We start from the raw sequence: 56,590 nt of genomic DNA, 5'->3' as shown, positions 1-56,590 counted from the left end.
CGGCGATCGCGGCGACGGCGCCCGGAATCCCGGCTTCGCCGAAGTGGCCGATGCAGCCGACGCGGAACGTCTCGACTTCGGTCAGCTTGCCCGGATACAGAATGTAGCCGCGCTTTTTGACCTCCTGATAAAACCGCTTGAAATCGTAGTTCGGATCGTCGGGCGCATGGAACGTGACGATGATCGGCGCCTGGATCGCCGGATCGAGGAACGGCCGGAAGCCGAGTGCGAGCATGCCGTCGATCAGCGCGCGATAGTTGCGCTGGTAGCGGCCGCCGCGCGCGGCGAGTCCGCCTTCGTCGACGTATTGCGTGACCGCCGCATCGAGCGCCGCGACCACGTGCGTCGGCGGCGTGAAGCGCCACTGCGTGGTGCGCTGCATGTAGACCCACTGGTCGTACAGGTCCATCGCGAGCGAATGGCTGTTGCCTTCGCAGCGTTCGAGCGTGCTGCGCTTCGCGATCACGAAGCCGAGCCCCGGCACGCCTTCGAGGCATTTGCCGGACGCCGCGATCACCGCGTCGAACGGCGTCGTGCGCGCGTCGATGTCGATCGCGCCGAACGAGCTCATCGCATCGACGATCAGCGCGCGCCCGTGCTTCGCGACGACCTGCGCGATGTCGTGCAGCGGGTTCAGCACGCCGGCGCCGGTCTCGCAGTGCACCAGCGCGACGTGCGTGATGGTCGGATCGGCGGCGAGCGCGCGCTCGACGTCGGCCGGATCGACGCGGCGATCCTCGCGGTAGTCGATCGTCGTCAGCTTGCGGCCGAGTACGCGGCAGATCTTCGCGATGCGCTGGCAGTACGCGCCGTTGTTCGGCACGAGCACGTGGCCGTCGCGCGGCACCAGCGTGCCGATCGCCGCCTCGACCGAGAACGTGCCGCTGCCTTGCAGCGGCACGCATTCGTGCGTGCCTTCGCCGTGCACGATCTGCAGCAGGCGTTCGCGCAGCCGCGCGGTGATCGCGTTGAAATCGCTGTCCCACGAGCCCCAGTCGCGCAGCATCGCGTCGCGCGTGGTGTCGGAGGTCGTCAGGGGGCCCGGGGTGAGCAGGATGGGCTGGGCGGCGAGCGTCATGGTGTCTCCTTGATGAAGTCGGGACGTCACGGGAATGCGGCGGGGAATCAATGGCGATGCGGGTTGCGCCACGCTTGCGTACGACGCAGCAGGCGGTGCGAGATGCACGCGAACAGCACGCAGGCGAACGACGACGTGACGAGCACGAGCGTGGCCATCGCGGCGGCCGGGCCCATCTGGCCCGCGTCGTCGAGGTTCAGGATCGCGACCGACGCGGGCTGCGTGTCCGGCGAGTAGAGGAACGCGACGGCCGAGACCGTCGTCATCCCGTTGACGAACAGGTAGCGTGCGATCAGCAGGATCGCGGGCAGGCACACGGGCACCGTCACGCGGATGAAGGTCTTGTAGAACGGCACCTTCAGCGACGCGGACACGGCCTCGAACTCGCTGTCGATCTGCCGCAGCGCGGTGACGGCAGTGAGGTGGCTCGACGCGTAGTAGTGGACGACCGTGACGATCGCGAGCAGCCACAGCGATCCGTACAGCCCGTTCAGCGGATTGCCGGGGGCATTGAACAGGAAGATGTAGCTGATGCCGAGCACGAGCCCCGGCACGCCCATCGGCAGGATCGCGCACAGGCTGATGAAACCGCGCAGCCAGCGCGCGCCGCGGGTCTTCTCGATCAGGTAGGCGCCGCCGAACACGACGATCGTGCCGCCGATCGCCACCGTCGCGGCCATCCGCAGGCTGTTCTTGTACGCGTCGAAGATGCCGGCGCCGATCAGCCCCATCTTGTAGTGCTGCAGCCCGAGGCTCATCTGGTACGGCCAGAACTTCACGAACGACGCGAACACCGAGATGCCGACCACCGCGATGAAGAACGCGCACACGAGCGCGCAGTACGCGAGCATCGCGGCGTCGAAGCCGCGCGACGGTTTCGGCTGGTACGGCGTCGAGCGCGCGCCGAGCTGCGACTGCTGCCGGCGGCGGATGAAGAAGTCGACGCCGAACGCGACGAGGGCCGGACACAGCAGCATCAGGCTCACGACCGCGCTGCGGTTGAAGTCCTGCAGCCCGATGATCAGCTTGTAGATGTCGGTCGACAGCACGTTGTACGAGCCGCCGATCACGACCGGTACGCCGAAGTCGTTGATGCACATCGTGAACGCGACCATCGTCGCGCTGATCAGCCCGTACTTCGCGCCGGGCAGCGTGATCGTGAAGAACTTGCGGATGCGGCGCGTGCCCATCGCGTCGGCGGCCTCGTAGAGCCGGCCGTCGGCGAGCGACAGCGCGGTGACGAGGATCATCAGCACATGCGGGAACGACGCGTACACCAGGCTCAGCACGATGCCCGGCAGCCCGTAGATCGAATGGCCTTGCAGCAGCGGCTTCAGCAGCCCCGCGTTGCCGAACCAGTAGATGAACGACACGGCCGACAGCAGCGTCGGCGCGAGCAGCGGCAGCAGCGCGATCGTGCGCGCGGCATTCTTCAGCGGCATGCACGAGCGCGTCAGCGCATACGCGAACGTGAACGCCATCGGCACGACGATCATCGTGACGAGTGCGCCGACCGTCAGCGAATGCAGCATCGAGCGCAGCACGCCGCTGTCCTCGAGATAGTCGACGAAGTTGTGCGCGCCGACGAAGCGCCCGTCCGCGTCGACGAAGCATTTCTGCACGACGAGCGCGAGCGGCAGCAGCAGGAACAGCGACATCAGCGCGGCCATCGCGACGAGCGCGAGCTGCGCGATGCGATCGTGCCAGTGCGTGATCTGCCGCACGTCGGCGGGGACGGAGGCGCTGCGGCGGCGCTCGGTCAGGACGGTGCTCATTGCAGTCGCTCCTTCGCGCACGGAAACACGCGGACATGCTCGCGATCGAGCGCGAGGTCGATGCGCGCGCCGGCCTGCACGCCGGTGCGGTCGACGTCGTGATACGACAGATCGGCGACGATTTCCTGGCCGTCGAGCCCGTCGATCCGGAAGCTCACCCGGCAGAACGCGCCGAGGAATTCGAGTTTCTCGACACGGCCGGCCAGCACGTTGTCGGCCGTCTCGCCCGGCACGCGGATGCGCAGGTCTTCAGGTCGCACGTAGACCGATACCGCGGCACCTTGCGCGGGGCGGGCCGTGCCATGACGGCAGTCGAGGCCGATCGCGCCCGCGCGCAGCGTGCCGTCCTGCGCGACTTCGGCGGGAATCGTGTTGACGCGGCCGATGAAGTCCGCGACGAACGGCGACGCGGGCTGCCGGTAGATTTCGAGCGGCGTGCCGATCTGCTCGATCACGCCGTGGTTCATCACGACGATGCGGTCGGCCATCGACAGCGCTTCTTCCTGGTCGTGCGTGACCATGATCGTCGTCACGCCGAGCCGCTGCTGCAGCGCGCGGATTTCCTGGCGCAGCCGCACGCGCACGCGTGCGTCGAGCGCCGACAGCGGCTCGTCGAGCAGCAGCAGGCCAGGGGAAGTCGCAAGCGCACGCGCGAGCGCGATGCGCTGCTGCTGGCCGCCGGACAGCTGGCCCGGATGCTTGCGATGGCTGTCGGGCAGGCCGACCAGCGCGAGCAGCGTGTGTACGCGCTCGTGGATCGCGTCGCGCTTCATCTTCCGGTTCACGAGCCCGTACGCGACGTTGTCGTACACGGTGAGGTTCGGGAACAGCGCATACGACTGGAACACGATCCCGTAGTCGCGCAGTTGCGGCGGCAGCCGCGAGATGTCGCGGCCGTCCTGCATGATGTGGCCGGCGTTCTGCGTTTCGAGCCCCGCGATGATCCGCAGCAGCGTGGTTTTCCCGCAGCCGGACGGCCCGAGGAAACAGATCATCTCGCCCTTCATCACGCTCAGGTTGATGTCGGTGAGGACCTGCGTGTCGTTGTACCGCTTCTCGATGCGTTCTGCGCTCAGATAAGGTGCCATGCGCGCCTCCATGCTGGGGCGGCCCGGGGGCCGGATTCGACGACGGAAAGGGTGACGCGGGGCGGCGCGCGGCGCGGCCCCGCTGACGCCAGTGGCGTTACTGCTGCGTCTTCGCCCCGTAGCGCTTCTGCCACGTATCGAGGATCGACTGGCGGTTCTTCGCCGACCACACGAAGTCGTTCTTCACGAGCAGTTCCGAATAGTTGTCGGGGATGCCGGCGAGCTTCCGCGCGACGCCCGGATACGCGACGATCGCCCACCAGCGCGCGGTGATCTGGTTCGCGTCCTTGCTCGCCATGAAGTCCGCGAGCTTCTTCGCGGCGTCGGGCTGCTTCGTCGTCTTCATGATCGCCGTGCCTTCCATGTCCCAGCCGAGCCCTTCCTTCGGGAACACAAGATCGATCGGCGCGCCCTGCGACTGCAGTTCGTGGCCGCGGAATTCGAACGAGATGCCGATCGGGAATTCGCCGGTGCCGGCGAGCGTGCACGGCTTCGAGCCCGAGTGCACGTATTGCGCGACGTTCTTGTCGAGCGCGTCCATGAATTTCCAGCCCTTGTCGTCGCCGAAGGTCTGCAGCCATGCGGTCACGTCGAGGTAGCCGGTGCCTGACGACACCGGGCTCGGCATCACGATCGCGCCTTTGTAGACCGGCTTCGTCAGGTCTTCCCACGACGTCGGCTTCGGGATGTTCTTCGCCTGCGCGGCGACGCGGTTGTAGCAGATCGTCGCGCCCCACACGTCCATGCCGACCCAGTGCGGCGGCGTGTTCGCGTCGCTGTACTTGCGCGTGAGCTGGTCGAAGCCCTTCGGCGTGTACGGCATCAGCAGGCCCTGCAGGTCGAGCAGCGTGAGGCTCGACGCGGCAAGGCCGAGCACGACGTCCGCGCGCGGGTTGTTCTTTTCCGCGAGCAGCTTCGCGGTGACCGAGCCGGTCGAGTCGCGCACCCAGCGGATCTCGATATCGGGGTTCGCTTTCTCGAATGCGTCCTTGTAGGGCTTCATCGCCTCGTCTTCCAGCGCGGTATAGACGAGCAGCGATGTCTTCGCGTGCGCGGCCTGCGCGGCGCCGAGCGCGACCGCCGCGGCCAGCGCGAAACGGGCCGCGCCCGCCGCCCATGCATTCAAACGCTTGTTTACCGGCACTTCGTTCATCTTCAGACCCCTTGACTGTGGCGCCGCGGCACACGGCGGATGAGTGGTGACCAGCCCTCTAGCTGCTACGTTGTTTTGCTTTCTGTTCTCTGCATGTTGTTGACAATCTACAAATCATCAATTTTAATGTCAAGCATGGAAAACACCTCCCTTCGGCGCGACGCGGGCGCCGACGGCTCTACCTTCGACCTGAAAGGAATGAACGTCATGACTGAAACGCCTGTATCCGTGGAAGTGAACGGCCGCCGCTACAACTGGATGAGCCGGCCCGTGGTGGTCGTCTGCGTCGATGGCTGCGCGTACGAATATCTGGAAGAAGCGGCCGAGGCCGGCGTCGCGCCGTTCCTGCGCACGCTGCTGAAGCCCGGCACGGCGCTCAAGGGCGAGTGCGTGGTGCCGAGCTTCACGAACCCGAACAACCTGTCGATCGTCACCGGCGTGCCGCCGGCGATCCATGGGATAAGCGGCAATTACTTCTACGATCGCGACACCGGCGCCGAGGTGCTGATGAACGATCCGAAGTACCTGGTCGCGCCCACCGTGCTCGCAACCTTCGCCGAACAGGGCGCGCGCGTCGCGGTCGTCACCGCGAAGGACAAGCTGCGTCGCCTGCTCGGCAAGGGGCTGAAGGGCATCTGCTTCTCGTCGGAAAAGGCCGACGAGGCGAGCGTCGCGGAAAACGGGATCGACAAAGTGCTCGAGCTGGTCGGCAAGCCGGTGCCGAGCGTGTACAGCGCGGACCTGTCGGAATTCGTGTTCGCGGCCGGCGTGCGCCTGCTCGAGACGCGCCCGATCGACCTGATGTACCTGTCGACCACCGACTACGTGCAGCACAAGTGCGCGCCCGGCACGGAAGGCGCGAACGCGTTCTACGCGATGATGGACACGTACCTGCAGCGCCTCGACGAACTCGGCGCGATCGTCGCGATCACGGCCGACCACGGGATGAACGCGAAGCACGACGACGAGACCGGCGAGCCGAACGTGATCTACCTGCAGGAGCTGTTCGACGAATGGCTCGGCCACGACGCGGCGCGCGTGATCCTGCCGATCACCGATCCGTACGTCGTGCACCACGGCGCGCTCGGCTCGTTCGCGACCGTCTACGTGCCGGCGATGGCCGATGCCGACGCGCTGCGCGCGCGGCTCGCCGCGGTCGACGGCATCGAGGTCGTGCTGACGGGCGCCGAAGGCTGCGCGCGCTTCGAGCTGCCGCCTGCGCGGATGGGCGACCTGATCGTGATCTCGAAGCAGGACGTCGTGCTCGGCACGCGCCGCATCAAGCACGACCTGTCGGGCCTCGACGTGCCGCTGCGCTCGCACGGCGGCATCTCCGAGCAGATCGTGCCGCTGATCTTCAGCAAGCCGGTCGCGACCGATGTTTCGGGCCGCGCACGGCTGCGCAACTTCGACATCATCGACATCGCGCTCAACCATCTGCAGTGATGCGCACGCATCCGTAAGGGGACACACTCATGAACGCCATTGCAGCATCGACGGACGTCCGCGAGATTCGTCGCGAAGCACTGCGAATCGACGGCGAGCGGATTCATCGGGACGCGGTGATCGACGTGCGCAACCCGTACGACGGCACGCTGGTCGGCACCGTGCCGAAGGCGACGCTGGACGACGTGCGCCGTGCGTTCGCGGTCGCGCATGCGTACCGGCCGACGCTCACGCGTCACGATCGCGCGGCGATCCTGCGCCGCGCGGCCGACATCGTGCGCTCGCGCACCGCGGAGATCGCGGCGCTGATCACGGCCGAGGCCGGGTTGTGCATCAAGGATTCGACGTACGAAGCGGGCCGCGTGGCGGACGTGCTGACGTTCGGCGCCGGCGAAGTGTTGAAGGACGACGGGCAGATCTTCTCGTGCGACCTGACACCGCACGGCAAGAAGCGTCGCGTGTACACGCAGCGCGATCCGCTGCTCGGCGTGATTTCGGCGATCACGCCGTTCAACCACCCGATGAACCAGGTCGCGCACAAGATCGTGCCGTCGATCGCGACCAACAACCGGATCGTCGTGAAGCCGTCGGAGAAGGTGCCGCTGTCGTGCTACCTGTTCGCGGACATCCTGTATGAAGCCGGCTTGCCGCCGCAGATGCTGCAGGTGATCACCGGCGACCCGAGGGAGATTGCCGACGAACTGATCACGAACCCGGCGATCGACCTGATCACGTTCACGGGCGGCGTGTCGATCGGCAAGTCGATCGCGTCGCGGATGGGCTACCGGCGCGCGGTGCTCGAACTCGGCGGCAACGATCCGATCATCGTGATGGAAGACGCCGATCTCGACGAAGCGAGCACGCTTGCGGTGTCGGGTTCGTACAAGAACTCGGGGCAGCGTTGCACGGCGATCAAGCGGATGCTCGTGCACGAGTCGGTGGCCGATCGCTTCACCGAGCTGGTCGTCGAAAAAACGCGCGCGTGGTCGTACGGTAACCCGTCCGATCCGTCGGTCGACATGGGCACCGTGATCGACGAAGCGGCCGCGAAGTTCTGCGAGCAGCAGGTGAACGACGCGATTTCGCGCGGGGCGCGGCTGCTGGTCGGCAACGTGCGTAACGGCGCGCTGTACTCGCCGACGGTGATCGACCGTGTAACGCCCGACATGCCGCTCGTGAAGTACGAGACGTTCGGCCCGGTGTCGCCGATCATGCGCTTCAGCGACATCGACGAGGCGATCCGGATGTCGAACAGCACCGATTACGCGCTGTCGTCGTCGGTGTGCACGAACCGCTTCGACAACATCACGCGCTTCATCACCGAGCTGGAAGTTGGTAGCGTGAACGTGCGCGAAGTGCCGGGCTACCGGCTCGAACTGACGCCGTTCGGCGGCGTGAAGGATTCGGGGCTGGGATACAAGGAAGGCGTGCAGGAAGCGATGAAGAGCTTCACGAATACGAAGACGTATTCGCTGCCGTGGTAAGTGGCGTGTAAGGCGCCCGCGCGGGCTTCCCGGCCGGTGCGGGCGTTATTCGATCGGCTCATATCGTTAGCCGATTTGCGTTTTTGCCGCGCCCCGACGCGTCGGTAGAATTCGCGGACCTCTCGAACGGCGCACGCGCGCCGGCGGGATGATTCCCTCCAATCATTCGGGGTCCGCACCATGAAATTCCTCCGCTTCATCCTGCTCGTCGCGCTGCTGCAGGCCACCGCGGCCACCAGTGCGCTGGCTGCCGACGACCTGTCTCAGATCAAATCGGCCGGCGTGTTCCGGGTCGGCACCGAAGGCACCTACGCGCCGTTCACGTACCACGACGAGACGGGCAAGCTGACGGGTTTCGACGTCGATATCGCCACGGCGATCGCACAGCGCCTCGGCGTGAAGCCGCAGTTCGTCGAAGGCAAGTGGGACGGGCTGGTCGCCGGCCTCGACGTGAACCGCTACGATGCGGTCGTCAACGAAGTGTCGATCACCGATGCGCGCAAGGCGAAATACGATTTCTCGTCCCCGTACATCTCGTCGCACGCGGTGCTGATCGTGCGCGCCGACAACACGACGATCCGCTCGTTCGACGACCTGAAGGGCAAGAAATCCGCGAACACGCTGACGAGCAATTTCGGCAAGCTCGCGGCCGCGCACGGCGCCGACGTGGTGCCCGTGCAGGGCTTCAACGAATCGATCGACCTGCTGACGGCCGGGCGCGTCGACGCGACGATCAACGATTCGCTGTCGTACCTCGATTTCCGCAAGCACAAGCCCGACGCGAAACTGAAGATCGCGGCGACCGACCAGACCGGCGCCGGCGACGCATCCGGCGTGCTGCTGCGCAAGGGCAGCCCCGCGCTGGTAGCCGCGATCGACAAGGCGCTCGCGGACATCAAGGCGGACGGCACTTACGCGAAGATCTCGCAGAAGTACTTCGGCCGCGACGTGTCGCAGCCGTGATGCGAGGCTGAACGATGCCGGCCTGGCTGCACCTGATGGCGGAATCGCTGCGACCGCTGCTTTACGCAGGGCTCGTGTTCACGGTTCCGCTCACGCTCGCGTCGTTCGCGATCGGCCTGCTGCTCGCATTCGGCGCGGCGCTCACGCGGCTGTTCGGGCCGCGCTGGGCGCAGGCCGCCGTGCGCTTTTATATCTGGTTGTTCCGCGGCTCCCCGTTGCTCGTGCAGCTGTTCGTGATTTTCTACGGATTGCCGAACGTCGGCATCGTGCTCGACCCGCTGACGGCCGCCGTGATCGGCTTCTCGCTGAACGTCGGCGCGTACAACGCCGAGGTGATTCGCGGCGTGATCGAATCGATGCCGAAGGGGCAGTGGGAGGCCGCGTACTCGATGGCGATGACGCGCGCGCAGGCATTGCGCCGCGCGATCCTGCCGCAGGCCGCGCGCGTGGCGCTGCCCGCGCTGTCGAACTCGTTCATCTCGCTCGTGAAGGACACGTCGCTCGCGGCCGTGCTGACCGTGCCCGAGATTTTCCAGGCTGCGCAGCGAATCGCGGCCGTGACCTACGAGCCGCTGATCCTCTACACCGAAGCCGCGCTGATCTACCTGCTGTTCAGTTCGGTGCTGTCCACGCTGCAACGTCGGCTCGAAGCCTGCTTCGGCCGACACGCGCTGTTCCAGGCGGAGTTGCGGTGATCCGTCTCGACCATATCGACAAGTCGTTCGGTGCGCATCGCGTGCTGAGCGGAATCGTCCTCGCGTTGCAGCCGGGCAGCGTGACTGCGCTGATCGGACCGTCCGGCAGCGGCAAGAGCACGCTGCTGCGGTGCGTGAACCTGCTCGAAGTGCCGGAGGCGGGCGCGCTCGCGGTCGGCGATGTGCGCATCGACTTTGCGCCGGGGCGCCGGCCGTCGCGCGACGCGGTGTTCGCGGTGCGCAGGCAGACCGGCATGGTGTTCCAGAATTTCCAGCTGTTTCCGCACCTGAGCGTCGTGCAGAACGTGATGGAGGGGCTCGTGACCGTGCAGCGCTGGCCGCGTGAACGTGCGCGCCAGCGGGCGCTCGCGTTGCTCGACAAGGTCGGCATCGCGGACAAGGCTGACGCATGGCCGGCCACGCTGTCGGGTGGGCAGCAGCAGCGCGTGGCAATTGCACGGGCGCTCGCGCCGTCTCCACAGGTGCTGTTGTGCGACGAGCCGACGTCGGCGCTCGATCCGGAGCTGTCCGTCGAAGTGGTCGAGGTGCTGCGCCAGCTCGCTCGCGAAGGCACGACGATGCTGATGGCCACGCACGACCTGCGTCTGGCCGCGTCGATCGCGCATGACGCGGTGTTCCTCGCCGATGGCCGCATCGTCGAAGCCGGTGCGTCGCGCGACCTGTTCGGCCGGCCGCGCGATCCGCGTACCGCGAAGTTCGTCGCGACACTCGCGCAGGGCGTGCCGGCGTTCTGATGCGACACGCGATGCCGGCGGCGCTCAGTCCGGCACGCACCCATCCAGTACCGCGGCGACGATCGCTTCCGGCGCATCCTCCTGGACCAGGTGGCCCGCGCGCGGCACCCTGATCAGCTGGCCGTTCGCGATGCGATCGGCCAGCGCCTGCCCCTGTTCGAGCGGAATCCATGCGTCGTCCTCGCCCCACACGATGCGCACCGGAAAATCCGGCGGCGCGTAGCGGGCCTCGGCTTCCTCGATGTAGCGCTGGCGCATCTGCGCGATCTGGCGATAGAACGCGGGCTGGCCGGCCGGCGTGAGCCACGGCGCACGGTAGATCGACAGCGCTTCGTCGCTCAGCGGCCGCGCCACCGCATTGCCGAGATAGGCGGACACCAGCGCGTGATGCGCGTACGCCGGCAGCCCGGTGAACGCGGCTTCGTGTTGCGCGACGTGCTGCACGAACGGCGACCCTTGCGGCGCGATCGCGACCGGGTTCACGAGCGTGAGGTCCGCATACGCGATGCCGTCGAGAAAATGCGCGCGCAATACGGTTGCGCCGCCGTAGTCGTGCGCAAGCACGCGCGGCCGTGAAATTTCCCACTCATTCAGCAACGCGCCGAACAGCCCGTTCTGGCGGCCGAGCGACACGTTCGCATCCGGCATGTCGGACTGGCCGTAGCCGAGCAGGTCGTAGAAATACACGCGATGACGCCGCGCGAGCCACGGCGCGATCCGGCGCCACACCTGCGACGAAAACGGCGTGCCATGTACGAGCACGAGCGGCGGGCCTTCGCCGAGCGTACCCCATGCAATCCGGTGGCCTTCGAAATTGAAGCGATTCGCGAGTTCGAGCATCGGCTTCTCCGTGCTAACCTGTTTTGGTTGTTAACAGGTTACGCCGGATTGTCCGGATGTGAAACCGATAGGTGGAAATAAATGGTTACTCGATCTGAGCCGGCGCGATACGCGCACGAATGGGGCGCGGCGGATTTCGTCGGCGGCCATCCGGTGCTCGACTTCCTCAACACGGTGGCCGATACGGGCAAGACGCGCGACGAGGACAAGCTCGTCGACTGGCCGGCCGTGCGCGCATGGGCGGAACAAGCGGGATTGCTGGCGCCGGACGATCTGGCGCGGCTGCTGCGTCATCCGCGGCAGGACGGGCCTGACGAGCTGGCGGCGCTGCGCCGTTTCCGCGACGACGCGTACGCCGCGATCGTGCACCTGACGACGGAAGGCGGCGGCAGCGTCGGTGCGCGCGCGGCGGACCGGCTGTCGATGGCGATCCGCGACGCGATCGGTCGCAGCGCATTCGACGCGGTCGGCGGCCGCTTCGCGTGGCGGCCCGACATGCGCGCCGCGTCGCGCTGGATCGATGCGGCTGCACTTGGCTTCGAGCAGTTGATGCGCAGCGACGATTTCGCGCGCGTGCGGCAGTGCGGCCGGTGCACGTGGTTCTTCGTCGATCGCGGCCGCGGAGTCGGGCGGCGGTGGTGCGACATGCGCACGTGCGGGAATCGCGCGAAGGTGGAGGCGTACCGGGAGCGGTGACGCGAGCGCCGTTACGGTTGCCGCACGAGGCCGGTGCGCATCATTCGGCGGCTTCGTGCGGCCGGTGTTCGGGCCACAGCGTCGCGGCAACGAACAGCCCGGCGATCAGGAACGGTGCGCCGATCGCGAACAGGATGGCCGTGAGGCCCCAGCGATCCCAGAAGCGATCGACGATCGCGCGCTCGGGGGTGACTGGGTCGTACAGCACGTTGACCGCATCGCCTTCGTGCAGGCCCGGATGTGACGACGCCGAGCCCTGCGCGAACGTGATCAGCCGCCCACTGTCGGTCGTGAACGCGATGATGGCGGAATAGAGCGACATGCGCGACCGCGACGACCGCCCGTTTTTCGCGATCTCGACGACATGGCCGGTCGAGCGCGCAAAGTGATGGACGATCTGCCATTGACGCAGCCCGGTCGCGCCGGCGCCGGCTAGGAAGCCCGCGCCGATCGCGATCGGAATCAGCACGATCGCGATATCCCAGCGGCGCCTCGTTTCCTTGCGTGCGGCGCGGGTCGGCGGTGGATCGGATTGCCTGCGACGGCGCTCGCCCGCGATCAGCACGCCGCCGATCGCGAACGACGCGACGGCGAGCAGCGCCGGTACGGCCACCGGAAACCAGCGTTGCGAGAAATCGTCGATCAGGGCGGGGCGCTCGGGGTGGTCGGGGTCGAGCAGCACGTCGACGTTCTCGCCGATGTCGTACGCGGGGACCGTCGATGCGGTGTTGCCGGCGACTTCGCGGCGCCGGCCGTCGTTCGCGAGGTACGCGACGATCGGCCGGTACGCGCGCATCGCGTCGTTGTCCTGGACGATGCGCACGACCGTGCCCGGCGCGCGAACCAGATGGCCGGTTTCGCGGCCGGCCGTGGCGGCGAACACGCCGGCCAGCACGAGCAGCACGACGCCGAGCAGTATTGCGACGAGCGCGTCCTTACCCGGCATGACCCGATCCGGTTCGTGCGTCGCGCGACGGATTCGGGGGTGATCGGGTGAGCGGCCCGCTCCAGCGGACAGGCCGATATCGGCGCAACCATGCCCTCGGAATGGTCGCGTCTCGTTCACATGCTTCCATGTCTGACGTCCCATGTTCTCTCAGTGCCGGCGGGCAAACGGCAGTGCCTGCGCCGGTCGTGTGATATTTGTCGGACGATTCTAGCGGAAACGATGCGGAACGGGCGTGCGGTTGCGTACCGCGGGCGGGGCGCGCCGCGATTGCGGCGGCGTAAACGGAAAAGGCCGGTTAGCTTTCGCTAACCGGCCTTTGAAATTCCTGGTGGGGCGTGAGTGACTCGAACACTCGACCTACGGATTAAGAGTCCGCTGCTCTACCAACTGAGCTAACGCCCCCAACAGAAGAAAGATTATGCGTGAGTAATTCGGCCTTGGCAAGACCTTTCTGCAAATTTCCTCAAAATATTTCGTCACGCCAACGGCAGCTGTCGGCGCGATAACGAGCGGTCGCGGTTTGCGCGCTCCCGGTATGATGACGCCACACGCGTTGCGCGGCGGTCGCGCAACGCTTTCTGGACACTCGAAGATGGACGAAAACGCAGTCCGCGAATTGCTGGATCGCCTGCTGGCCCCGTGGGTCCGCTCGCTGGGTCTGGTCCCCGTGTCGATCGGCGACGACAGCGTCACGCTGCGCCTGCCGTTTTCCGGCGAATTCCGTCATTCGGGCGGCGTGATCTGCGGCCAGGTGTTCACGGCGGCCGCGGACACCGCGATGGTGGTCGCGATCTCGGCCGCGCTCGGCGAGTTCCGGCCGATGACGACGGTATCGCTGAACACGAACTTCATGCGTCCCGTGCGCAAGGGCGACGTGCTCGTCACCGCGCGCGTACTGCGGATGGGCCGCAATCTCGTGTTCGGCGAAGTCGAGCTGTTCGACGAGGACGGCAAGATGGCCGTTCACGCGACGTCGACCTACGCGCTCGTGAGTTGAGCGGCACGATGTTCGACCAGATCGTCTTTGCGGGCGGCGGCAATCGCTGCTGGTGGCAGGCCGGCTTCTGGGATGTCGCGCGGCCGGCGCTCGACCTGCGCCCGCGCGTGATCACCGGCATCTCGGCCGGCGCGGCGACCGCATGCATGCTGTATACGCGCGACGCCGCGTGGGTGATGCGCTATTACGAGGAGGCGCTGCGGCATAACCGGAAGAACGCGTACTGGGGCAACCTGTTCGGGCGCGAGCCCGTGTTTCCGCATTACCGGATCTACCGCCAGGCGTTGCTCGACATCTACGGCGAGCCGTTCGCGAAGCTCGCCGCGGCGCCGGAGATCCGGATCGGCGTGTCGCACGTGCCGCGCTGGCTCGGCGCGCGCAGTGCGGTCGCCGCCGGCCTCGTCGCGTACAACATCGAGAAATATGTGCGCAAGACGCTGCACCCGACACTCGGGCGCTCGCTCGGCTTTCGGCCGGAATTCGTGCGCGCGCAGGCCTGCACGCAAGTCGACGAGCTCGCCGACCTGATCCTGCAGTCGTCCTGTACGCCGCCATTTACGCCGGTGCTGCGTCGCGGTGGCCGCCCGGTGCTCGACGGCGGGATGGTCGACAACGTACCGGTCGACGCGCTCGACCCGTCGCCGGGCGATGTGCTGGTACTCGTCACGCGGCTGTATCCGCGCCCGCAGATGTTCACGGTCGCACACGGCGACCAGCGGCGGCTGTACGTGCAGCCGTCGAGCAAGGTGCCGATTTCGAGCTGGGATTACACGAGCCCGTCGCAGATGCGGCATGCATACGACCTCGGGCGGCGCGACGGCGAGCATTTCCTCACGCGCGTCGGCGCGATGACGGGCGGCCGCGTGGCCGCCTGACGATCGGGAATGGAGCGGCGGGGCTGCGCGACGCGCGCAGCCCGAGCGATCAGCGTTTGCGGATCGGCGTCAGCGCTTCCGGGTTGGCGAGGCTCGACATGTCGCCGTCGTCGAATGCGAGGATGTTGCGGAATGCCGCGCTGAAATACAGCTCGTAGCTTTCGCGTTCGACGTAGCCGATGTGCGGCGTGCAGATCACGTTTTCCATCCGCAGCAGGCTGTAGCCCTGCAGGATCGGCTCGCTCTCGAACACGTCGATCGCGACCATCCCCGGACGGTTGTGCGACAGCGCGTTGACGAGTGCGTTTTCCTCGAGCAGCTCGGCACGGCTCGTGTTGACGAGCAGCGACGTCGGCTTCATCCGCATCAGGTCTTCCTGCTTCACGATCCCGCGCGTGTCGTCGTGCATGCGCAGGTGCAGCGACAGCACGTCGCTCTGCTCGAACAGCGCTTCGCGGCTCTCGGCGGCCGTGTAGCCGTCGGCGCGCGCGGCTTCGAGCGAGTGCTCGCGGCCCCAGATCAGCACGTTCATCCCGAACGCCTTGCCGTAGCCGGCGACGAGGCGGCCGATCTTGCCGTAGCCCCAGATGCCGAGCGTCTGGCCGCGCAGCACCTGGCCGAGGCCGAAGTTGGGCGGCATCGCCGACGTCTTCAGGCCCGACTGCTGCCACGCACCCTGTTTCAGGTTCGCGACGTATTGCGGAATGCGGCGCTGGGCGGCCATCACGAGCGCCCACGTCAGTTCGGCGGGCGCGACCGGTGAGCCGGTACCTTCGAGCACCGCGATGCCGCGGTCGGTACACGCTTCGAGATCGATGTGGCTCGACACGCGGCCGGTCTGGCTGATCATGCGCAGGTTCGGCAGCTTGGCGAGCAGCTGCGAGGTAATCGGGGTCCGTTCACGAATCAGCACGAGCGCCTCGACTTCCGCCAGACGGCTCGCGAGCTGACCCAGGCCGCGCACCGTATTGTTGAAGACCTTTACGTCGTGGCCGGCAAGCATGTCGAAGCAGTTCAGCTTGCGGACGGCGTCCTGGTAGTCGTCGAGGATGGCAATTTTCATGGTGAACGGGGTGTCGCGCGTTGAAAGCGGCGGTGGCGGCGGCGCACGTTGCGCACCCGACCCGCCCGGCCGGGGCCGACATGATGCTACGTCGGCCACCTTCGTGGTGTCTTTTTAACAGGTTGTTACGCTCCGCCGCAATTGGCGGGAGCCTGATCTGGCGGCGCTTGCGTGCGGTACGGAGGGGTGCGCTGTTGTGTCGCATCAAACACGTCCTTCCTGATTCAGCCGCTTACTCGACGAGGTTCACCCAATTGTTGCTCCAAGCAGAATAATTGGATCAACTATCCGCAGAAGGCGAGGATTTTTGACTATTTTTATCGTCAACAACCCCCTTGTTGAGCAACTCTGCATCATTTCCGCTGTCGTAGGAGAATTACGCATTTGCTTCATCTTTTTGAAGTTGTAACAGCGGCAGGAGTCGTTTATGGATCATTTGCAGTCGATGCGCGTGTTCGTCAAGGTTGCAGATCTCGGCAGTTTCGCGCGGGCCGCGAGCGCAATGGATATTTCCAACGCGGTTGCGACGCGCCACGTCGCCGACCTGGAAGGTCGGCTCGGTACGCGTTTGCTCAACCGCACCACGCGCAGCCTCTCCCTGACGGAGTCGGGTCAGGTCTATCTGGAGCGTGCCCGCCAGATCCTCGATGAGCTCGAGGATGTCGAGCAGATGGTCGTCGCACGCAATCACGAGCCGGTCGGCACGCTGCGCATCGTTGCGCCGGTCGTGTTCGGCCTGCACAACCTCGCTCCGGTGCTGCAGTCGTACACGGAGAATTTCCCGAAAGTGGTGCCGGATCTCACGCTGGTCGACCGGCAGGTCGATCTCGTCGAGGAAGGCTTCGACGTCGGCATCGTCGTCACGCGCCAGATGCGCAGCGCAAGCATCGTCACGCGGCGCCTGACCACCGGCTGCATGACCGTGTGCGCGACGCCGAGCTATCTGGAGAAGCACGGCGTGCCGACCCATCCGGAGCAGCTCACCGAGCATCCGAGCCTGAGCCTGCCGACCGAATACTGGGGCGACGAGCGCGTGTTCACGGGGCCGGACGGCGAAGTGCGCGTGCGCCCGACCAACGTGATCGTCGCGAACAACACCGCGATGCTGCGCCAGTTCGCGTTGCTCGGGATGGGTGTCGCGATCCTGCCGAGCTACCTGATCGGCAGCGACATCGCGCGCGGCGCGCTCGTGCGGCTGCTGCCGGATTTCCGGCTGCCGCAGGTCGAGATCAACATCGCTTACCCGAGCCGACGCCATCTGCCGGCGAAGGTGCGTACGTTCATCGATCACCTCGTCGAGCATTTCAGCCACTCGACCGACGCGATGATGGGCGAGCAGTGGGCCGCGCAGAGCACCGGGCTCGCACCGATCGGCGTCGAGACGCGTGCCGAGCAGCCGGAGGCGGCCGATCCCAACCTGTCTCCGCGCCTGCCGCGTTCGCCGCGCGCGCGCGTTGCGGTGCCGTCGCCGCTGTAACGGCGCGACGCGCCAGGCGGCGGTTTTCGCCGGCACAAAGAAAAACGCGGATCGAGCAATCGATCCGCGTTTTTTATTGGCTGCGTGCCGGAGCACGACGCGCCGGGGGTGGCCCCGGCGGCCGGAACGTCACGAGCCCGTCTTGCGCGCCGTCGTCTTGCGGGCGGCGGTCTTGCGGGCCGGTGCCGGTTTCTCTTCGGCGCCTTCCGTCACGGTTTCGGCATCCTTCGTCGCCGATTTCGCCGTCTTCTTCGCCGCGGCGGCCTTCGGTTCCTTCTTCTCGAACTCGAAGCCGATCTTGCCGTCCGGCTGCTTCACGAGGAACGCCTTGAAGTTGCGGCCGGTACGCGACGACTTGAAGCTCGGCAGCAGGTCCGTGCGGCCGTCGGCCAGCAGCTTGCCCATCTGCTCGCGCGTGATTTCCTGCTGGAGGATCACCTTGCCCGAGCGGAAGTCGCAGGTCTTCGGGTTTGCCACCGAGTGCTCGCACACGTAGCTCATCCCGTGCTCGAACACGCGGCCCTTGCACTTCGGGCACGCGCCGACCGGTTCCTGCGCGGAGAAATCGGGCGCTTCGCCGTCCTCGCCGCCCTGGTCCTGGCCGAAATCGAACTCGAGCTTGTAGTTCTTCGTCTCGTCGTCGAAGGACAGCTTGAGGATCGCCGAGAACGGGCGGCCCATCTTGCTGCGGAACCCGGACAGCGGCCCGATTTCCTTCTTCTGCAGCAGCTCCTCGACTTCCGGGATCTCGAACTGCCGGCTGCCCGGGATCTTCGAGATCGAGAACTCGCACTTCGTGCACGCGAAGCGGCGGTAGTTTTCCTTCACCTGGCCGCCGCAGTTCGGGCACGGCGTCTCGAGCGTCGCGTAGTCGCCGGGGATCGTGTCGGAATCGTATTCCTTCGCGCGCTTGACGATCTGCTGCGTCATGCGGGCGATTTCCTGCATGAACGCGTCACGGCCGAGATTGCCGCGCTCCATCTGCGACAGCTTGTATTCCCATTCGCCGGTGAGCTCGGGCGCGGTGAGTTCCTTCACGCCGAGGCCGCGCAGCAGCGTCATCAGCTGGAATGCCTTCGCGGTCGGGATCAGTTCGCGGCCCTCGCGCAGCAGGTACTTCTCGCCGAGCAGGCCTTCGATGATTGCCGCGCGCGTCGCCGGCGTGCCGAGACCCTTCGCGGCCATCGCCTCGCGCAGTTCGTCGTCCTCGACGAGCTTGCCCGCGCCTTCCATCGCGGACAGCAGCGTCGCTTCCGAGTAGCGTGCGGGCGGCTTCGTCACGAGCGAGACGGCGGCGATTTCGTCCGTTTTCACCTTCTCGTTCTTCTGCACCGGCACGAGGTTCGCGTCCGTGCCTTCGGCGTCGCGGCCGTACACCTGCAGCCAGCCCGGCTCGACGAGCACCTTGCCTTCGGTCTTGAAGTGATGGCCGGCGACTTCGGTGATCCGCGTCGTGACGCGGAATTCGGCTGCCGGGAAGAACACCGCGAGGAAGCGCTTCACGACCATGTCGTACAGCTTCTGCTCCGGCTCGGACAGCGACTTCGGCGCCTGCAGCGTCGGGATGATTGCAAAGTGGTCGCTGATCTTCGAGTTGTCGAAGATCCGCTTGTTCGGCTTCACCCAACCCTTGTCGAGCACCTGCTTCGCATGCGGCAGGTAGTTGTTGCTCTCCTTGAGCATCTCGAGCGTGGACTCGACCGTCGACAGGTAGTCTTCCGGCAGCGCGCGCGCGTCGGTACGCGGGTAGGTCAGCACTTTGTGCTTTTCATACAGCGCCTGCGCGAGACCGAGCGTGTTCTTCGCGGAGAAGCCGAAACGGCTGTTCGCCTCGCGCTGCAGGCTCGTCAGGTCGAACAGCAGCGGCGACAGTTGTGTCGACGGCTTCGATTCCTCGGAGACGGTGCCGACCTGGTCGCGGCATGCGGCGACGATCGTTTCGGCGGCCGGCAGGCTCCACAGGCGGGAGTCGCGTTTTTCCGGATCGAATTCGTCCCGCTTGAATTTCGGGTCGTACCACTTGCCTTCGTAGAAGCCGCCCGCGCATGCGAATTCGGCTTTCACTTCCCAGTAGTCGCGCGGGATGAAGCGGCGGATTTTCTCTTCACGTTCGACGACGATCGACAACGTTGGCGTCTGAACACGACCAACGGTCGTCAGGAAGAAGCCGCCGCCCTTGCTGTTGAACGCGGTCATCGCGCGGGTGCCGTTGATCCCGACGAGCCAGTCGGCTTCCGAGCGGCAGCGTGCGGCGTCGGCGAGCGGCTGCATGTCCGAATCGCTGCGCAGGTTCGCGAAACCGTCGCGGATCGCCTGCGGCGTCATCGATTGCAGCCACAGGCGCTGGACCGGCTGCTTCGCCTTCGCGTGCTGCGCGATCAGGCGGAAAATCAGTTCGCCCTCGCGCCCCGCGTCACATGCGTTGATCAGGCGATCGACGTCCTTGCGCTTCATCAGCTTCGTGAGCACCTTGAGGCGCGACTCGCTTTTTGCGATCGGGTTCAGGTCGAAATGCGGGGGGATGACGGGCAGATGCGCGAAGCTCCATTTCCCGCGCTTGACCTCGTACTCTTCCGGGGCGGCAATTTCCAGCAGGTGGCCGACAGCGGACGAGAGGACGAAATCGTCGCTCTCGTAATACTCGTCATGCTTGGTAAAGCCGCCCAAAGCGCGTGCGATGTCGTTCGCGACAGAAGGCTTTTCCGCAATGATCAGTGCTTTGGACATGACAGGTGTGTGTTGGTAGACCGGGTTCGCCGGTTGTGGGTCCCTTTTACGACCGCTTTATAGCACACGCCGAAGCGACGGCGGCTCAGCGTGTAAAAAGCGGCCCATCATAGAGGGGGGCTGCAACGGCGGCAAGCGCCCGGCGCGGCGGGGCGCGCAATCGCGCGCAAAACGCCGGCCGGCGCGGGAATTCAGGCTTCGACGTTCAGGACATTGCGCAATTTCGGTGCGTGCGGTGCACCGGGTACCGCGCTCAGATCGGACAGCATGCGTTCGACGATGGCCGCGTGCGGCAGCACCGTGCCGAAGAAGCGTGCGGTGTCGGCGTCCTCGATCAGGATCGTCGGGAAGTTCTCGACGTCGAGATCGTCGAGCCGGTCGGCATGGGTTTCGATGTCGATCCACGCGAAACAGGCGTCCGGATGCGCGTCGGCGAGCTGATCAAAGGCCGTCCGGTAGTCGCGGCACGTGCCGCACCACTCGGCGCACAGGCAGGCGACGAGCAACGTGCCGGGATCGGCGAGACGCTCGGCGATCCGATCCGCATCGGTGTCGAGATTGAGCGCGGGCATGGAATTCCTTGGATATCGTCGGCGGCGTGGCCGCCCTTATGCCGGGGAATGTAGCACGCCGCGCACAGGCGGGGTGGGCGCGGCGTCAAGCCGCGCGAAGCGGCCGCCGGCGATGCTCGCGACGCGGCCGGCCAGCTCGAGCGCGAGCAGCGTGCGATGCAGCACGTCGTCGGACAGGCCGCTGTGCTCGGCGAGCCACTCGTATGTAACGGGGCCGTATCCCAATGCGGCGAGCACGGCCTGCTCGGACGGGTTGTCCGGCGGCGGGGCTGTGCTCAGGGCCGGCGCGGCGGCTGCTACGGCGGGATCCATCGGCGTGGCGCCGGCCGTTTCGGGTTCGCGGATTTCGCGGGCGTTCGGCCTCTGGCTTGTGGCGCGTACCGCGCGGCCGGCTGCGCGAGCCGCCGGTTCTGCCAGCCCGTATTCCTCGAGCACGTCGAGCGGTGTCGCCGTGAGCTTCGCACCGTCGCGGATCAGTGCGTGGCAGCCCTGCGCGAGTGGCGCGTGGACCGAGCCCGGCATCGCGAACACATCGCGCCCCAGTTCGTTCGCGAGCCGCGCGGTGATCAGCGAGCCGGAGCGCGGCGCGGCCTCGACGACGAGCGTGCCGGTCGAGAGTGCGGCGATCAACCGGTTGCGCTGCGGAAAATGCGCGGCGCGGGCCGGTGTGCCCAGTGGCCATTCCGACACGGTCGCGCCGTGTGCGGCGATCTCGTGGGCGAGCGCGCGGTGCCGCGCCGGGTAGACGAGATCGGCGCCCGTCGCGATCACCGCGACGGTGCCCGACCGGCCGTCGAGCCCGCCGCGATGTGCGGCGCCGTCGATCCCGAGCGCGAGGCCCGAGATGATCGTGAGACCCGCGTCGGACAGCGTGCGGGCGAAACGCGTTGCGTCGGCGAGCCCCTGCGGCGTCGCATGTCGGCTGCCGACCACGGCGAGGCCGCGCGCATGCAGCAGGTCGAGCCGCCCCTTTACATATAGCAGCGGCGGCGGATCGTGCAGGTCGCGCAGCCGGGGCGGGTAGGCCGGATCGTTCAGCGCGACGAGCAGATTGCCCGGCCCGTCGAGCCATGCGAGCGCGGCGCCGGTGCGCGCATCGAGATCGCCGCGCTCGCTCGCGCGCACCGCTTGCGCGGCAGCCGGGCTGCTCGCGGCGGCGATGGCCGGGTCGGACGCGCGCAGCAGCGCCGCCGGCGAGCCGAATGCATCGAGCAGTACCTGCAGCACGGCGGGCGTGAGGCCGGGGGCATGGGCGAGCTGCAGCCACGCGCGCAGCGCGGCGTGCGTCAGCGCTTGCGGCGACATGAGGCTCCCCTCGAATGCGGCGGCCAGCGGAGCGCGTGGCGCCATGATAAAATTTTCATCATCCGAAATACTCGACAGGGCCGTGCGCGCAGGCGCCCGGCCAATTGCAGGAGGCGCGTCCGCGGCATTGATACGCCGCGCATCCGCCTCATCTTCATTGCATCCCGGCGGCGGCGCCAGCCGGCCGGATGGCAGATGCGGCACGCCGCTCCACCGAATACCGAACACCATGGCTTTGCTCAATATTCTTCATTACCCCGACAAGCGACTGCACAAGGTCGCCAAACCCGTCGACAAGGTCGACGACCGGATCCGCAAGCTCGTCGCCGACATGGCCGAGACCATGTACGCGGCGCCCGGCATCGGCCTGGCGGCCACGCAGGTCGACGTGCACGAGCGCGTGATCGTGATCGACGTCTCCGAGGAGAAGAACGAGCTGCGCGCGTTCATCAACCCCGAGATCGTGTGGTCGAGCGACGCGAAGCAGATCTATGAAGAAGGCTGCCTGTCGGTGCCCGGCATCTACGACGAAGTCGAGCGTCCCGACCATGTGCGCGTGCGCGCGCTCAACGAGCAGGGCGAGGCCTTCGAGCTCGACTGCGAGGGCCTGCTCGCCGTGTGCGTCCAGCACGAGATGGATCACCTGATGGGACGCGTGTTCGTCGAATACCTGTCGTCGCTCAAGCAGACGCGCATCAAGACGAAGATGAAGAAACTCGAACGCGCGATGTAACGCGCGTTCGCCCAGCCCGATCCCGAACGCTGTCATGACCCATACGTTGCGCGTGATTTTTGCCGGCACGCCGGAATTTGCCGCGGCAGCCCTTGCCGCGATCCACGAGGCCGGTTTCCCGGTGCCACTCGTGCTCACCCAGCCCGATCGCCCCGCTGGGCGCGGGATGAAACTCCAGGCGAGCGCCGTGAAGCGCTACGCCGTCGAGCACGGGATGCCCGTTGCGCAGCCGCCGTCGCTGCGCCGTGCGGGCAAGTACCCGGCGGAGGCGGCCGATGCGATCGAGCTGCTGCGCACGACGCCGCACGACGTGATGGTGGTCGCCGCGTACGGGCTGCTGCTGCCGCAGGAGGTGCTCGACATTCCGCGCGCCGGCTGCATCAACATCCATGCATCGCTGCTGCCGCGCTGGCGCGGCGCCGCGCCGATCCATCGTGCGATCGAGGCCGGCGACGCCGAGACGGGCGTCACGCTGATGCAGATGGACGTCGGCCTCGATACCGGCGCGATGATCGAGGAGGCGCGCATCGCGATCGCGCCCGACGATACGACCGCGACGCTGCACGACCGGCTCGCTGCCGACGGCGCGCGGCTGATCGTCGACGCGCTCGTGCAGCTCGAGCGCGACGGCACGCTGCCGGCGACGCCGCAACCGGCCGACGGCGTGACCTACGCGGAAAAGATCGGCAAGCACGAAGCGGCGCTCGACTGGCGCAAGCCAGCCGACGTGCTTGCGCGCCAGGTGCGGGCGTTCGATCCGTTCCCGGGCGGCGTCGCGACGCTCGACGGCGCGGCAATCAAGCTGTGGGCGGCCGAGCCCGTGGCGGCGCGCGGCGACGCGGCGCCCGGCACGATCGTCGAAGCCGCGCCGGAAGGCGTGGTCGTCGCGTGCGGCAACGGTGCGCTGCGCGTCACGCAGTTGCAGAAGCCGGGCGGCAAGCGGCTGCCCGCGCGCGAATTCCTGGCCGGTTCGCCGCTCGCCGCAGGCCAGCGTTTCGCGCTGCCCGACGTTGACTGACGCGGCCTGAGCGCCATTCGACACGGTTCGCCGGCCCGGCGCAATTGGCCGGACGGCCGAGTCGCGCGGCGTGGCAGGCGCGCGTAGAATTTCCCTGCGCTCCCCGGTTTCGAGGTTTCCATGTTCGGCATCACCCACTTCGGCTTCTTCGTGTTCGCGGTTTTCCTGCTGAACATCACGCCCGGCCCCGACACGGCCTACATCGTCGGCCGCAGCGTCGCGCAGGGCCGCGGCGCGGGGCTGATGTCGGCGTTCGGCATCTCGGCCGGCTGCTGCGTTCACGCGCTCGCGTGCGCATTCGGCCTGACCGCGCTGCTCGCGGCGTCGGCAACCGCGTTCACGGTGATCAAGCTGGTCGGTGCCGCGTACCTGATCTACCTCGGCGTGCGGATGATCATCGCGAAACAGGCGGCCGCGCCGTCGGGCGCCGAAACCGCGCAGGCGGCGGCCGCCAAGCCGCTGCGCCAGCTGTTCATGCAGGGCTTCTGGACCAACGTGCTGAATCCGAAGGTCGTGCTGTTCTTCGTGTCGTTCTTCCCGCAGTTCGTGTCGGCCGACAGCCCGCACAAGGCATGGGCGTTCCTGACCCTCGGCGCGGTGTTCGTCGCGATGAGCACGGTATGGACCAGCGTGCTCGCCTGGGTCGCGGGCAGCGTCACGCAGCGCTTTTCCGGCAAGCCGGGCGTCAAGAAGTGGCTCGATCGTACGGTCGGCAGCGCTTTCGTCGGCCTCGGCCTTCGTCTCGCAACATCGCAACGCTGAGATTGAATTTTTCCGGCAAGACCTTATCTAACAAATCGCTTACAATTTTCTGCCGCACCCTGTGATGTGTGGCGGGTCCCCTGACGGATAAGGAGTGGGTATGTTCAATTGGGTCAAAACGGCGATGCTGATGGCCGGGATCACGGCCCTGTTCATCGTGATCGGCGGAATGATCGGCGGCTCGCGCGGCATGACGATCGCGCTGCTGTTCGCGCTCGGCATGAATTTCTTCTCGTACTGGTTCTCGGACAAGATGGTGCTGCGCATGTACAACGCGCAGGAAGTCGACGAGAACACCGCACCGCAGTTCTACCGGATGGTGCGCGAGCTGGCCACGCGCGCGAACCTGCCGATGCCGCGCGTCTACCTGATCAACGAGGACGCGCCGAACGCGTTCGCGACGGGCCGCAACCCCGAGCACGCGGCGGTCGCCGCGACGACGGGCATCCTGCGCGTGCTGTCGGAGCGCGAGATGCGCGGCGTGATGGCGCACGAGCTCGCACACGTGAAGCATCGCGACATCCTGATCTCGACGATCACCGCGACGATGGCGGGTGCGATTTCCGCCATCGCGAACTTCGCGATGTTCTTCGGCGGGCGCGACGAGAACGGCCGGCCGGCCAACCCGATCGCGGGTATCGCGGTCGCGCTGCTGGCACCGATCGCCGGCGCGCTGATCCAGATGGCGATTTCGCGGGCCCGCGAGTTCGAGGCCGACCGCGGCGGCGCGCAGATTTCCGGCGATCCGCAGTCGCTCGCCACGGCGCTCGACAAAATCCATCGCTATGCGGCGGGCATCCCGTTCCAGGCGGCCGAGGCTCATCCGGCCACCGCGCAGATGATGATCATGAACCCGCTGCACGGCGGTGGTCTGCAGAACCTGTTCTCGACGCACCCGGCCACCGAGGAGCGCATTGCGCGCCTGATGGAGATGGCGCGTACCGGCCGCTTCGATTGACCGTCGGCGTACCGTGCGGCCGTTGCCGCACGGGGGCCGTCATGCCACCCCGCATGCGTCGCGCTGCGGGGTGTTTCATTTGTGCGCGCGGTAAAGGGCCAAAGGGGCCGCGCGGTCGCACGCTACAATGCGCGGTTTGGGATCGCAGGGCCGCATGGCGGCCGCGATCCCGCCGTTTCCCGCATGTGTTTGCCGCGCCCGATTGCCGCGCCTGTTTGCCGATTCCGTACCGATGACACGAACCCGTTCTTCCGATCCGTCTTCTTCCGGCCGCCCGGCGCGCCTGGCCGCGCTGCATCTGGCGCCCGATTCGCTCGGCTTCGCGCTCGACGCGGCCGCGCAGGCGGTCGATGCGGTGCGGCGGGGCACCGCGTTGCCGGCAGCGCTGTCGGCGGTATTTGCGCAGATGCCGTCTGGTGCGCAGACGCTCGCGCGCGGCGCGACGCAGGACGTCGCCTACCGGACGATGCGCCGCCTCGGCAGCGCGGACTGGCTGATCGGCAAACTCGTCAGCAAGGCGCCGCCCGCGCACGTGCAGGCGGTGCTTGCCGGCGCGTTCGCGCTGCTGCTCGATCCGGCGGACGATGCCGCGTATCCGGCGTTCACGGTGGTCGATCAGGCCGTGACCGTGATCGGCGCGCGACGTGAATGCGCGTTCGCGAAGGGCATGGTCAACGCGGTGCTGCGCCGTTTCCTGCGCGAGCGCGACACGCTCGTCGCGGCGATGCAGGATGACCCGGTCGCGCGCTGGAATTACCGCGCATGGTGGGTCGATGCGGTGAAGCGCGCGTGGCCCGACGCCTGGCAGGCGATCCTCGCGGCCGGCGAGCGCCAGGGGCCGCTGACACTGCGCGTGAATGCCCGCCGCGCGAGTGTCGATACGTATCTCGATACGCTGCGCGCGAGCGGGATCGAAGCGACCGCGATCGGCCGGCATGCGGTGCGGCTCGCGTCGGCGCTGCCGGTCGAGCGCATTCCGGGGTTCGCCGACGGCGTGGTGTCGGTACAGGACGCCGGCGCGCAGCTCGCGGCCGAATGGCTCGGTGCGCGCGACGGCATGCGCGTGCTCGACGCCTGTGCGGCGCCCGGCGGCAAGACCGGTCACATTCTTGAGCTGGCCGATGCGGAAGTCGTGGCGCTCGAAAGCGACGCGACGCGTGCGTCACGGATCGGCGAGAACCTCGTGCGCCTGTCGCTCGAAGCCGACGTGTGCGTCGGCGATGCGGGGGCGCCCGACGCGTGGTACGACGGCCGCCCGTTCGACCGCATCCTGGCCGACGTGCCGTGCTCGGCGTCCGGCATCGTGCGGCGGCACCCCGACATTCGCTGGCTGCGCCGCGAGGCCGACATCCCGGCGCTCGTCGCGGAACAGCGCCGCATCCTGTCGGCACTGTGGCCGCTCGTGAAGCCGGGCGGCGAACTGCTTTACGTGACCTGTTCGATCTTCCCAGAAGAAGGCGAATTGCAGGCCCGCTGGTTTGAAGCGGCCTGTGAAGATGCGGTACGATTGGACGCCCCCGGCCAGCTGCTGCCGGGCGGCATGCAGGGACGGGCGGCCGCCGGCGCACTCGACCAGAACACCGATCACGACGGATTTTTCTACGCGCGGTTTCAGAAACGGTGACGATCAAACACCTTTTTCCATTTCGGCTCGCGGCCGTCTTGCTGGTCGCGTTGACGCTGTGCGTGGCCGTCGTCCGGCCGGCGCATGCCGAATCGATCGCCGTGCAGCGCGCGTCGCTCCAGTCCGACGGAAGCGGCTGGAGCCTCGACGCGCGCTTCGACTTCGAGCTGAATCCGAACCTCGAGGATGCCGTCAACAAGGGCATCCCGCTTTATTTCACGACCGACTTCGAGCTGAGCCGTGCGCGCTGGTACTGGTTCGACGAGCAGCCGGTGGCGGTGACGCAGACGATCCGCCTGTCGTTCCAGCCGCTCACGCGCGAGTACCGCGTGTCGACGGGCGGCCTGCAGCTCGGCTTCCCGTCGTTGAAGGATGCGCTCGCGGTCGTCCGGCACATCACGTCGTGGCACGTGATCGACCGCAACCAGGTGCGCTCGGGCGAAACCTACACGGCGTCGGTGCGGATGCAGCTCGATACGGCGCTGATGCCGAAGCCGTTCCAGGTCGATGCCGTGAACAACCGCGACTGGACGCTCGGGTCGGACTGGAAGCGCTTCAACTTCACGGTGACCGAACGTGCTAAATAAAGTGCGCCGCGCGGCCAGCGGGAAGAGCCTCCTCGTTCGCGTGATCGTCTCGACGGTCGCGCTCACCGCGCTGCTGCTGCTCGTGCTGCTCGCGGCCGCGAGTGCGAACACGGAATTCTTCGACCGCTACTACTCGTGGCTGTACGCGATGAACATCGTCGTCGCGCTCGTGTTCCTGCTCGTGGTGCTCGGGCTGATCGGGATGATCGTCGTGCGCCTGAGGAGGGGCAAGTTCGGCACGCGGCTGCTGGCGAAGCTCGCGGTGTTCTTCGCGCTCGTCGGCGTGGTGCCGGGCGGGATCATCTACATCGTGTCGTACCAGTTCGTGTCGCGCAGTATCGAGTCGTGGTTCGACGTGAACGTCGAGACCGCGCTGACCGCCGGCCTGAATCTCGGCCGCGGGATGCTCGATGCGTCGCTGTCCGACCTGCAGACGAAGGCGCGGCTGATGTCCGACCAGCTCGCGAGCGTCGATGCGAACACGAACGGCACGACGCTCACGCTGCTGCGGCTGCGCGACCAGTTCGGCGTGCAGGACGCGACGATCGTCGAGCCGGGCCGCAGCGGCTCGGGGGCGGCGCCCGAACTGCACATCGTCGCGCAGGCGTCGGGCAATTTCGCGGCGCTGATTCCGGACGACCTGCCGACTGCGCTGATGCTGAACCAGGCGCGCGAACACGGCGCGTATGCGGCGATCGAGGGCGAAGTCGACGGCGATCCGCGCGCGCATGGCGCGAAGGGCGCGCTGCGGCTGCGCGTCGTGCGGCCGATTCCCGATGCGACGACGTCGCTGCTGCAGCCGGCGGAGCGCTTCCTGCAGCTCACGCAGCCGGTGCCGCCGACGCTCGCGCACAACGCGGACGCCGTGCAGCGCGCGTATCGCGAGTACCAGGAAAAGTCGCTCGGCCGCACGGGGCTGCGCAAGATGTACATCGGCACGCTGACGCTCGCGCTGTTCCTCGCGACCTTCATCGCGATGATGCTCGCGCTTGCGCTCGGCCAGCAGCTCGCGCGTCCGCTGTTCCTGCTCGCGCAGGGCACGAAGGAGGTCGCGGAAGGCGACTACACACCGAAGCGCGAGATCAAGACGCGCGACGAGCTCGGCTTCCTCACGCAGTCGTTCAACGCGATGACGCGCCAGTTGTCCGAGGCGCGGCTCGCGGTCGAGAAGAACCGCGTCGCGCTCGAGCATTCGAAGACGTATCTCGAGAGCATCCTCGCGAACCTGACGGCCGGCGTGTTCGTGCTCGACCGCCAGTTCCGGCTGACGACGGCCAATCGCGGCGCCGAGCGGATCTTCCGGCAGCCGTTCAACTCGCTGATCGGCACGACGCTCGACCGGATCGGCGTGGCCGCCGGGTTCGGCGCGATGGTGCGCAAGGCGTTCGCCGATCGCGAGGCGGCGTCCGACGGCGGCAGCGGCGATCGCGGCCACTGGCAGCAGCAGTTCGCGATCGAGGTGCCGGGCGAGACCGATCCGCTGACGCTGCTCGTGCGCGGCACGCGCCTCGTGTCGACGGTCGAAGGGCAGGCCGACGATCCGCAGACGTCCGGTTACGTCGTCGTGTTCGACGACATCTCCGACGTGATTTCCGCGCAGCGCTCGGTCGCGTGGGGCGAGGTCGCGCGCCGGCTCGCGCACGAGATCAAGAATCCGCTGACGCCGATCCAGCTGTCGGCCGAGCGGTTGCAGATGAAGCTGTCCGACAAGCTTGCGCCGCCCGATGCGGATGTACTCAAGCGCGGCGCGACGATGATCGTGAACCAGGTGGCCGCGATGAAGCGGATGGTCGACGATTTCCGCGAATATGCGCGCACGCCGCCGGCGGTGCTCGCGAACCTGCAGTTGAACGAGTTGGCGAGCGAGGTGCTCGGGCTGTATGGTGTCGGCGAAGGCAAGAGCGCGATCGTCGCCGAGCTCGCGCCGTCGCTGCCGGTGATTCGCGGTGACGCGACGCAATTGCGCCAGGTGATCCACAACCTGCTGCAGAATGCGCAGGATTCGGTCGCGGAGTCAGCGCATCCGCGTGTGTTGATCGAAACCAAGACAGTAGAATATGGCGATCCCGACGCCGAGGGCAAAACGCGCGTCGCGGTACGTCTTACCGTGTCCGACAACGGGCCCGGTTTTCCGGCACGCATCCTGACCCGCGCGTTCGAGCCTTACGTGACGACGAAGGCGAAGGGCACGGGGCTCGGGCTGGCCATGGTCAAGAAAATCGTTGACGAGCACGGAGCGCGGATCGATCTGCGCAATCGCATGCACGGCGAGACCGTCGAGGGTGCGCAGGTGTCGATCTTGTTCCTGCAGATGGCGAGCGATACGCCAGGCACCGAACCGGGTGCGCAGGGCGGGACGATATCCGCCAAGACAAAAGCAAGTGAGCAGACAAAGGCAGCGTAAATGGCAACCATCCTGGTGGTAGATGATGAAATGGGCATCCGGGAATTGCTCTCGGAGATCCTCAGCGATGAAGGACATGTCGTCGAGGCGGCGGAGAACGCGCAGGCCGCGCGGGAATACCGGCTGAAGCAGGCGCCCGATCTCGTGCTGCTCGATATCTGGATGCCCGATACCGACGGCGTCACGTTGCTCAAGGAATGGGCGGCGCAGGGGCTGCTGACGATGCCCGTGATCATGATGTCCGGGCACGCGACGATCGACACGGCCGTCGAGGCGACGAAGATCGGCGCGCTCGATTTCCTCGAGAAACCGATCGCCCTGCAGAAGCTGCTGAAGTCCGTCGAGCACGGTCTCGCCCGCGGGGCGGCACCGGTGTCCGCGAACGCGGCGGCGAAGGCCGGCGCCGGACCGGCCGCAGGGTCCGCGGCGGTCGCGTCCGCCGCTGCGCTGCCGACGCTCGGCGACGACGTGGCGTCGGCACTCGGCCTCGCGGGGCAGACGGCCGCGATCCCGTTCGACATTCCGTTGCGCGAAGCGCGCGATGCGTTCGAGCGCGCGTACTTCGAATATCACCTCGCGCGCGAGAACGGCAGCATGACGCGCGTCGCGGAGAAGACGGGCCTCGAGCGCACGCACCTGTATCGCAAGCTCAAGCAGCTCGGCGTCGAGCTCGGCAAGAAGCCGTCCGAAGGCGCGCTGTAAAATATTTTGCGAAAGCACTTGCTCAAGTGAAGAGGGGTCGCTATACTTTCTCTTCTTCGTTGGCCCGGTAGCTCAGTTGGTAGAGCAGCGGATTGAAAATCCGCGTGTCGTTGGTTCGATTCCGACCCAGGCCACCAGCATTTAAAACCCCAAGAATCGGAAGGTTCTTGGGGTTTTTCGTTTGTGGTGGGTATTGCGTGTCGTTGGCGGCGTGGCCGGCAGCATTCACCGGGGCATGATAAAATCCGTGCCCGCTCAATGACTTAGCGCATCGCTTCATGCGCACGGCAAGCCGCTCGCAGCGCGCTGTCGTGACGCGCGGCAACGATGCCGCGCGATGGGCGGTATAAGCGCGCCGCCGCGTTCGCGGCCGACCGCGCTGCCTATACTGGTCGAGCCGGCACAGGCCGGCCGCGTCGGGCCGCCCGGCGGCAGCCGGCCTTGGGGCGCAGTGCGACGCGAGCCTACACATTCACGGAGTATCACGGTGATTCGGACAGACGCTAAAGACGGCGCGCTCGTGTTGTTTTCCGGCGGGCAGGACTCGGCCACGTGCGTGGCATGGGCCCTCGAACGCTACCAGACGGTCGAGACCCTCGGCTTCGATTACGGCCAGCGCCATCGCGTCGAGCTCGAGTGTCGCGATGGCGTGCGCGAAGCACTGAAGCGCGATTTTCCCGCGTGGTCGGACCGGCTCGGCGACGATCACATGATCGACCTGTCGGTGCTCGGCGCGATCAGCGATACCGCGATGACGCGCACGATCGAGATCGAGACGACCGCCAACGGCCTGCCGAACACGTTCGTGCCGGGCCGCAACCTGATGTTCATGACGATCGCCGCGGCGATCGCCTATCGCCGCGGGCTGCGCGTGCTGGTCGGCGGGATGTGCGAGACCGATTTCTCGGGCTACCCCGACTGCCGCGACGACACGATGAAGGCGCTGCAGGTCGCGCTGAATCTCGGGATGGATACGCGCATCGTGCTCGAGACACCGCTGATGTGGCTCGACAAGGCGCAGACGTGGCAGCTCGCCGAACAGCTCGGCGGCGAGGCGCTCGTCGAACTGATTCGCGTCGAGACGCACACGTGCTACGTGGGCGAGCGTGCGGAACTGCACGACTGGGGCTTCGGCTGCGGCGAGTGCCCGGCCTGCAAGCTGCGCAAGCGCGGCTACGAGGCTTACCTGAAGGGCGAGCGGGTGACCGAAGCGCCGCTGTGAGCAGCGGCGCCGGTGGCGCAGATGGATAACGGATTCTGATCGACAGCGAGCGGCGCGAGCCGGACGAAGGACGATGACTTACGCGGTCAAGGAAATTTTCTACACGTTGCAGGGCGAGGGCGCGAATGCGGGCCGGCCGGCCGTGTTCTGCCGGTTCGCCGGCTGCAACCTGTGGTCGGGCCGCGAAGAGGATCGTGCGGAGGCCGTGTGCCGCTTCTGCGATACGGACTTCGTCGGCACCGACGGCGAGAACGGCGGCAAGTTCAAGGACGCCGAAGCGCTCGTCGCGACGATCGCCGGCCTGTGGCCGGAGGACGAAGCACACCGCTTCGTCGTCTGCACGGGCGGCGAGCCGATGCTGCAGCTCGACCAGCCGCTTGTCGACGCGCTGCATGCGGCCGGCTTCGAGATCGCGATCGAGACCAACGGCTCGCTGCCGGTGCTCGAGTCGATCGACTGGATCTGCGTGAGCCCGAAGGCCGATGCGCCGCTCGTCGTCACGAAGGGCAACGAACTGAAGGTCGTGATTCCGCAGGACAACCAGCGGCTGGCCGATTACGCGAAGCTCGACTTCGAGTACTTCCTGGTCCAGCCGATGGACGGCCCGTCGCGCGACCTCAATACGAAGCTCGCGATCGACTGGTGCAAGCGTCATCCGCAGTGGCGGCTGTCGATGCAGACCCACAAATATCTGAACATTCCCTGAGCCACGGCTTTTGACATCGTGCTGATTACCCGAAAACTCGAATTCGACGCGGGCCACCGCATCCCCGATCACCGCAGCCAGTGCAGGAACCTGCACGGCCATCGCTACGTGCTCGAAATCACGCTGCGCGGCGATCTCGTCGATACCGAGGGCGCACCCGACCGCGGCATGGTGATGGATTTCGCCGACGTGAAGGCGCTCGCGATGGAGCACCTCGTCAGCAAGTGGGACCACGCGTTCCTCGTCTATGCGCGCGACGAGGTCGTGCGCTCGTTCCTCGAGCAGATGGCCGACCACAAGACGGTCGTGATCGACCGGATCCCGACCGTCGAGAACCTCGCGGCGATCGCGTTCGACCTCCTCGCGAACGTGTACGACGCGCACTACGGCGTGAACCTGCGCCTCGAGCGCGTGCGCCTGTACGAAACGCCGAACTGCTGGGCCGACGTCGAGCGCCAGCCCGGCCGCTGATCCTGCCCTCCCCGGCAGCCCCCGCCGCACGGCGCGGGCTGCCCGTCACCGCACCGTGCGGCGCTGTCCCGCGCCGGCAAGGCTTCCCCGCCCGTTCCCGCATTCCGCGTAACGCCGCGCTATGATCGTCGTGTGGCGCCGAAAAACGCACGCGTGAGCGGTCGCACCTGCGCTGTCAGATCGGCCGCCCGTGGCCGACCAACGTTCCCGGGAGGCCGGCTTGCCGCCGCCGTGCTTCGACTGCCCGGCCCGTTGCGTTTCGCTTTGCCTGTTGCTTGTCCCGTTCGATTGCCGTTCCGTCCAGGAGGCCGTATCGATGAGCACGCTTACCAATTCCCTCAAACAACGCCTGCGCGACGCTGACGAGCCGCTGTACGGCCTGTGGCTGTCGCTCGGCAGCGACTCGGCCGCGGAAGCGCTCGCGCACGCCGGCTACGACTGGCTCTGCATCGACATGGAGCACGCGCCGAACGACAGCCGCGACGTGGCCTCGCAACTGCGTGCGATTGCTGCGGCGCACCTGCCGAGCGAACCCGTCGTGCGAGTGCCGGCGCGCGAGCCGTGGCTCGTGAAGCGTGCGCTCGACGCCGGTGCGCGCACGCTGATGTTCCCGTGTATCGAGACGCCCGACGACGCCGCACACGCAGTGCGGCTCACGCGCTATCCGTCGCCCGATTCGCCCGACGGGCTGCGCGGCGTCGCCGGCATGGTGCGGGCGGCGGCGTACGGCATGCGACGCGACTACGTGCAGATAGCGAATGCGCAAGTCGCGGTGGTCGTGCAGATCGAATCGGCGCGCGGGGTCGACGAAGTCGAGCGGATCGCAGCGACGCCCGGCGTCGACTGCCTGTTCATCGGCCCGGCCGATCTCGCGGCGAGCCTCGGGCATCTCGGCGATGTCCGCCACCCGGACGTCGAGACCGCAATGACGCGCGTGCTCGCGGCCGGCCTGCAGGCGGGCGTCGCGGTGGGCATTTTCGCGGGCGATACGGCGGCCGCGCGCCAGTACCGCGAGGCCGGTTACCGGATGATCACGGTGTCGGCCGACGTGAGCTGGCTGTTGCGCGCGACGCGGCAGGCGCTGCAGGAGGTACGGTCATGAACGGCGGTGATGGTGCGTGCCGCAGGCGCGCGCGGATCGGTGTGATGCTCGGCCTGTGGGCCGTGTGTGTCGCGGCTGCCGCGCAGGGGGCGCCGCAAGCGAAGCCCGATGCGTCGCACGAGACGCAATCGGCGGTCGCCGACTACAACGCCGGCGACTATCGCGCGGCGCTGGTGCAGTTTCACGACGCGGCCGAGCGCGGCGATCGCCTCGCGCAATTCAACTACGCGATGATGCTGCTGACGGGCGAGGGCGTGACGGCGAACGTCGACGAAGGGCTGCGCTGGCTGAAGCGCGCGGCGGAAGCGAACATGTCGCATGCGCAGTACGTGTACGGCCGGATGTTCGACGACGGTGAATTCGTCGCGCGCAATCCGGCCGAAGCGCATCGCTGGTTCCTGCGGGCGGCGAAGCAGGGGCACGTGCAGGCCGAGCTGTCGCTCGCGAATCAGTTCCTCGACGGGCGCGGCACGCCGCGCGACAACCGGCAGGCGTTCGCGTGGTACAAGCAGGCCGCCGACGCGGGCGAGCCGACCGCGCAGTACGTGACCGCGTCGTTCTACGAGCGCGGCGGCGACGGCGTCGCGCAGAACCTGAACATCGCGCGGGCGTATTACGCGGCGGCGGCTGCGCAGGGCGATGAAACGGCCGGGCTGAAGTTCAAGGAGCTGAGCGCGCGGCTGAAGGAGCAGGGGCCGGCATCGGGCGGCGGGGCGGAACAGGGCGGCCCCCATTCGCCGCCGCAATGAGCGGTCGCGATTGGCGTGCCCCATGAAAAACGGCGCCCCCGGGCGCCGTTTCCTTTGCTGCGGCGCGTGCCGCGCGGTCAGCTCTTCATCAGCCGCCGCTGCCGCCCGACGCTCATGATCATCCCGATCGCGATGCCGAGCGTCGTGAGCGCGGTGCCGCCGTAGCTCATGAACGGCAGCGGCACGCCGACGACCGGCAGCACGCCGCTCACCATCCCGATGTTGACGAACGCATAGACGAAGAACGCGAGCGTGAGCGAGCCCGCGAGCAGCCGGCCGAACAGCGTCGCGCCCTGCGCGGCGATGTAGAGCCCGCGCGCGATCAGCGCCATGTACAGCGTCAGCAGCACGAGCCCGCCGACGAGCCCCCATTCCTCCGAGAACACCGCGAAGATGAAGTCGGTGTGCTTTTCCGGAATGAATTCGAGGTGGGCCTGCGTGCCTTTCAGGTAGCCCTTGCCGAGCACGCCGCCCGAGCCGATCGCGATCACGGCCTGAATCGTGTGGAAACCCTTGCCGAGCGGGTCGGAAGTCGGGTCGAGCAGCGTACACACGCGGTGCTTCTGGTAATCGTGCATCAGCGGCCACTGTACTTCGGGCTGGCAGATGCGTTCCTCGAACACGGCGATCGAGCCGACCGCGATCACGCCCGCGATGAGCACCGGCACGATCAGCTTGAACGACAGGCCGGCGAGGTAGATCACGAAGAACCCGGCCGCGAACACGAGCAGGCCCGTGCCGAGGTCGGGCTGTTTCGCAATCAGCCCGACCGGCACCAGCAGGATCGCGAACGCGGCGACGAAGTCGTACCAGCGCACACCGCCTTCACGGCGCTGGTAGTACCACGCGAGCATCAGCGGTGTCGCGATCTTGAGGATTTCGGACGGCTGGATCACGACGCCGACGTTCAGCCAGCGTTTCGCGCCCTTCTTGGTCATCCCGAACAGCGCGACGGCAATCAGCAGCGCGACCCCGAACGTATAGAGCGGGACCGCGAAGCGCATCAGCGTGGTCGGCGGGATGTTGGCGATCACCCACATCAGCACGAACGTCAGCAGGATGTTGCGCAACTGGTCCTCGACGCGGCCCGGCATGTCGATCGCCGCGCTGTACAGCGTGACGATGCCGACGCACAGCAACAGGAACACGATGAGGGCGAGCGGGCGGTCGAAGCCCGCGAACATCTGCTTGATCTTGTCGAGCCAGGCGCGCTTGTCGAATTGCATGCCTTTCTCCGTTAATGAGCGGTGCCGGCGTCCGCCGCCTTCGCGGGCGCCGTCGCACGGTGGTTGTCGTCCCGCGGCGTGGCGACGAGCGGCTGCGCGTCGCTGGCGGGCCGGTGCGGCCGGTGCGGGCGCCGGATCGGCGGCAGGCTCGCGGCCCTCGGCGCCGCGGCGCTCGCGTCGGCCGGCTGGGCCGCGCTGGCGCCTGCCGCGTCCGATGCCGCGGCGGCCGATGCCGCATCCGCCGCGCTGGCCGCGGTCGGCACGACCGGCTGCGGCAGCGCCGTGAAGCCGGCCGCGACGCCGGCGGGCCGGTTCGCGTCGCCGATCACCGGCGCATTGATGGGTTCGGTCGCCGACGCGGCGGCCGCCACGGCCGCGGCCTCGTTCTGCGGGTTCTGGCGATCGACGAGATAGAAGTCGAGCACGCGGCGCGCGATCGGGCCCGCGGCCTGCGCGCCCCAGCCGCCGTTTTCGACGATCAGCGCGACTGCGATCTGCGGATGGTCGACCGGCGCGTACGCGATGAACAGCGCGTGGTCGCGCAGGTGCTCGGCGAGCAGGTGGCCCTTGTAGTTGCCGCCCTGCAGCGAGAACACCTGGGCGGTACCGGTCTTGCCGGCCGCGAGGTATTGCGCGCCGCGGAAGATCTTGTAGCCGGTGCCCGACGGGTTCTCGATCACGTTTTCCATCCCGCGCTTCACGACGTCGATGTCGGACTGCTTGAGCGGGATCACCTCGCTTTCCTTCGGCACGGTCAGGCGGCGACCGCGCGTGATCGGATCCTCGATTTCCTTCACGAGGTGGGGCTTCATCACGATGCCGTTGTTCGCGAGCGTCGCGGTCGCGTGCGCGAGCTGCAGGATCGTGAACGAGTTGTAGCCCTGGCCGATCCCGAGGCTGATCGTCTCGCCGTCGAACCACTTCTGCTGCGCGGCCTTCTTGAACGCCTTCTTCTTCCAGTCGGTCGACGGCAGGATCCCGCGCGCCTCGCCCTGGATATCGATGCCGGTGATCTGGCCGAAGCCGAACGGCTTCATGAAGTTCGCGATCGAGTTCACGCCGAGGTCGCGCGCGAGCATGTAGAAGTAGGTGTCGTTCGACACCATGATCGCCTTGTTCATGTCGACCCAGCCCTGGCCGGAGCGCACGTCGTTGCGGAACGTGTGACCGCCGAACGTGAAGTAGCCGGGATCCTGGAAGCCCCAGCCCGGCGTGCGCTTGCCGAGCGTCAGGCCGGCGAGCGCCATGAACGGCTTGTACGTCGAGCCGGGCGGGTAGGTGCCGTGCAGCGGGCGGTTCAGCAGCGGCTTGTCGGGCGAGTTGTTCAGCTCGTCCCAGGTCTGCTGGTCGATGCCGTCGACGAACGAGTTCGGATCGAAGCTCGGCGACGACACGAACGCGAGCACGTCGCCCGTCTTCGGCTCGATCGCGACGAGCGCACCGCGCTTGCCGGCGAACGCCTGCTCGGCGACCTGCTGCAGCCCGATGTCGAGCGACAGCACGAGGTTGTTGCCGGGCGTCGCCTGCGTGCGCGACAGCGTGCGCACCGGCCGGCCGCCGGCCGTCACCTCGACTTCCTCGAAACCCGTCAGCCCGTGCAGCTCGGTCTCGTAGCTCTGCTCGACGCCGATCTTGCCGATGTAGTCGGTGCCCTTGTAGTTGTTCGCGTCGCGGCGCGGATCGTAGTGTTCCTGGTCGCTGTCGTTGTCGTCGCTCATTGCGTCGATGCGATCCTGGTCGCGCTTCGAGATTCGGCCGATGTAGCCGATCACGTGCGCGGCCGTCATGCCGAGCGGGTACTGGCGGAACAGCCGCGCGCGCACGTCGACGCCGGGGAAGCGGAAACGCTGCGCGGTGAAGCGCGCGACTTCCGCGTCGGTGAGCCGCGTGCGGATCGGCAGGCTCTCGAAGTTCTTCGAGTCTTCCTGCAGTTTCTTGAAGCGGCGGCGGTCGCGGGCGTCGATCGGGATGATCTCGGACAGCTTGTCGATCGTGTTGTCGAGCGTGTCGTCGAGCTTCGACGGCGTGATCTCGAGCGTGTACGCCGAATAGTTCTTCGCGAGGATCACGCCGTTGCGGTCGGTGATGATCCCGCGGTTCGGCACGATCGGCGCGACCGAGATGCGGTTTTCCTCGGCCTGCAGCGCGTATTTGCCGTGCTGCATCAACTGCAGGTAGAAGAAGCGGCTCGCGAGCAGCCCGAAGCAGACGAACACGAACACGCCCGCGGCCGCGACGCGCAGGCGGAACCTCGAGAGCTGCTGTTGGGTGTCGTTGAATTCGGTCATGCGGTTAAAGGCGATCTGACCCGCGCGCGGGCGGGCGAGGTGCCGCCCCGGAACGCGGCGCGCGGCGGGCGTGGGGGCGGCGGGTATTCAAGGTCGGCGGGCTCAGATGGGGCGCGTGTCGTCCGGGTCGACCGGGCGGCGTTGCGGCATCAGCAGCAGGTGGCTTGCGATCGGCCACAGCGCGGCTTCGACGAAGCCGTCGACCAGATAGCGCCAGCCCGGAAACGCGGCGCCCATCACGAGACGGATCACGAACGGCACGAGCTGCGCGACGACGAGCAGCGGCGTGACGTACAGCACCTGTACGCCGATCGGCATCCACAGCACGCGGCGGTGGATCGTGATCGCGCCGTACGACAGCAGCGTATAGGCGAGCGCGTGCTCGCCGAGCAGCCCCGCGTCATGCACGTCCATCAGGATGCCGAGCGCGAACGCGACGCCCATCCCGACCTTGCGCGGCTGGTGAATGTTCCAGAACAGCAGCACGAGCGCGACGAAGTCGGGCACGCCGGGCAGGCGGCCCCACGGCATCAGGTTCAACAGGAACGCGGCGGCGAGGCTGAAGACGATGAAGTACGGATTGACCGGCTGCAGGATGTATTGCGGGCGGTTCATCGCTGGGCTCCTGGTTGCCCGGCCGCAGGCTTCGCGGGTGCGGTGGCCGGCTTGGCCGGAGCGGCGGGCGCCGCCGGCGCGGGCTTCGCGCCGGGCTGGGCCGCGGCGGCCGGCTTCGCGTTCGCGTCGGCCTTGTCGGCTTTCTCGCCCTTCGCGGCGGCTTTCGCGCCCTTTTTGCCCTTCGCGTTCTTGTCGGTGGCCGGGTCGGGCTCGGCCGGACGCGGCGGGATGTCGTTCTGGTAGTGCAGCACGAGCATCTGGCGCGCGCCGCGCACGGCGGCGACGGGCGCGCAGGTCACGCGTGCGAATGCGGTATCGGCGAGCTTGTCGACGCGCACGACCTTCGCGACCGGCAGGCCGGGCGGATAGACGCCGTCGAGGCCGCTCGTGACGAGCTCGTCGCCGACGACGAGATCCGCGCTCGTCGGCACGAAGCGCAGGTCGAGCGAATCGCCCTTCGGCGTGCCGTAGATCACGCTGCGCAGGCCGGTGCGCAGCACCTGCACGGGAATTGCGAGATCGCGGTCGGTGACCAGCGTGACTTCGGCCTGCAGCGGGAACACGCGTGTGACCTGGCCGATCACGCCGTCTTCGCTGACGACGGGCGAGCCGTCCTGGATGCCTTGCTGCGAGCCTTGCCCGACCACGATCTTCTGCGTGAACGGATCGCTCGTGTCGTACTGGATCTCGACCGGCGTCGATTGCGTCGCGATGTGCTGGCGCAGCTCGAGCACCGCGCGCAGGTGTGCGTTTTCCTGCGTGAGCACGGCGGCCTGGTTGGCCTGGGTGGACAGTTGCAGGTTGCGCTTGCGGAGGTCGTCGTTCTCGTGGCGCAGCGACGCGCCGGTGACGGCGATGTCGGCGGCGCCCATGAACAGGTCGCGCGGCACGAGCGCCGCGCGCTGCAGCGGATAGAGCACGGTGCCGAGTACGCCGCGCACGATTTCGAGCGTGCTGAAGCGCGCGTCCGACACGAGGAGCGCGATCGCGAGGGCAACGAAGAAGATGAGCCGCGCGAGCGCGGGCGGACCTTGCTTGAAGAGGGGCGGCGGACTGTATTCCATGGTCGGCGCCGGGCGCGTGTGATCGGTTAAATAATGCTCAGACGCGCAAACGGCGTGGCGGTTCGTTCTGAACGAGCGATCCGGCCACGCCGCGGGTGCGTCATGTCAAGAAACTGCCTAGACGATCACTCGTACGAGAAGATGCTGCCCAGCTTGTCCATGCGCTCGAGCGCCATGCCCGAACCGCGTACGACGCAGGTGAGCGGATCTTCCGCGACGAGCACCGGCAGGCCGGTTTCTTCCGCGAGCAGGCGATCCAGATCGCGCAGCAGTGCGCCGCCGCCCGTCAGCATCATCCCGCGTTCCGCGATGTCGGCGCCGAGTTCCGGCGGCGTCTGTTCGAGCGCGATCTTCACCGACGACACGATCTGGTTCAGCGGATCGGTCAGCGCTTCGAGGATTTCGTTGCTGGAGATCGTGAAGCTGCGCGGGATGCCTTCCGACAGGTTGCGGCCCTTCACTTCCATTTCCTTGACTTCGGAACCCGGGAACGCGGAGCCGATTTCCTTCTTGATCGCCTCGGCGGTCTGTTCGCCGATCAGCATCCCGTAGTTGCGGCGGATGTAGTTGACGATCGCCTCGTCGAACTTGTCGCCGCCGACGCGGACCGAACCCTTGTACACGATGCCGCCGAGCGAGATCACGCCGACTTCGGTCGTGCCGCCGCCGATGTCGACGACCATCGAGCCGGTGGCTTCCGACACCGGCAGGCCTGCGCCGATCGCGGCCGCCATCGGCTCCTCGATCAGGTAGACCTGCGATGCGCCGGCGCCGTGCGCGGCTTCCTTGATCGCGCGGCGCTCGACCTGGGTCGAGCCGCACGGCACGCAGATGATGATGCGCGGCGACGGCGAGAACATGCGCGATTCGTGAGCGGTCTTGATGAACTGCTTGATCATCTGCTCGGTGACGGTGAAGTCGGCGATCACGCCGTCCTTCATCGGGCGGATCGCCTCGATGTTGCCCGGCACCTTGCCGAGCATCTGCTTGGCTTCCTTGCCGACCGCCTGGATCGTCTTCTTGCCGTTGGGGCCGCCTTCCTGGCGGATCGACACGACGGACGGTTCATCGAGCACGATGCCCTTGCCGCGCATGTAGATCAGGGTGTTTGCGGTGCCGAGGTCGATCGCAAGATCGTTGGAGAAGTAGCTGCGCAAAAAACCGAACATTCAGAATCCTGTTTCGCTCTGGGCCGGCCCTGCATAGCGAACGCTGAGGGCGGCAGCGGAAAAAATAACAGCCTCGGGAAGCGTGGCGGAAGCGGCCGCCGCGGCGCACGAAGCTGCGAGTGATGTCTACCGGGGATTGCACGATGCACGCACGGCTTGCCGAAGCGGGGCGAAACGGTGCGGGAAAAGGCTGCCGGGTTTGGGTCGAACGCGTAATGATACCTTATAATTTCACGGTATTTGAATCGAAACGGACGGTATTTTTGCCGCTTCGGCCCCGATTTTTGAGGGTGGGATCGCACCCTCCAACCCCCCGTCGCAGTGCGGCTTTCGATGCACTGCGCAGCCTTGTTTTTCCGGTGATCGCATGGCCCTGACCCTGACCGATGTGAAACGCATCGCGCACCTGGCGCGACTCGAAATGGCCGACGCCGACGCCGAGCACATGCTCGGCCAGCTCAATGAATTCTTCGGCCTCGTCGAACAGATGCAGGCGGTGGATACCGCCGGCATCGCGCCGCTCGCCCACCCGATCGAACAGATCCAGGAGGTCGCGCAGCGCCTGCGCGACGACGCCGTGACGGAAGTCGTCAATCGCGACGACAACCAGCGTCCGGCGCCGGCCGTCCAGGACGGCCTCTATCTCGTGCCGAAGGTGATCGAGTAAGCATTCGATGACAAGCGCGCCGGCCGCCTTGCGCCGCGCGCCACCCAGAATTCCCAGGAAAACCACTCAATGCACGCAAAAAGCCTGACCGAACTGCGCGCCGCGCTCGCCGCCAAGGAATGCTCGGCCGTCGAGCTCGCGCAGCACTACCTGAAACGGATCGACGCCGCACGCGACCTGAACGCGTTCGTCCACGTCGATGCCGATCTGACCCTCGCGCAGGCGAAAGCCGCCGACGCGGAGCTCGCGCGCGGCGCGGGCGGCGCGCTCACCGGCCTGCCGATCGCGCACAAGGACGTCTTCGTCACGCGCGGCTGGCGCTCGACCGCCGGCTCGAAGATGCTCGCGAACTACGAGAGCCCGTTCGATGCGACCGTCGTCGCCCGCCTGCAGGCGGCCGGCATGGTCACGCTCGGCAAGACCAACATGGACGAGTTCGCGATGGGCTCGTCGAACGAGAATTCGGCGTTCGGCGCGGTGAAGAACCCGTGGGACACGAACGCGGTGCCGGGCGGCAGCTCGGGCGGCAGCTCGGCCGCCGTCGCCGCGCGCCTCGCGCCGGCCGCGACCGGCACCGACACCGGCGGCTCGATCCGCCAGCCCGCGTCGTTCGCGGGCGTGACGGGCATCAAGCCGACCTACGGCCGCGTGTCGCGCTACGGGATGATCGCGTTCGCGTCGTCGCTCGACCAGGGCGGCCCGATGGCGCAGAGCGCATCCGACTGCGCGCTGCTGCTGAACGCGATGGCCGGCTTCGACGAGCGCGACTCGACGAGCCTCGAGCGCGACGACGAAGATTTCACGCGCCATCTCGGCCAGCCGTGGGCGGCCGGCAACGACGCGGGCAAGCCGCTCGCGGGCCTGCGCATCGGCCTGCCGAACGAGTATTTCGGCGACGGCCTCGCCGACGACGTGCGCGCGACGATCGACGCCGCGCTTAAGGCTTATGAAGCGCTCGGCGCGACGCTCGTGCCGGTGTCGCTGCCGAAAACGCAGCTGTCGATTCCCGTGTACTACGTGATCGCGCCGGCGGAAGCGTCGTCGAACCTGTCGCGTTTCGACGGCGTGCGCTTCGGCCACCGCGCCGCGCAGTACGGCGACCTGCTCGACATGTACAAGAAGTCGCGCGCCGAAGGCTTCGGCCCCGAGGTGAAGCGCCGCATCCTGGTCGGCGCGTACGTGCTGTCGCACGGCTACTACGACGCGTACTACCTGCAGGCGCAGAAGATCCGTCGCATCATCGCGAACGATTTCCAGGAAGCGTTCAAGTCCTGCGACGTGATCATGGGCCCGGCGTCGCCGACGGTCGCATGGGATCTCGGCGCGAAGGGCGACGATCCGGTGCAGATGTATCTCGCGGATATCTACACGCTGTCGGTGAGCCTCGCCGGCTTGCCCGGCATGAGCGTGCCGTGCGGCTTCGGTGCGGGCGCGAATGCGAAGCGCCCGGTCGGCCTGCAGATCATCGGCAACTATTTCAACGAAGCCCGGATGCTGCAGGTCGCCGACGCGTTCCAGCGCGCGACCGACTGGCACAAGCAAGTACCGGCAGGGGTGGGGAATGAGCCCCCACGCTCACTTTGTTCGCTGCCCCCCGAGGGGGCGCATGCCTCCCTTGAGGCGGCTCGGCGGGAGGCATGAACATGGCTACTCAATGGGAAGTCGTTATCGGTCTCGAGACGCACGCGCAACTGTCGACCGTCTCGAAGATTTTCTCGGGCGCGTCGACGCAGTTCGGCGCCGAGCCGAACACGCAGGCCTGCCCGGTCGACCTGGCGCTGCCGGGTGTGCTGCCGGTGCTGAACCGTGGCGCGGTCGAGCGGGCGATCCGCTTCGGCCTCGCGATCGGCTCGACCATCGCGCCGCGCAGCATCTTCGCGCGCAAGAATTATTTCTACCCCGATCTGCCGAAGGGCTATCAGATCAGCCAGTACGAGATTCCGGTCGTGCAGGGCGGCCAGATCACGATCCAGGTGCCCGCCAACGAAAAGGCCGGCAAGGTCGCGTACGAAAAGACGGTCAACCTGACCCGCGCGCACCTCGAGGAAGATGCGGGCAAGTCGCTGCATGAAGACTTCGCCGGCGCAACGGGGATCGACCTGAACCGCGCGGGCACGCCGCTGCTCGAGATCGTCACCGAGCCGGAAATGCGCAGCGCGGCCGAGGCCGTCGCGTACGCGAAGGCGCTGCACGGTCTCGTCGTGTGGCTCGGCATCTGCGACGGCAACATGCAGGAAGGCTCGTTCCGCTGCGACGCGAACGTGTCGGTGCGCCCGGTCGGCCAGGAGAAGTTCGGCACGCGCGCGGAAATCAAGAACCTGAACTCGTTCCGGTTCCTCGAGGAAGCGATCAACTACGAAGTCCGTCGCCAGATCGAGCTGATCGAGGACGGCGGCGAAGTCGTGCAGGAAACGCGCCTGTACGATCCGGACAAGCGCGAGACGCGCTCGATGCGCAGCAAGGAAGACGCGCACGACTACCGCTACTTCCCCGATCCCGACCTGATGCCGCTCGTGATCGGCCAGGACTGGGTCGAGCGCGTGCAGTCCGGGATGCCCGAGCTGCCGGCCGCGATGCAGCAGCGCTTCGTCGACGAGTACGGCGTGTCCGCGTACGACGCGGGCGTGCTGACGTCGAGCAAGGCGATGGCCGCGTATTTCGAGGCGGTGGTCGCGAAGGCCGGCGCCGCCAACGCGAAGATCGTCGCGAACTGGCTGATGGGCGACGTGTCGTCGCAGCTGAACCGCGACGGCATCGAGATCGACGCGATCCCCGTGTCGGCCGCGCAGCTCGCGCTGCTGCTGCAGCGCATCGCGGACGGCACGATCTCGAACAAGATCGCGAAGGAAATCTTCGCGGCGATCTGGGACGAGAAGGCGACCGACGAAGGCGCGGCCGACCGCATCATCGACGCGAAGGGGCTGAAGCAGATCTCCGACACCGGCGCGCTGGAAGCGATCATCGACGAAGTGCTCGCGGCGAACGCGAAGTCGGTCGAGGAATTCCGCGCGGGCAAGGAAAAGGCGTTCAACGCGCTGATCGGCCAGGCCATGAAGGCGACGAAGGGCAAGGCCAATCCGCAGCAGGTCAACGAACTGCTGAAGAAGAAGCTCGGCTGAGCATGACCGCGCGCCTGAACCGCGCTTGACGACGGGCCGCCCCGAACCAGTTCGGGGCGGCCCGTTGCGTTTGGTGGATGCGTTATCGTATGCACCACACCGTCCAACGGAGGAACGAATGGCCAAACAACCGTCGCTCGACGATTTCCGCGTGCCGTACAGCACGCGCGAGAAGGAAGCCGCCGCATTCAAGCTCGATGCGTTCGACCCGGGCGCGAAGCCGTTTTCGTCCGGCTCGAAGGACGCCGACCGCGAGCGCCTGTCAGCCGTGTCGACCGAGCTCGACACGCAGCAGGAGCGCCTGCACACGCAGCAGAAGAAGCGCGTGCTGCTCGTGCTGCAGGGGATGGACACCAGCGGCAAGGACGGCACCGTGCGTGCGGTGTTCCGCGACGTCGATCCGCTCGGCCTGCGTATCGTGCCGTTCAAGGCACCGACGCCGATCGAGGCCGCGCACGACTTCCTGTGGCGCGTGCATGCGCAAGTGCCGGCCGCGGGCGAGCTCGCGATCTTCAACCGCAGCCACTACGAAGACGTGCTCGTGCCGCGCGTGCTCGATGCGATCGACGCCAAGGAATGCGAGCGCCGCTACCGGCAGATCCGCGATTTCGAGGCGATGCTGTTCGAGAACGGCACGACGATCATCAAGTGTTTCCTGCACATCTCGAAGGACGAGCAGCGCGAGCGGCTGCAGGCGCGCATCGACGATCCGGCCAAGCACTGGAAGTTCGACATCTCCGACCTCGACGCACGCAAGCACTGGGATGCGTACCAGTCCGCGTACCGCGACGCGCTCGCGGCGACGTCGGCCGAGCATGCGCCGTGGTACGTGATCCCGGCGGATTCGAAGACGCACCGCAACGTGATGATCGCCGAGCTGCTGCTGCGCGCGATGACCGACATGAAGCTGGAATTCCCGCCGCCGAAGCCCGAGCTCGACGGCGTGAAGATCCGTTAAGCTGCCACCCTGTAACAACATCGAACTGAACGGAACCCGACATGATGCGAGTGATTACCGCCAACCTGAACGGCATCCGCTCCGCCGCGAAGAAGGGCTTCTTCGAATGGCTCGGCGAACAGAACGCCGATTGCGTGTGCGTGCAGGAAATCAAGGTGTCGGCCGACGACCTGCCGGACGAATTCGTCGAGCCGCACGGCTTCAAGAGCTATTTCCACCACGCCGAGAAGAAGGGCTACAGCGGCGCGGGCGTGTACAGCCGCCGCGAGCCCGATGACGTGATCATCGGCTTCGGCAGCAGCGAATTCGATGCCGAAGGGCGCTACGTCGAAGCGCGCTACGGCAAGCTGTCGGTCGTGTCGGTGTACGTGCCGTCCGGCTCGAGCGGCGAAGAACGCCAGCAGGCGAAGTACCGCTTCATGGACGAATTCATGCCGCACCTCGCCGCGCTGAAGAAGAAGCGCGAGGTGATCCTGTGCGGCGACGTGAACATCGTCCACAAGGAAATCGACATCAAGAACTGGAAGAGCAACCAGAAGAACTCGGGTTGCCTGCCGGAAGAGCGCGAATGGCTCACGAAGCTGTTCGACGATGTCGGCTACGTCGACGTGTTCCGCACGCTCGACCCGCGCGCCGAGCAGTACACGTGGTGGAGCAACCGCGGCCAGGCATACGCGAAGAACGTCGGGTGGCGGATCGATTACCAGATCGCGACGCCGGGCGTGGCCGGCACCGCGAAAAGCACGTCGATCTTCAAGGACATCAAGTTCAGCGACCATGCGCCGCTGACGATCGACTACGACTACAAGAAGTGAGCGCGGGCGCTGCGCCGCGTTGCGCAGCCGCCGAATGCAAAACGGGCCGCATGTCAGACATGCGGCCCGTTTCGTTTGACGCGGCGCTTACTGCTTGATCGACGCCATATCGATCACGAACCGGTACTTCACGTCGCTCTTCAGCATCCGCTCGTAAGCGGCATTGATCTGCTGCATCGGAATCGTTTCGATATCCGACGTGATCCCGTGCTCCGCGCAGAAGTCGAGCATTTCCTGGGTTTCCGCGATCCCGCCGATCAGCGAGCCCGCGAGGCGGCGGCGCTTGAAGATCAGGTTGAACACCTGCGGCGACGGGTGATCGTGTTCCGGCGCGCCGACGAGCGTCATCGTGCCGTCGCGCTTCAGCAGGTGCAGGAACGGGTTCAGGTCGTGCTGCGCGGCGACCGTATTCAGGATGAAGTCGAAGCTGTTCAGGTGCGCGTTCATCTGCGCTTCGTCCTTCGAGATCACGACTTCGTGCGCGCCGACGCGCTTGCCGTCCTCGATCTTCGACGGCGACGTCGTGAACAGCACGACGTGCGCACCCATCGCGCGCGCCAGCTTCACGCCCATGTGGCCGAGGCCGCCGAGGCCGACGATACCGACCTTCTTGCCGGGGCCGACGTTCCACTGGCGCAACGGCGAGTAGGTCGTGATCCCCGCGCACAGCAGCGGCGCGGCGCCGGCCGGGTCGAGCGTTTCCGGCACGCGCAGCACGAACGCCTCGTCGACGACGAGCTGCGTCGAATAGCCGCCGAACGTGATGTCGCCCGTCACGCGGTCCTGGCCGTTGTAGGTGCCGACGAAGCCGTTCTCGCAATACTGCTCGAGGCCGTCCGCGCAGCTCGGGCAGGTGCGGCACGAATCGACGAGGCAGCCGACGCCGACCAGCTCGCCGACCTTGAAGCGCGAGACCTGCGCGCCGGTGGCGGTCACGCGGCCGACGATTTCATGGCCCGGCACGACCGGGTAGATCGTGTTGCGCCATTCGTTGCGCGCCTGGTGCAGGTCCGAGTGGCAGACGCCGCAGTAGAGGACGTCGATCTGGACGTCGAGGTCGCGCAGCGCGCGACGCTGGAATTCGAACGGGGCGAGCGGCGACTGCGAATCGGTCGCCGCGTAGGCATAGGTTGTGCTCATGCGGTGGGCTCCTTGTCCGGAACGGATCCGGTGAAACAGACTGCCGTCGCATCATGTGGCGATGCGGCGAGACAGGACGTCATCGTAAGGAGCGCGGCGCCGCGGCGAAATACACGAAGGTCTGGAAGATTTGCCTATTCCTCTCGAATTGCACGCGAACAGCCTTCAAAACGCATGCATGGTGCTACATTGCGAGCCAGATTCTCTTGCCGGACAGGACCACGCCGATGAGCTTCCAGCCCTTTTTGGCCGACGCGGGCGACCGCGTGCAGCGCCGCATGATCGAGCTGCACACGCGCCTCGCACCGAACGCGGGCGACACGCTCGCGGCGCTCGACGGCGTGCGCTTCATCCGCGTGACCCGTCCCGCGCCGCGCATGCCCGTGCTGTACGAACCGAGCATCATCGTCGTATGCCAGGGGCGCAAGCTCGGCTATCTCGGCGAGCGCTCGTTCGTGTACGACGCGCAGCAGTATCTGGTGCTGTCGGTGCCGCTGCCGTTCGAGTGCGAGACGTTCGCGAGCATGGACGAGCCGTTTCTCGCGATCTCGATCCGTGTCGACCTGGCGGTGATCGCCGAACTCGCGATCCTGCTGGACGAGACGCTCGGTGCGGCCGCCAGCGAGCCGCTCGGCGTCTATTCGACGCCGCTCGACGCGCCGCTGGCCGACGCGGTCGTGCGGCTGCTCGAAGCGCTCGCGTCGCCGCACGACACGCGTGTGCTCGGGCCGGCGATCATGCGCGAGATCGCGTATCGCGTGCTGACGGGTGAGCAGGGCGACGCGATGCGCGCGGCGCTCGTGCAGCAGCATCATTTCGGCCGCATCGCGAAGGCATTGCGGCGCATCCATGCCGATCTGAAGGCCGATCTCGACGTCGAGACGCTCGCCCGCGAGGCCGGAATGAGCCTCGCGGTGTTCCACGCGCAGTTCAAGCACGTGACGGCGACGTCGCCGATGCAGTACGTGAAGGCGGCGCGGCTGCACCAGGCGCGCCTGATGATGGTGCAGGACGGGGTGGGCGCCGGCACGGCGGCCGCGCGCGTCGGCTATGCGAGCGCGTCGCAGTTCAGCCGCGAATTCAAGCGGCTGTTCGGTCGCAGCCCCGGTGACGAGGTGCGCTGGATGCGTGAAAGCGGGGTCCGCCCTGTCGCGGCGGCCGTGGACGCGTAGCGTCCGGCGTCGCGCGACGGCTCAGCGCCGCACGACCTTGCGCCGTTGCGCGCTGATGCCCGCGTAGTCGGGCAGCGTGTCGACGCGCTTGCCGATCGCCTTTGCATACAGCGGCATCAGGTCCGGCAGTCGGTTCAGCAGATCCTGGCGTCGCGCGGTGCTGTACGGGTGCGTGTAGATGAAGCCCGTCGCCTTGTTCGCGCGCGTCGCGACCGCGAGCTTGTCCCACAGCGTGATCGCCGCGCGCGGATCGAAACCCGCGCGTGCGGCGATGTCGCCGCCGATCACGTCGGCTTCGGTCTCGTCGGTCGGGTCGTAGTGGAGCGCCTGCAGGCGTTCGCCGAGGTTCAGCGCCTGCGGCAGCGGATCGCCGACGCCGAACAGCGGCGGCAGCGCGGCGGCGCGCAGCGACGTTTGCGACGTCGCGCTGAAGTTGCTGCGCGCATGTTCGCGCAGCGCATGCGCGATGCCGTGCGCGAGCAGCACGCCGAGCTCGTCGTCGTTCAGGCGGATGCGGTCGAGCATGCCGCCGTACACGAGCACCTTGCCGCCCGGCAGGCAGGTCATGCGGATGTCGCGTGAGCGGATCGCGTTGACGTCCCACGCCCAGTTCTTCACGCGATCGTTCCATTTCACCGAATACGGCGCGAGCTTCGCGACGATCGCGCGCAGGCGTTTCACGCGCGGCTGGTTCGCGGGCAGCAGGCGGTTGCTGTCGGCGGCGGCCTGCACGATCTGCGCGTATTCGTTCGCGGTGAGCTGTTCGAGCAGCGGCGACGGGATCAGCGTGCGGAATGCGAGCGCGTTGCCGTAGCGGATCTGCTGCGGCGTCTGCGCGTAGGCTTTCGCCGGCACCGCGGCGCCGGTCGGTTGCGCGGCTTCGGCGGTGGATGGCGTGACGGGGGCGGCCGATGGCGCCGGCGTGGCGGGCGTTGCCTGCGCCGCGGCCGGTGCGGAGCCTGCTGCGGTCGTGCCGGCGTCGGCTGCGTGCGCGAACGTCGCGGCGAATGCCGCGGCACCGACGCTCAGCGAAGCCGCAACGTGTGCGATGCGATGCAGGGTGTTACTGCGCACGGCTGGCCTCGCCGTTGCGTGCGGTACCGTTCCACGGTGCGATCTTGAACAGCAGCAACATGCCGGGGATCGCGAGCGCGGTACAGACGATGAAGTAGTCGAACCAGCCGATCTTCGCGACGACGAAGCCGCTCGCGGCCGATGCGAGCGTGCGCGGCACCGATGCGAGGCTCGTGAACAGCGCGAACTGCGTGGCCGTGTAGCGCGGGTCGGTCGTGCTCGCGATATACGCGACGAACGCGGCCATCGTCAGGCCCGTCGTGAAGGTTTCGAAACCGTAGACGATCGCGAGCGCGACCGTCATCGGGCTGAATTGCGGCGTGACGGCAATGCCGAACACCGACAGCGCCGATGCGATTGCGTGGCTGGTCGATACGGTGAAGTCGTAGAGCATCGCGAGCGCCGGCGAGCCGGGGCCGAGCTGCGCGAGCCACGCGAAGCCGAGCGTCGACACCATCTGCAGCGCGCCGAAGATCCACAGCCCGCGGCCGATGCCGATCTTCACGAGCCAGATGCCGCCGATGATGCCGCCGGCGACGCTCGCGACGAGCGCGGTGGTTTTCGCGACGATGCCGATCTCGGTGCGCGTGAAGCCGATGTCGAGGAAGAACGACGTCGACAGCGTGGTGGCCATCGTGTCGCCGATCTTGAACAGGAAGATGAACGCGATGACGAGCAGCGCGCCGGCCCAGCCGTCGCGCAGGATGAATTCGCGGAACGGCAGCACGATCGCGTCGCGCAGGTTGCGCGGCGGCGTGCCGACCACTTCGGGCTCGCGCACGACGAGCGTCATCAGGATGCCCGGCAGCATGAACGCGCCGGTGAGCGCGAACACGGCGTCCCACGGCATGTGGTCGGACAGGATCAGCGCGAGCGAACCGGGAATCAGCGCGGCGAGCTTGTAGGCGTTCACGTGCACCGCGTTGCCGAGGCCCTGCTCGGTGTCGCGCAGCAGCTCGCGGCGGTACGCGTCGATCACGATGTCGGCGCTCGCGCCGAAGAACGCGACGAGCGTCGTGAGCGCGGCCACCGTCCAGATCGAATCGCGCGGCGACACGAAGCCGAGCGCGGCGATCGCGCCCGCGACCAGCAGCTGCGTGAGCAGCAGCCAGCCGCGCCGGCGGCCCGGCCGCCAGCCGGGCAGGCGCGGGACGTAGCGATCCATCAGCGGCGCCCACAGGAACTTCCACGTATACGGGAACTGGATCAGCGCGAACAGGCCGATTTCCTTCAGGTTCACGCCCTCGGAGCGCAGCCATGCCTGCACGAGGTAGACGAGCGTGAAGAGAGGCAGACCCGACGTGAAGCCCAGGAACACGCAGATCAGCATGTGCGTGTTCAGATAGGCGCGCCAGCCGGGGTGATCCTCGTGAGCGGTGAGTGCGGGCGCCTCGTGTGGCGTTTTCGACATGGACTGGAACTGGGTAGCGTTGACTGATTGCGGCGGCAGCGCAGGTGATGGCGCGAGCGGCGCAGGAGGGGCGGCCGCACGCGCGTGCGGACCGGATCTTCCGTCAACGGCCCCCCGGCTCAGCTGCGCTTGACGCGATAGACAGCAAGACTACCACGCCAGTTCGCTCCCCATCGAATCGGCTGGCCTTCGTGCAGCACGATGCGATCGAGAATCGTGACGCCGACTTCGGGCGCGAGCGCCTCGAAATCCTTGATCGTCAGCACCCGCACGTTCGGTGTGTTGTGCCACTGGTAAGGCAGCGATTTCGACACCGGCATCCGGCCGCGCAGCACCGACAGCCGGTGCGCCCAGTAGCCGAAGTTCGGGAACGACACGATGCATTCGCGCCCGACCCGCGCGGTTTCGCGCAGGATCGCGGCCGTCTGGTGGATCGTCTGCAGCGTCTGCGACAGGATCGCGATGTCGAAGCTGTGATCCTCGAACAGGCGCAGGCCGTCCTCGAGGTTCTGCTGGATCACGTTGATGCCGTTCTTCGTGCTCGCGAGCACGCCCGCGTCGTTCAGCTCGATCCCGTAGCCGGTGACGTCCAGCTCTTCCATCAGCAGCGACAGCAGCGAGCCGTCGCCGCAGCCGAGATCGAGCACGGTCGCGCGCGGCTCGACCCAGCGGGCGATCGCGCGGAAGTCCGCGCGCGCGGACAGGGAATTCAGTGCTTGCTGGTTCATGCACCCACCTCGGTGGCGATTCGTTCGTAATACGCGCGAATCACGTTGTGATAGCGCGCGTCGTCGAGCAGGAACGCGTCGTGACCGTGCGGCGCATCGATTTCCGCGTAACTGACCGTGCGCTTGTTGTCGAGCAGCGCCTTCACGAGTTCGCGCGAGCGCGCGGGCGCGAAACGCCAGTCGGTCGAGAAGCTCGCGACCAGGTATTTCGCCTGCGTGTGCGCGAGTGCGGCCGTCAGGTTGCCGTCGAACGCCTTCGCCGGGTCGAAGTAGTCGAGCGCGCGCGTGATCAGCAGGTAGGTGTTCGCGTCGAAGTAGTCGGCGAACTTGTCGCCCTGGTAGCGCAGGTACGACTCGACCTCGAATTCGACGTCGAAGCTGAAGTTGTACGCGTCGAGCGCGCCGTCGGCGCGACGCAGCGCCCGGCCGAATTTCTCGGCCATGTCGTCGTCGGACAGGTACGTGATGTGGCCGATCATCCGCGCGACGCGCAAGCCCCGCTTCGGCTTCACGCCGTGCGCGTAGTAGTCGCCGCCGTGGAAATCGGGGTCGGACAGGATCGCCGAGCGCGCAACCTCGTTGAACGCGATGTTCTGCGCGGACAACTTCGGCGTCGACGCGACGTCGATGCAGTGCGCGACGCGCTCCGGATACATCAGGCTCCACGCGAGCGCCTGCATCCCGCCGAGGCTGCCGCCCATCACCGCGGCGAAGCGCTCGATGCCGAACGCGTCGGCGACGCGCGCCTGCGCGTGCACCCAGTCCTCGACGGTGACGACCGGAAAGCGCGCGCCGTACGGCTTGCCGGTCGATGCGTCGATGCTCATCGGGCCGGTCGAGCCGAAGCACGAGCCGAGGTTGTTCACGCCGATCACGAAGAAGCGGTTGGTGTCGAGCGGCTTGCCGGGGCCGACCATGTTGTCCCACCAGCCGGTGCTGCGCGGATCGTCCGCGTAGACGCCGGCGACGTGGTGCGACGCGTTGAGCGCGTGGCAGACGAGCACCGCGTTCGAGCGCGCGGCGTTGAGTTCGCCGTACGTCTCGACGACGAGCTGATAGTTGCCGAGCACGCTGCCGCTTTGCAAGCGCAGCGGTTCGGCAAAGTGCATGGTCTGTGGAGCGACGATGCCGATCGATTCCATTCGTTCCGCCTTATGACTGGGCAGCTAAATGGTGTCGGCGATGCGCGGAGTCGGAGGTGCGCGGCTGACGACCTCTTTAGCCGCATTTGTAGTGAACCGCCGGGACAACGATGAAATCAACGCCCCGGCCGGTTCGCGCGCCCGCAATCGAGTCAGCAAATCGGCGCGCTTCCGACATACCGCCCGAGGGGCGGCAGTCGGGAAAGTATAGCGGAAATTGCGGGAGGCGGATTCCGGCGCGGGTGGCGGGGCGTGCCGTCGTCCGCTGTCACCCGCCGGCTACTGCAGGATCAGCCGCAGGTGCGCATCGGCCTGCTCGCCCGGCGGCTTCTGGAACCCGCCCTTCGCGAAGCGGTGCCAGCGGCCGATCACGTAGCTGACGAGCAGGCTCGCGCGGGCCGCCGGATCGTAGTCGGCCGGCAGCACGAACGGCGTCGCGCCGTCCTGCGGCGCATTCGCCTCGGTGCGCGCGACGCGCAGGCATTGCTTGACGGTCGCCTCGATCCGGTCGAGCAGCTGGTTCACGCGCTCGGTCAGCCGGTCGTCCTCGCCGACCAGCGCCTCGCCCGTGAGCACGCGCGTCATGCCGGGGTTCTTCGCGGCGAAATTGAGCATCGTCAGCGCGATCGTGCGCGCCTGCAGCACGCCGTTCGGCTCCTTCGCGACGATCTGGTTGACGAGCCCGAACAGCGCCTGCTCGATGAACTCGATCAGTCCTTCGTACATCTTCGCCTTGCTGGCGAAGTGCCGGTACAGCGCGGCTTCCGATACGTCGAGCCGGGCCGCGAGCGCGGCGGTCGTGATTTTCTCGGGTTTGGGGGCCTCGAGCATCGCCGCGAGCGTCTGCAGGATCATGACGCGGCGCTCGCCCGGCTTCGGGCGCGGGCGGGAGGGTGTGGCCTGGCTTTCCGTTACGGCTTGGTCCTGCGGGTAAGTCGGCTGCATTTTTGTCGCCCCGATCGAGTGCCCAGTCGGAGCGATTTTAGCGAACGAATGCGCTGATCGACATAGTGGGGACGCCCGGTACCCGGCAAATCGCCGGGCAGGTGGCCGGTGATCCACACCGTGCCGATGCCGAGACGCTTGTAGCGCTTCAGGTGGCCGCGCGTATCTTCGATGAGGATCGCGTCCGACACGCGCGCATGCGCGGCGCGCAACGTCCGGCGCAGCATCGTGTGATCGGGCTTCGCGCGCCACGTGCGGCGGTCGCGCATGTGCTCGATCGCGATCACGCGCTCGAACAGCCGCTCGATGCGCAGCTCGCGCAGCACCGCGCGCGCGTAGTTCTCCGGTGCGTTGGTCAGGATCAGCTTGCGCCCCGGGAGCGCGGCGACGATGCGCGCCAGGCCGCGCTCGGCGCGCACCATCGCGGGCAGGTCGGAAAACGTGTGGACCACGCGCAGGAAGTCGTGCGGGTCGATCGGATGATGGCGCGTGAGGCCTAGCAGCGCGGCGCCGTAGCGCTCGGTGTAGTCGTTGCGCAGGCGGTCGGCTTCGGCGCGCTCGACCTGCAGCGTGTCGATGATGTACTGCGTCATCGCACGGTTGATCTCGGGAAAGATCGCGTGCGATGCGTGGTGCAGCGTGTTGTCGAGGTCGAAGAGCCAGACGGGCGAGCCGGCGCGCGGCCGGCTGCGCGAGATGCGCCGGCGCCGCAGCGGGGCCGGCAGGTCGGGGCTGGCAGGCGGGCGGCGCGCGCTCAATGCGAGCGGATCATCGTGCCGAACGGCTGCTCGGTCAGGATTTCCAGCAGTACCGAATGCTCGATCCGGCCGTCGACGATGTGTACCGACTTCACGCCGCTCTTCGCGGCGTCGAGCGCCGACGAGATCTTCGGCAGCATGCCGCCGGAGATCGTGCCGTCTTCGAACAGCGCGTCGATCTCGCGTGCGGACAGGTCGGTCAGCAGGTTACCGTCCTTGTCCATCACGCCCGGGATGTTGGTCATCATCAGCAGCTTCTCGGCGTTCAGCACGGTCGCGAGCTTGCCCGCGACGAGGTCTGCGTTGATGTTGTACGAGAGGCCGTCTTCACCGAAGCCGATCGGCGAGATCACCGGGATGAACGCGTCGTCCTGCAGTGCCTTCACGACCGCCGGGTTGATCGCCTCGACTTCGCCGACCTGGCCGATGTCGATGTACTGGCCCGGGTTGTCGCGGTCCGGCATCAGCAGCTTGCGTGCGTGGATCAGGCCGCCGTCCTTGCCCGTCAGGCCCACCGCGTGGCCGCCGAAGTGGTTGATCAGCATCACGATGTCCTGCTGCACTTCGCCGCCCAGCACCCACTCGACGACTTCCATCGTCTCTTCGTCGGTGACGCGCATGCCCTGGATGAAGGTGCCGGCCTTGCCGATCTTCTTCAGCGCGTGATCGATCTGCGGACCGCCGCCGTGGACGATCACCGGGTTGATGCCGACCAGTTTCAGCAGGATCACGTCGCGCGCGAAGCCCTGCTTGAGCCGCTCTTCCGTCATCGCGTTGCCGCCGTATTTGATGACCACGGTCTTGCCGTGGTAACGGCGGATGTACGGCAGCGCCTCGGCGAGGATTTCTGCTTTCAGCGTGGGGGCGATCTGCGAGAGGTCGATGGGCTCGGACATGGCGGCGGCTCTGGCTGGGAACGGTTGAAACACGGCGAATTGTACAGGAGTGGCGCAGCGCAGCATCGGGTTTTTGGACGGGCCGGAACACCGGCGGCGCGACGCGGGCACCGTGCGCGGCGGCCCGCCGGCTATGGCGCGGCGCGATTCCGGCGGCGGCGCGCGGATGTCGTCGGCGGTCGGGCGCACGTCCGTTTGCGACGGGTTTCGGCCGGATGGCCGGCGTGCAAAATCCGTTCGCCGCGCTATGCTTGTCGCGTGGGGCGATTTCCCGCCCGCTTCTGCGATTGCGCCATGACCGATACCGCCGTCGACGCCCGTTCCGCCCCGCGCCGCGCGCGCTGCCCGCACTGCGGGCGCGGCTTCGACTGCGGCGCCCGCACGCAGCCGTTCGACTGCTGGTGCGCGTCGATGCCGGTGGTGCCCG

The 56,590-nt window shown here is 67.1% G+C and carries 51 protein-coding genes, 2 tRNA genes and 1 pseudogene (2 of these 54 only partly in view); 30 read left to right on the top strand and 24 right to left on the bottom strand.

Features of this window, described 5'->3' with window-relative positions:
• From AC5LXK_RS16640 to AC5LXK_RS16625, 4 genes are all read right to left on the bottom strand, one after another.
• Positions 1-1,078: the 5' portion of a 2-aminoethylphosphonate--pyruvate transaminase gene (locus AC5LXK_RS16640; RefSeq protein WP_493389779.1), read on the bottom strand. 53 nt of this gene lie to the left of the window's left edge; only the first 1,078 of its 1,131 coding nucleotides appear in the window; its start codon is at positions 1,076-1,078; its stop codon lies off the left edge, out of view.
• A gap of 47 nt (positions 1,079-1,125) precedes the next feature.
• Positions 1,126-2,853, bottom strand: coding sequence for a putative 2-aminoethylphosphonate ABC transporter permease subunit (locus AC5LXK_RS16635; protein ID WP_493389778.1), 1,728 nt, complete (start codon positions 2,851-2,853; stop codon positions 1,126-1,128).
• Positions 2,850-3,941, bottom strand: a complete 1,092-nt coding sequence (locus AC5LXK_RS16630; RefSeq protein ID WP_493389777.1) for a putative 2-aminoethylphosphonate ABC transporter ATP-binding protein — start codon at positions 3,939-3,941, stop codon at positions 2,850-2,852. Before AC5LXK_RS16630 ends, AC5LXK_RS16635 begins: the two co-directional genes overlap by 4 nt.
• A gap of 97 nt (positions 3,942-4,038) precedes the next feature.
• On the bottom strand, positions 4,039-5,094 hold the full coding sequence (locus tag AC5LXK_RS16625; RefSeq protein ID WP_493389776.1) for a putative 2-aminoethylphosphonate ABC transporter substrate-binding protein: 1,056 nt from the start codon (positions 5,092-5,094) through the stop codon (positions 4,039-4,041).
• A 207-nt stretch (positions 5,095-5,301) separates the two neighbouring features.
• On the opposite strand from AC5LXK_RS16625, the gene phnA reads away from it, so the two are divergent.
• The 5 genes from phnA (at position 5,302) to AC5LXK_RS16600 (ending at position 10,437) form a co-directional block, all read left to right on the top strand.
• Positions 5,302-6,540, top strand: a complete 1,239-nt coding sequence (gene phnA / locus AC5LXK_RS16620) for a phosphonoacetate hydrolase (RefSeq protein WP_493389775.1) — start codon at positions 5,302-5,304, stop codon at positions 6,538-6,540.
• A gap of 29 nt (positions 6,541-6,569) precedes the next feature.
• Positions 6,570-8,024 (top strand): phosphonoacetaldehyde dehydrogenase, encoded by a 1,455-nt coding sequence (gene phnY / locus AC5LXK_RS16615; RefSeq protein ID WP_493389774.1) that lies wholly within the window; start codon positions 6,570-6,572, stop codon positions 8,022-8,024.
• A 180-nt stretch (positions 8,025-8,204) separates the two neighbouring features.
• A complete protein-coding gene (locus tag AC5LXK_RS16610; RefSeq protein WP_493389773.1) occupies positions 8,205-8,987 on the top strand; it encodes an amino acid ABC transporter substrate-binding protein in 783 nt (260 codons plus the stop codon).
• A gap of 14 nt (positions 8,988-9,001) precedes the next feature.
• Complete coding sequence (locus AC5LXK_RS16605) at positions 9,002-9,682, top strand: amino acid ABC transporter permease (protein ID WP_493389772.1); 681 nt, start codon at positions 9,002-9,004, stop codon at positions 9,680-9,682.
• Entirely contained in the window at positions 9,679-10,437 is a 759-nt protein-coding gene (locus AC5LXK_RS16600) for an amino acid ABC transporter ATP-binding protein (protein WP_493389771.1), read from the top strand. The genes AC5LXK_RS16605 and AC5LXK_RS16600 overlap by 4 nt, the downstream gene beginning before the upstream one ends.
• Before the next feature lie 24 nt (positions 10,438-10,461).
• Here the strand turns inward: AC5LXK_RS16600 and AC5LXK_RS16595 are convergent, their stop codons facing one another.
• Positions 10,462-11,277 (bottom strand): alpha/beta fold hydrolase, encoded by an 816-nt coding sequence (locus AC5LXK_RS16595; RefSeq protein WP_493389770.1) that lies wholly within the window; start codon positions 11,275-11,277, stop codon positions 10,462-10,464.
• 81 nt (positions 11,278-11,358) lie between these two features.
• Between AC5LXK_RS16595 and AC5LXK_RS16590 the strand changes: the two genes are divergently transcribed.
• Complete coding sequence (locus AC5LXK_RS16590) at positions 11,359-11,973, top strand: CGNR zinc finger domain-containing protein (RefSeq protein ID WP_493389769.1); 615 nt, start codon at positions 11,359-11,361, stop codon at positions 11,971-11,973.
• A 40-nt stretch (positions 11,974-12,013) separates the two neighbouring features.
• Here AC5LXK_RS16590 and AC5LXK_RS16585 read toward each other — a convergent pair whose 3' ends face one another.
• Positions 12,014-13,063: a DUF3592 domain-containing protein gene (locus tag AC5LXK_RS16585; protein WP_493389768.1), complete on the bottom strand. Its 1,050-nt coding sequence runs from the start codon at positions 13,061-13,063 to the stop codon at positions 12,014-12,016.
• Between the two features lie 185 nt (positions 13,064-13,248).
• Positions 13,249-13,324: transfer RNA gene (locus AC5LXK_RS16580), tRNA-Lys, on the bottom strand.
• A gap of 190 nt (positions 13,325-13,514) precedes the next feature.
• Between AC5LXK_RS16580 and AC5LXK_RS16575 the strand changes: the two genes are divergently transcribed.
• Together AC5LXK_RS16575 and AC5LXK_RS16570 are read left to right on the top strand one after the other, a co-directional pair.
• Entirely contained in the window at positions 13,515-13,919 is a 405-nt protein-coding gene (locus AC5LXK_RS16575; RefSeq protein ID WP_027785770.1) for a PaaI family thioesterase, read from the top strand.
• Between the two features lie 8 nt (positions 13,920-13,927).
• Positions 13,928-14,794: a patatin-like phospholipase family protein gene (locus AC5LXK_RS16570; RefSeq protein ID WP_493389767.1), complete on the top strand. Its 867-nt coding sequence runs from the start codon at positions 13,928-13,930 to the stop codon at positions 14,792-14,794.
• 49 nt (positions 14,795-14,843) lie between these two features.
• Here AC5LXK_RS16570 and AC5LXK_RS16565 read toward each other — a convergent pair whose 3' ends face one another.
• Positions 14,844-15,857, bottom strand: coding sequence for a D-2-hydroxyacid dehydrogenase family protein (locus AC5LXK_RS16565; protein WP_493389766.1), 1,014 nt, complete (start codon positions 15,855-15,857; stop codon positions 14,844-14,846).
• Between the two features lie 427 nt (positions 15,858-16,284).
• On the opposite strand from AC5LXK_RS16565, the gene AC5LXK_RS16560 reads away from it, so the two are divergent.
• Positions 16,285-17,334, top strand: a complete 1,050-nt coding sequence (locus tag AC5LXK_RS16560; protein ID WP_493389765.1) for a LysR family transcriptional regulator — start codon at positions 16,285-16,287, stop codon at positions 17,332-17,334.
• A 129-nt stretch (positions 17,335-17,463) separates the two neighbouring features.
• Here the strand turns inward: AC5LXK_RS16560 and AC5LXK_RS16555 are convergent, their stop codons facing one another.
• The 3 genes from AC5LXK_RS16555 to dprA form a co-directional block, all read right to left on the bottom strand.
• Positions 17,464-20,061: a DNA topoisomerase III gene (locus tag AC5LXK_RS16555; protein ID WP_493389764.1), complete on the bottom strand. Its 2,598-nt coding sequence runs from the start codon at positions 20,059-20,061 to the stop codon at positions 17,464-17,466.
• Between the two features lie 191 nt (positions 20,062-20,252).
• Complete coding sequence (locus AC5LXK_RS16550; RefSeq protein WP_493389763.1) at positions 20,253-20,633, bottom strand: thioredoxin family protein; 381 nt, start codon at positions 20,631-20,633, stop codon at positions 20,253-20,255.
• A gap of 36 nt (positions 20,634-20,669) precedes the next feature.
• Positions 20,670-21,983, bottom strand: a complete 1,314-nt coding sequence (gene dprA / locus AC5LXK_RS16545; RefSeq protein WP_493389762.1) for a DNA-processing protein DprA — start codon at positions 21,981-21,983, stop codon at positions 20,670-20,672.
• 184 nt (positions 21,984-22,167) lie between these two features.
• Here dprA and def point away from each other — a divergent pair, with 184 nt between their 5' ends.
• From def to AC5LXK_RS16475, 14 genes are all read left to right on the top strand, one after another.
• Entirely contained in the window at positions 22,168-22,671 is a 504-nt protein-coding gene (def, locus tag AC5LXK_RS16540; RefSeq protein ID WP_493389761.1) for a peptide deformylase, read from the top strand.
• Between the two features lie 34 nt (positions 22,672-22,705).
• Complete coding sequence (gene fmt / locus AC5LXK_RS16535; protein WP_493389760.1) at positions 22,706-23,689, top strand: methionyl-tRNA formyltransferase; 984 nt, start codon at positions 22,706-22,708, stop codon at positions 23,687-23,689.
• A gap of 120 nt (positions 23,690-23,809) precedes the next feature.
• A complete protein-coding gene (locus tag AC5LXK_RS16530; protein ID WP_493389759.1) occupies positions 23,810-24,451 on the top strand; it encodes a LysE family translocator in 642 nt (213 codons plus the stop codon).
• Between the two features lie 100 nt (positions 24,452-24,551).
• Positions 24,552-25,409, top strand: a complete 858-nt coding sequence (gene htpX / locus AC5LXK_RS16525; protein WP_174388628.1) for a zinc metalloprotease HtpX — start codon at positions 24,552-24,554, stop codon at positions 25,407-25,409.
• Positions 25,410-25,641: 232 nt separating this feature from the next.
• A complete protein-coding gene (gene rsmB / locus AC5LXK_RS16520) occupies positions 25,642-27,033 on the top strand; it encodes a 16S rRNA (cytosine(967)-C(5))-methyltransferase RsmB (protein WP_493389758.1) in 1,392 nt (463 codons plus the stop codon).
• Positions 27,030-27,620 (top strand): DUF4390 domain-containing protein, encoded by a 591-nt coding sequence (locus tag AC5LXK_RS16515; protein WP_493389757.1) that lies wholly within the window; start codon positions 27,030-27,032, stop codon positions 27,618-27,620. Before rsmB ends, AC5LXK_RS16515 begins: the two co-directional genes overlap by 4 nt.
• Positions 27,610-30,024, top strand: a complete 2,415-nt coding sequence (esaS, locus tag AC5LXK_RS16510) for a sensor histidine kinase EsaS (protein WP_493389756.1) — start codon at positions 27,610-27,612, stop codon at positions 30,022-30,024. The genes AC5LXK_RS16515 and esaS overlap by 11 nt, the downstream gene beginning before the upstream one ends.
• Positions 30,025-30,726, top strand: a complete 702-nt coding sequence (gene esaR / locus AC5LXK_RS16505) for a response regulator transcription factor EsaR (RefSeq protein WP_493389755.1) — start codon at positions 30,025-30,027, stop codon at positions 30,724-30,726.
• 61 nt (positions 30,727-30,787) lie between these two features.
• Positions 30,788-30,863: transfer RNA gene (locus AC5LXK_RS16500), tRNA-Phe, on the top strand.
• Positions 30,864-31,213: 350 nt separating this feature from the next.
• Positions 31,214-31,948: a 7-cyano-7-deazaguanine synthase QueC gene (gene queC, locus AC5LXK_RS16495; RefSeq protein WP_493389754.1), complete on the top strand. Its 735-nt coding sequence runs from the start codon at positions 31,214-31,216 to the stop codon at positions 31,946-31,948.
• Between the two features lie 73 nt (positions 31,949-32,021).
• Positions 32,022-32,654, top strand: coding sequence for a 7-carboxy-7-deazaguanine synthase (gene queE, locus AC5LXK_RS16490; protein ID WP_369324355.1), 633 nt, complete (start codon positions 32,022-32,024; stop codon positions 32,652-32,654).
• A gap of 18 nt (positions 32,655-32,672) precedes the next feature.
• Complete coding sequence (gene queD, locus AC5LXK_RS16485) at positions 32,673-33,125, top strand: 6-carboxytetrahydropterin synthase QueD (RefSeq protein WP_006482561.1); 453 nt, start codon at positions 32,673-32,675, stop codon at positions 33,123-33,125.
• A gap of 316 nt (positions 33,126-33,441) precedes the next feature.
• Complete coding sequence (locus AC5LXK_RS16480; RefSeq protein WP_493389753.1) at positions 33,442-34,227, top strand: HpcH/HpaI aldolase family protein; 786 nt, start codon at positions 33,442-33,444, stop codon at positions 34,225-34,227.
• A complete protein-coding gene (locus tag AC5LXK_RS16475; RefSeq protein WP_493389752.1) occupies positions 34,224-34,976 on the top strand; it encodes a tetratricopeptide repeat protein in 753 nt (250 codons plus the stop codon). The genes AC5LXK_RS16480 and AC5LXK_RS16475 overlap by 4 nt, the downstream gene beginning before the upstream one ends.
• Positions 34,977-35,053: 77 nt before the next feature.
• Here the strand turns inward: AC5LXK_RS16475 and rodA are convergent, their stop codons facing one another.
• The 5 genes from rodA to AC5LXK_RS16450 all read right to left on the bottom strand — a co-directional run bounded on the left by rodA (position 35,054) and on the right by AC5LXK_RS16450 (position 41,338).
• Positions 35,054-36,202, bottom strand: a complete 1,149-nt coding sequence (gene rodA / locus AC5LXK_RS16470; RefSeq protein WP_493389751.1) for a rod shape-determining protein RodA — start codon at positions 36,200-36,202, stop codon at positions 35,054-35,056.
• Positions 36,203-36,213: 11 nt separating this feature from the next.
• Positions 36,214-38,490, bottom strand: a complete 2,277-nt coding sequence (gene mrdA / locus AC5LXK_RS16465; protein WP_493389750.1) for a penicillin-binding protein 2 — start codon at positions 38,488-38,490, stop codon at positions 36,214-36,216.
• A 102-nt stretch (positions 38,491-38,592) separates the two neighbouring features.
• Complete coding sequence (gene mreD / locus AC5LXK_RS16460; protein WP_009687274.1) at positions 38,593-39,105, bottom strand: rod shape-determining protein MreD; 513 nt, start codon at positions 39,103-39,105, stop codon at positions 38,593-38,595.
• Positions 39,102-40,169 carry a rod shape-determining protein MreC gene (gene mreC / locus AC5LXK_RS16455; RefSeq protein WP_493389749.1) on the bottom strand — a complete coding sequence of 356 codons (1,068 nt, stop codon included), beginning with the start codon at positions 40,167-40,169 and terminating at the stop codon, positions 39,102-39,104. Before mreC ends, mreD begins: the two co-directional genes overlap by 4 nt.
• Positions 40,170-40,294: 125 nt before the next feature.
• On the bottom strand, positions 40,295-41,338 hold the full coding sequence (locus AC5LXK_RS16450; protein WP_004189550.1) for a rod shape-determining protein: 1,044 nt from the start codon (positions 41,336-41,338) through the stop codon (positions 40,295-40,297).
• Positions 41,339-41,705: 367 nt separating this feature from the next.
• Between AC5LXK_RS16450 and gatC the strand changes: the two genes are divergently transcribed.
• From gatC to AC5LXK_RS16425, 5 genes and pseudogenes are all read left to right on the top strand, one after another.
• Positions 41,706-42,005, top strand: coding sequence for an Asp-tRNA(Asn)/Glu-tRNA(Gln) amidotransferase subunit GatC (gatC, locus tag AC5LXK_RS16445; RefSeq protein ID WP_006477478.1), 300 nt, complete (start codon positions 41,706-41,708; stop codon positions 42,003-42,005).
• 69 nt (positions 42,006-42,074) lie between these two features.
• Positions 42,075-43,562 (top strand): annotated as a pseudogene (gene gatA, locus AC5LXK_RS16440) (Asp-tRNA(Asn)/Glu-tRNA(Gln) amidotransferase subunit GatA); the annotation flags it as partial.
• A gap of 86 nt (positions 43,563-43,648) precedes the next feature.
• On the top strand, positions 43,649-45,124 hold the full coding sequence (gatB, locus tag AC5LXK_RS16435) for an Asp-tRNA(Asn)/Glu-tRNA(Gln) amidotransferase subunit GatB (RefSeq protein WP_493389748.1): 1,476 nt from the start codon (positions 43,649-43,651) through the stop codon (positions 45,122-45,124).
• A 118-nt stretch (positions 45,125-45,242) separates the two neighbouring features.
• The gene (locus AC5LXK_RS16430) at positions 45,243-46,082 is read left to right on the top strand and encodes a polyphosphate kinase 2 family protein (protein ID WP_493389747.1); all 840 of its coding nucleotides are present in this window, start codon (positions 45,243-45,245) and stop codon (positions 46,080-46,082) included.
• Positions 46,083-46,123: 41 nt separating this feature from the next.
• Positions 46,124-46,897: an exodeoxyribonuclease III gene (locus AC5LXK_RS16425; RefSeq protein WP_493389746.1), complete on the top strand. Its 774-nt coding sequence runs from the start codon at positions 46,124-46,126 to the stop codon at positions 46,895-46,897.
• 87 nt (positions 46,898-46,984) lie between these two features.
• On the opposite strand, the gene AC5LXK_RS16420 is transcribed toward AC5LXK_RS16425, so the two are convergent.
• Positions 46,985-48,037, bottom strand: coding sequence for an NAD(P)-dependent alcohol dehydrogenase (locus AC5LXK_RS16420; protein WP_175847295.1), 1,053 nt, complete (start codon positions 48,035-48,037; stop codon positions 46,985-46,987).
• Positions 48,038-48,264: 227 nt separating this feature from the next.
• Between AC5LXK_RS16420 and AC5LXK_RS16415 the strand changes: the two genes are divergently transcribed.
• Complete coding sequence (locus AC5LXK_RS16415; RefSeq protein ID WP_493389745.1) at positions 48,265-49,209, top strand: AraC family transcriptional regulator; 945 nt, start codon at positions 48,265-48,267, stop codon at positions 49,207-49,209.
• Positions 49,210-49,230: 21 nt separating this feature from the next.
• Here the strand turns inward: AC5LXK_RS16415 and AC5LXK_RS16410 are convergent, their stop codons facing one another.
• From AC5LXK_RS16410 to argB, 7 genes are all read right to left on the bottom strand, one after another.
• On the bottom strand, positions 49,231-50,283 hold the full coding sequence (locus AC5LXK_RS16410; RefSeq protein ID WP_493389744.1) for a M48 family metallopeptidase: 1,053 nt from the start codon (positions 50,281-50,283) through the stop codon (positions 49,231-49,233).
• Positions 50,273-51,694 (bottom strand): AmpG family muropeptide MFS transporter, encoded by a 1,422-nt coding sequence (locus tag AC5LXK_RS16405; RefSeq protein WP_493389743.1) that lies wholly within the window; start codon positions 51,692-51,694, stop codon positions 50,273-50,275. The genes AC5LXK_RS16410 and AC5LXK_RS16405 overlap by 11 nt, the downstream gene beginning before the upstream one ends.
• A 119-nt stretch (positions 51,695-51,813) precedes the next feature.
• A complete protein-coding gene (gene metW / locus AC5LXK_RS16400) occupies positions 51,814-52,422 on the bottom strand; it encodes a methionine biosynthesis protein MetW (RefSeq protein WP_006484645.1) in 609 nt (202 codons plus the stop codon).
• Positions 52,419-53,564 carry a homoserine O-succinyltransferase MetX gene (gene metX, locus AC5LXK_RS16395; protein ID WP_493389742.1) on the bottom strand — a complete coding sequence of 382 codons (1,146 nt, stop codon included), beginning with the start codon at positions 53,562-53,564 and terminating at the stop codon, positions 52,419-52,421. The genes metW and metX overlap by 4 nt, the downstream gene beginning before the upstream one ends.
• Before the next feature lie 279 nt (positions 53,565-53,843).
• Positions 53,844-54,509, bottom strand: coding sequence for a nucleoid occlusion factor SlmA (gene slmA / locus AC5LXK_RS16390; protein WP_493389741.1), 666 nt, complete (start codon positions 54,507-54,509; stop codon positions 53,844-53,846).
• Positions 54,476-55,267: a pyrimidine 5'-nucleotidase gene (locus AC5LXK_RS16385; RefSeq protein ID WP_493389740.1), complete on the bottom strand. Its 792-nt coding sequence runs from the start codon at positions 55,265-55,267 to the stop codon at positions 54,476-54,478. Before AC5LXK_RS16385 ends, slmA begins: the two co-directional genes overlap by 34 nt.
• Positions 55,264-56,163: an acetylglutamate kinase gene (argB, locus tag AC5LXK_RS16380; protein ID WP_006490510.1), complete on the bottom strand. Its 900-nt coding sequence runs from the start codon at positions 56,161-56,163 to the stop codon at positions 55,264-55,266. Before argB ends, AC5LXK_RS16385 begins: the two co-directional genes overlap by 4 nt.
• A 294-nt stretch (positions 56,164-56,457) precedes the next feature.
• Here argB and AC5LXK_RS16375 point away from each other — a divergent pair, with 294 nt between their 5' ends.
• Positions 56,458-56,590 carry the 5' portion of a cysteine-rich CWC family protein gene (locus tag AC5LXK_RS16375; RefSeq protein ID WP_493389739.1) on the top strand. 92 nt of this gene lie beyond the right edge of the window, so the window shows 133 of its 225 coding nt (coding positions 1-133); it begins with the start codon at positions 56,458-56,460; the stop codon falls past the right edge of the window.

The organism is Burkholderia pulmonis, from assembly GCF_984667975.1.
The sequence above is the reverse complement of the archived record's forward strand: the minus strand, read 5'-3'. Positions and strand labels throughout refer to the sequence as shown.

Excerpts from the sequence above, each read along its gene's own strand:
- AC5LXK_RS16605 (WP_493389772.1), top strand. The coding sequence starts at position 9,002 with ATGCCGGCCTGGCTGCACCTGATGGCGGAATCGCTGCGACCGCTGCTT.
- rsmB (WP_493389758.1), top strand. The coding sequence starts at position 25,642 with ATGACACGAACCCGTTCTTCCGATCCGTCTTCTTCCGGCCGCCCGGCG.
- AC5LXK_RS16635 (WP_493389778.1), bottom strand. The coding sequence starts at position 2,853 with ATGAGCACCGTCCTGACCGAGCGCCGCCGCAGCGCCTCCGTCCCCGCC.
- AC5LXK_RS16425 (WP_493389746.1), top strand. The coding sequence starts at position 46,124 with ATGATGCGAGTGATTACCGCCAACCTGAACGGCATCCGCTCCGCCGCG.
- AC5LXK_RS16405 (WP_493389743.1), bottom strand. The coding sequence starts at position 51,694 with ATGTCGAAAACGCCACACGAGGCGCCCGCACTCACCGCTCACGAGGAT.
- metW (WP_006484645.1), bottom strand. The coding sequence starts at position 52,422 with ATGAACCAGCAAGCACTGAATTCCCTGTCCGCGCGCGCGGACTTCCGC.
- AC5LXK_RS16560 (WP_493389765.1), top strand. The coding sequence starts at position 16,285 with ATGGATCATTTGCAGTCGATGCGCGTGTTCGTCAAGGTTGCAGATCTC.
- rodA (WP_493389751.1), bottom strand. The coding sequence starts at position 36,202 with ATGCAATTCGACAAGCGCGCCTGGCTCGACAAGATCAAGCAGATGTTC.
- slmA (WP_493389741.1), bottom strand. The coding sequence starts at position 54,509 with ATGCAGCCGACTTACCCGCAGGACCAAGCCGTAACGGAAAGCCAGGCC.
- AC5LXK_RS16585 (WP_493389768.1), bottom strand. The coding sequence starts at position 13,063 with ATGGGACGTCAGACATGGAAGCATGTGAACGAGACGCGACCATTCCGA.
- htpX (WP_174388628.1), top strand. The coding sequence starts at position 24,552 with ATGTTCAATTGGGTCAAAACGGCGATGCTGATGGCCGGGATCACGGCC.
- fmt (WP_493389760.1), top strand. The coding sequence starts at position 22,706 with ATGACCCATACGTTGCGCGTGATTTTTGCCGGCACGCCGGAATTTGCC.
- AC5LXK_RS16595 (WP_493389770.1), bottom strand. The coding sequence starts at position 11,277 with ATGCTCGAACTCGCGAATCGCTTCAATTTCGAAGGCCACCGGATTGCA.
- AC5LXK_RS16610 (WP_493389773.1), top strand. The coding sequence starts at position 8,205 with ATGAAATTCCTCCGCTTCATCCTGCTCGTCGCGCTGCTGCAGGCCACC.
- AC5LXK_RS16430 (WP_493389747.1), top strand. The coding sequence starts at position 45,243 with ATGGCCAAACAACCGTCGCTCGACGATTTCCGCGTGCCGTACAGCACG.
- esaR (WP_493389755.1), top strand. The coding sequence starts at position 30,025 with ATGGCAACCATCCTGGTGGTAGATGATGAAATGGGCATCCGGGAATTG.
- mreC (WP_493389749.1), bottom strand. The coding sequence starts at position 40,169 with ATGGAATACAGTCCGCCGCCCCTCTTCAAGCAAGGTCCGCCCGCGCTC.
- AC5LXK_RS16630 (WP_493389777.1), bottom strand. The coding sequence starts at position 3,941 with ATGGCACCTTATCTGAGCGCAGAACGCATCGAGAAGCGGTACAACGAC.
- phnA (WP_493389775.1), top strand. The coding sequence starts at position 5,302 with ATGACTGAAACGCCTGTATCCGTGGAAGTGAACGGCCGCCGCTACAAC.
- metX (WP_493389742.1), bottom strand. The coding sequence starts at position 53,564 with ATGGAATCGATCGGCATCGTCGCTCCACAGACCATGCACTTTGCCGAA.
- AC5LXK_RS16575 (WP_027785770.1), top strand. The coding sequence starts at position 13,515 with ATGGACGAAAACGCAGTCCGCGAATTGCTGGATCGCCTGCTGGCCCCG.
- AC5LXK_RS16590 (WP_493389769.1), top strand. The coding sequence starts at position 11,359 with ATGGTTACTCGATCTGAGCCGGCGCGATACGCGCACGAATGGGGCGCG.
- AC5LXK_RS16480 (WP_493389753.1), top strand. The coding sequence starts at position 33,442 with ATGAGCACGCTTACCAATTCCCTCAAACAACGCCTGCGCGACGCTGAC.
- AC5LXK_RS16450 (WP_004189550.1), bottom strand. The coding sequence starts at position 41,338 with ATGTTCGGTTTTTTGCGCAGCTACTTCTCCAACGATCTTGCGATCGAC.
- dprA (WP_493389762.1), bottom strand. The coding sequence starts at position 21,983 with ATGGCGCCACGCGCTCCGCTGGCCGCCGCATTCGAGGGGAGCCTCATG.
- AC5LXK_RS16570 (WP_493389767.1), top strand. The coding sequence starts at position 13,928 with ATGTTCGACCAGATCGTCTTTGCGGGCGGCGGCAATCGCTGCTGGTGG.
- argB (WP_006490510.1), bottom strand. The coding sequence starts at position 56,163 with ATGTCCGAGCCCATCGACCTCTCGCAGATCGCCCCCACGCTGAAAGCA.
- queE (WP_369324355.1), top strand. The coding sequence starts at position 32,022 with ATGACTTACGCGGTCAAGGAAATTTTCTACACGTTGCAGGGCGAGGGC.
- AC5LXK_RS16415 (WP_493389745.1), top strand. The coding sequence starts at position 48,265 with ATGAGCTTCCAGCCCTTTTTGGCCGACGCGGGCGACCGCGTGCAGCGC.
- AC5LXK_RS16625 (WP_493389776.1), bottom strand. The coding sequence starts at position 5,094 with ATGAACGAAGTGCCGGTAAACAAGCGTTTGAATGCATGGGCGGCGGGC.
- def (WP_493389761.1), top strand. The coding sequence starts at position 22,168 with ATGGCTTTGCTCAATATTCTTCATTACCCCGACAAGCGACTGCACAAG.
- AC5LXK_RS16555 (WP_493389764.1), bottom strand. The coding sequence starts at position 20,061 with ATGTCCAAAGCACTGATCATTGCGGAAAAGCCTTCTGTCGCGAACGAC.
- mrdA (WP_493389750.1), bottom strand. The coding sequence starts at position 38,490 with ATGACCGAATTCAACGACACCCAACAGCAGCTCTCGAGGTTCCGCCTG.
- mreD (WP_009687274.1), bottom strand. The coding sequence starts at position 39,105 with ATGAACCGCCCGCAATACATCCTGCAGCCGGTCAATCCGTACTTCATC.
- gatB (WP_493389748.1), top strand. The coding sequence starts at position 43,649 with ATGGCTACTCAATGGGAAGTCGTTATCGGTCTCGAGACGCACGCGCAA.
- AC5LXK_RS16475 (WP_493389752.1), top strand. The coding sequence starts at position 34,224 with ATGAACGGCGGTGATGGTGCGTGCCGCAGGCGCGCGCGGATCGGTGTG.
- gatC (WP_006477478.1), top strand. The coding sequence starts at position 41,706 with ATGGCCCTGACCCTGACCGATGTGAAACGCATCGCGCACCTGGCGCGA.
- phnY (WP_493389774.1), top strand. The coding sequence starts at position 6,570 with ATGAACGCCATTGCAGCATCGACGGACGTCCGCGAGATTCGTCGCGAA.
- AC5LXK_RS16565 (WP_493389766.1), bottom strand. The coding sequence starts at position 15,857 with ATGAAAATTGCCATCCTCGACGACTACCAGGACGCCGTCCGCAAGCTG.
- AC5LXK_RS16420 (WP_175847295.1), bottom strand. The coding sequence starts at position 48,037 with ATGAGCACAACCTATGCCTACGCGGCGACCGATTCGCAGTCGCCGCTC.
- AC5LXK_RS16550 (WP_493389763.1), bottom strand. The coding sequence starts at position 20,633 with ATGCCCGCGCTCAATCTCGACACCGATGCGGATCGGATCGCCGAGCGT.
- AC5LXK_RS16530 (WP_493389759.1), top strand. The coding sequence starts at position 23,810 with ATGTTCGGCATCACCCACTTCGGCTTCTTCGTGTTCGCGGTTTTCCTG.